We start from the raw sequence: 57,671 nt of genomic DNA, 5'->3' as shown, positions 1-57,671 counted from the left end.
GACCTCGGCCACCCCCCGTTCGGTCACAACGGCGAACAGGCACTCAACGAGTTCGCGGAGGACTGCGGCGGCTTCGAGGGCAACGCGCAGTCCCTGCGCCTGCTCACCCGCATCGAGCCCAAGCGCTTCACCGAAGAAGGCTCGGTCGGGCTGAACCTCACCCGCGCCACCCTCGACGCGGCCACCAAGTACCCCTGGCCCCGCGGGGCGGGACCACAGACAGCGTCCCCCAAGTTCGGCGTCTACGAGGACGACCGCCCCGTCTTCGACTGGGTCCGCAAGGACGCCCCCGGCACCCGCACCTGCTTCGAGGCGCAGGTCATGGACTGGTCCGACGACGTGGCGTACTCGGTGCACGACGTCGAGGACGGCCTGCACGCGGGCCACATCGACCCGAACTGCCTGCACGCGGAACCGGAACGGCAGGCGGTCTTCGCGGTGGCCCGCGGCCGGTACGTCCCCGAGGACACCGACCCCGCCGAACTCGCCGCCGCCCTCGACCGGCTCCAGGACCAGCCGTGGTGGCCGCACGGCTACGACGGTTCCGCCGTCGCCCAGGCCCGGCTGAAGGACGCCACCAGCCAGCTCATCGGCCGCTTCTGCCTCGCCGCCGAGGGCGCCACACGCGCGGCGTTCGGCGGCGGCCCGCTCACGCGATACGCCGCCGAACTCGTCGTACCGCACGAGACGCGGCTGGAGTGCGCGGTCCTCAAGGCCGTCGCCGACCGGTACGTCATGCAGCGCGCCGAGCAGGAGCTGCTGCGGGCCGACCAGCGGATCGTGGTGGCCGAACTCGCCGAGGCGCTCACCGTCCGCGCCCCGGACGGGCTCGACCCGCAGTTCCGGGCGCTGTTCGACCAGGCGGCCGACGACCGTGCCCGCAAGCGGGTGATCGTCGACCAGATCGCGTCCCTCACGGACGCGTCGGCGCGATCGCTTCACGCCCGCTTGACGGGGCATATGTGAGACAGATGTGCCAAGGGTGAAGCGAAACGCGCCCGAATGTGACCCTCCGTGGCCTGATCGGGCCACTCCCTCTTCCCCCATCACGCTGCGTGCGGGACGCTCCCATGTGGCGGCACCCGCTGTGTTCTCTGGGGCGACACTCCCCAGACACCCCCGGTAGGAGGCATCAAGTGGTCGACGCGGACCAGACATTCGTGATCGTCGGAGGCGGTCTCGCCGGCGCCAAGGCGGCCGAGACGCTCCGAGCGGAGGGCTTCACCGGTCGCGTGATACTGATCTGCGACGAACGCGACCACCCCTATGAGCGCCCGCCCCTCTCCAAGGGCTACCTGCTCGGCAAGGAGGAGCGCGACAGCGTCTTCGTGCACGAACCGGCCTGGTACGCGCGCAACGACATCGAGCTGCACCTCGGCCAGACCGTCGACGCGATCGACCGCGCGGCCAGGACGGTCCGCTTCGGCGACGACGGCACGCTCGTCCACTACGACAAGCTGCTTCTGGCCACCGGGGCCGAACCCCGCCGCCTCGACATCCCCGGCACCGACCTCGCGGGCGTCCACCATCTGCGCCGCCTCGCCCACGCGGAACGCCTCAAGGGCGTCCTGACCGCGCTCGGCCGGGACAACGGCCACCTGGTGGTCGCCGGCGCCGGCTGGATCGGCCTGGAGGTCGCGGCGGCGGCCCGCGAGTACGGCGCCGAGGTCACGATCATCGAGCCCGCCCCGACCCCGCTGCACGGCGTCCTCGGCCCCGAGCTGGGCAGCCTCTTCGCCGACCTGCACCGGGAGCACGGCGTGCGCTTCCACTTCGGCGCCCAGCTCACCGAGATCGTCGGCCAGGACGGCATGGTGCTGGCCGCCCGCACCGACGACGGCGAGGAACACCCGGCCCACGACGTCCTCGCCGCGATCGGCGCGGCCCCGCGCACCGCCCTCGCGGAGGCGGCGGGCCTGGAGCTGGCCGACCGGGCGCACGGCGGCGGCGTCGCGGTCGACGAACGGCTGCGCACCTCCGACCCCGACATCCACGCGGCCGGTGACGTCGCCTCCTTCCACCACGCCCTCTTCGACAGCAGGCTGCGCGTGGAGCACTGGGCCAACGCCCTCAACGGCGGCCCCGCCGCGGCCCGCGCGATGCTCGGCCAGGACCTCGTCTACGACCGCGTCCCCTACTTCTTCTCCGACCAGTACGACCTGGGGATGGAGTACAGCGGCTGGGCGCCCCCGGGGTCGTACGACGAAGTGGTGATTCGCGGGGACGCCGGAAAGCGTGAGTTCATCGCGTTCTGGGTGAAGGAGGGCCGGGTGCTGGCGGGGATGAACGTGAACGTGTGGGACGTCACGGACCCGATCCAGCAGCTGATCCGGACGAAGACACAGGTGGACACGGAGGCGCTGGCGGACCCGCACGTTCCGCTCGAAAGCCTCGTCTCATGAGTGTCAGTCCACCACCGTAGAATTCACGCGTGGCTGGACGGATCAACGACGAGGACGTGAAGGCGGTACGGGACGCGGTCCCGATCGACGCCGTGGTGTCCGAGTACCTCCAGCTGCGCAACGCGGGCGGGGGCAACCTCAAGGGCCTGTGCCCGTTCCATGACGAGAAGTCGCCGTCCTTCCAGGTCAGCCCGAGCAAGGGACTCTTCCACTGCTTCGGCTGCCAGGAGGGCGGCGACACCATCACGTTCGTGATGAAGGTCGACCACCTCACCTTCTCCGAGGCGGTCGAGCGCCTGGCCGCCCAGGCCGGCATCACCCTGCGCTACGAGGAGGGCGGGTACAACCCGGCCCACCAGCGCGGCGAACGCATCCGCCTGGTCGAGGCCCACAAGATCGCCGCCGACTGGTACATGGAACAGCTGGCGACCAGTCCGGAGGCCGACACCGGCCGCAAGTTCCTCGCCGAGCGCGGCTTCGACCAGGCCGCCGCCGAGCACTTCTCCGTCGGCTACAGCCCCCAGGGCTGGGACCACCTCACCCGCTATCTGCGCGGCAAGGGCTTCACCGACAAGGAACTCGTCCTGTCCGGCCTCTCCCAGGAGGGCCGCCGCGGCCCCATCGACCGCTTCCGAGGCCGCCTGATGTGGCCGATCCGCGACATCGGCGGCGACGTGGTCGGCTTCGGCGCCCGCAAGCTCTACGAGGCGGACACCGGCCCGAAGTACCTCAACACACCCGACACGGCGATCTACAAGAAGTCCCAGGTCCTCTACGGCATCGACCTCGCCAAGAAGGACATCGCCAAGGCGTCCCGCGCGGTCGTCGTCGAGGGCTACACCGACGTCATGGCCTGCCACCTCGCGGGCGTCACGACGGCCATCGCGACCTGCGGCACCGCCTTCGGCGGCGACCACATCAAGATCCTGCGCCGGCTGCTGATGGACAACGGCAGCGCCCGCGTGATCTTCACCTTCGACGGCGACGCCGCCGGCCAGAAGGCCGCCCTGCGCGCCTTCGAGGACGACCAGAAGTTCGCCGCCGAGACCTACATCGCCATCGCCCCCGACGGCATGGACCCCTGCGACCTGCGCCTGGCCAAGGGCGACGACGCGGTCGCCGACCTGGTCGAACCCCGCACCCCGCTCTTCGAGTTCGCGCTCCGCCAGATCGTCGTCCGCTACGACCTCGACACCCCCGCGGGCCGGGCGGCGGCGCTGGACGAGGCCGCCCCGATCGTCGCCCGCATCAAGAACAGCGGCGCGCAGCACGAGGTCGCCGTCCAGCTCGCCGGCATGCTCGGCATCCTCGACACCCAGTTCGTCGTCAAGCGCGTCGCCCAACTGGCCCGCTGGGCCCGCGACCGCGGCGGCAAGGGCGGCCCGGCCCCGGCCCGCGGCCCCCAGCAGCCGTACGAGGCCACCCAGCGCACCGCGGCCGGCGGCCCCGCGCTCCAGCTCCGCAACCCCGTCTACGCCACCGAGCGCGAGCTGCTCAAACTCGCCCTCCAGCGACCCGAGCTGGTCTCCCCGGCCTTCGACGCCTACGGCATCGACGAGTTCACCGCCGCCCCCTACGCCGCCGTACGCCAGGCGATCATGGAGGCCGGCGGCGCCGAGTACGGCACGCAGGACTCGCAGGACTATCTCGTCCGGGTCCGCGAGGCCGCCCCCGACGACGCCGTCCGCGCGATGGTCACGGAACTCGCGGTCGAGGCGATCATGCGGCGCACGGTCGACGAGGACTACGCGGGCCAGCAGCTCGTCACCGTCCGCCGCCGCGCCGTCGAGCGCCGCGTCCGGGACATCCAGTCGACGCTGGCCCGCCTCGGCAGCACCGGCGACCCCGCCCAAGCGGCCGCGGTGCAGAACGAATTGTGGGTGCTCCAGCAGTACGACCAGGCGCTGCGCGAGCACGGAGCCGCAGCTCTCTGAGCGTGTCGCGTCCGTCACGGTAACCACCCGGTCACGGACCGGACTCAAAAAGTCACCGCACGCCCCTCGTGGCGGTGATGTGTCGTACTCCACACTGGGTTCCGGTGCCTGAGTCCTCGGAGCGCGGCCGATCCGTCCCCAACGGGTCCCAGACCCCCGCGGTTCCGCTCATCGCGTACGGGACGGACAGCGGCGAGGCCGCCGACTCCGTCCCCGAAACAGCGCTGCCGCACTCTGCAGCGATCATCCTGGAGGTCGCCCCCGTGCAGACCCAGACCCTCACCCAGACCGAGAACAGTACGGACGCCACGGAGCCGGACGCCGAGACCGACGTTCTCGTCGCGGTCCCCCCGCAGAACCGTGTCGTGCACCACCCCGAGACCGAGCCGGAAGAACCGCCCGCCGACGCGCTGGAGAGCGCGGAGGCCGCGGAGGCGCCCGAGCCGGTCGAGGCCCCGGAACCGGCCGCCCGCAACCGCGCCGACACCGGCAGCCCGTCCTCCGACCTGTTCCGCCAGTACCTCCGCGAGATCGGCCGCATCCCGCTGCTCACCGCGGCCGAGGAGGTCGAACTCGCCCGGCGCGTCGAGGCCGGCCTGTTCGCCGAGGAGAAGCTCAGCACCACGCCCGACCTCGACAGCCAGCTCGCCCTCGACCTGGACCGCCTGGTCGTGATGGGCCGCATGGCCAAGCGCCGCCTCATCGAGGCGAACCTGCGCCTGGTGGTGTCGGTCGCCAAACGGTACGTCGGCCGTGGCCTGACCATGCTCGACCTGGTCCAGGAAGGGAACCTGGGCCTGATCCGCGCGGTCGAGAAGTTCGACTACGCCCGCGGCTACAAGTTCTCCACGTACGCCACCTGGTGGATCCGTCAGGCCATGTCCCGCGCCCTCGCCGACCAGGCCCGCACCATCCGGGTGCCGGTCCATGTCGTCGAGCTGATCAACCGGGTCGTCCGCGTCCAGCGCCGCATGCTGCAGGAACGCGGCTACGAACCGACGCCGGAGGAGGTGGCCGGCCACCTCGACCTCGCGCCGGAACGCGTCAGCGAGGTGCTGCGGCTGGCCCAGGAACCGGTGTCGTTGCACGCCCCGGTGGGCGAGGAGGACGACGTCGCGCTGGGCGACCTCATCGAGGACGGCGACGCGACGTCACCCGTGGAGTCGGCGGCGTTCCTGCTGCTGCGGGAGCATCTGGAGGCGGTGCTCTCCACTCTGGGCGAGCGTGAGCGCAAGGTCGTACAGCTGAGGTACGGGCTGGCCGACGGGCGTCCTCGCACGCTGGAGGAGATCGGGCGCATCTTCGGCGTCACGCGGGAGCGGATACGGCAGATCGAGTCGAAGACGCTCAACAAGCTGCGGGATCATGCTTTTGCGGATCAGCTGAGGGGTTATCTGGATTGATGCCGGGTGCGGGTGGGGGCTGGTCGCGCCCGCGCGGCGGAGCCGCATGTTGATACAGCCCCGCGCCCCTCGGGTGGGACCAGCCCCCGCCACTGATCAGTCGACCTCTGCCACTGCCTGCGCGAACTGCGCCTTATACAGGCGCGCGTACGCCCCGTCCGCCTGCAACAGGTCCGCGTGCGCGCCCTGTTCCACGATCGAGCCGTTCTCCATCACCAGGATCGTGTCCGCGTCCCGGATGGTGGAGAGGCGGTGCGCGATCACGAACGACGTGCGGCCGTGGGCGAGTTTGGCCATCGCCTTCTGGATCAGCACCTCGGTGCGGGTGTCGACCGACGACGTGGCCTCGTCGAGGACCAGGATCGTCGGGTCGGACAGGAACGCCCGCGCGATGGTGATGAGCTGCTTCTCACCGGCGCTGACGCCCGTGCCCTCGTCGTCGATCACCGTGTCGTAGCCGTCGGGCAGCGTCCGGACGAACCGGTCGGCGTGCGCGGCGCGTGCGGCCTCCTCGATCTCGCCGCGGGTGACCTCACGGGAGGCGCCGTACGCGATGTTCTCCGCGATGGTGCCGCCGAACAGCCAGGTGTCCTGGAGCACCATGCCGATCTGGGCGCGCAGCTCGTCCCGGGACATCCGCGCGATGTCCACCCCGTCGAGGGTGATCCGGCCGCCGGAGACGTCGTAGAACCGCATCAACAGGTTGACCAGCGTGGTCTTTCCGGCGCCCGTCGGACCGACGATCGCGACCGTGTGGCCGGGTTCGACCTTCAGGGAGAGGTCCTCGATCAGCGGCTTCTCGGGGTCGTAGCGGAAGGAGACGTGCTCCAGCGCGACCCGGCCGCGCAGTTCCTCCGGGCGCAGCCCCGGGATCGGGTCCGCCGCCTGCTCCTCGGCGTCGAGGAGTTCGAAGACCCGCTCGGCGGAGGCGACGCCGGACTGCACGAGGTTCGCCATGGACGCGACCTGCGTCAGCGGCATCGAGAACTGGCGGGAGTACTGGATGAAGGCCTGCACGTCACCGATGGAGAGGGCACCGGAGGCGACCCGCAGCCCGCCGACGACCGCGACCAGCACGTAGTTGAGGTTCGACACGAACATCATCAGCGGCTGCATGACCCCGCTGTTGAACTGCGCCTTGAACCCGGCCTCGTACAGCGCCTCGTTCTGCTCGGCGAACTGCTGCGCCGACTCGTCCTGCCGCCCGAACACCTTCACCAGGGCGTGCCCGGTGTACATCTCCTCGACGTGCGCGTTGAGCTTGCCGGTGGAGCGCCACTGCTGCACGAAGTGCGGCTGCGACCGCTTGCCGACGCGGGTGGCGACGACGAACGACAGCGGCACGGTCACCAGCGCGACCAGCGCCAGCAGCCAGGAGACGTAGAACATCATCGCGAGCACGCCGATGATCGTCAGCAGCGAGTTGATGAGCTGGCCCATCGACTGCTGGAGGGTCTGCCCGATGTTGTCGATGTCGTTCGTCGCCCGGGACAGCACCTCGCCGCGCTGGCGCTTGTCGAAGTACGACAGCGGCAGCCGCGACATCTTCGTCTGCACGTCCTCGCGCAGCCGGAACATCGTGCGGTTGACGGCCCGGTTGACCAGCCGGGTCGCCACCGCCATCAGCAGACCGGCGATGGCGAAGGCGCCGGTGGCGAGGAGCAGGACATGCCCCACGGCGGTGAAGTCGATGCCCTCGCCGGGGGTGAAGTCGGTGCCGCTGAGCATGTCGGCGATCGCGGAGTCACCGCGCTCGCGCATCCCGGCGAGGACCTCCTCCTTCGAGGCCCCGGCCGGCATCTGCCGGCCGATGATCCCGGCGAAGACCAGGTCGGTGGCCTTGCCGAGGATCCACGGCCCGATCGAGTTCAGGCCGACGCTGACCACCACACAGGCCAGCAGCGCGTAGATGGTGAACCGCTCCGGCCGGAACTGCCCGATCAGCCGCCGTCCCGACACCTTGAAGTCCAGCGAACGGGTGTCCGGGCCGCCGCCGGCCATCATCCGCCCCATGGGCCCGGCCATCAGGCAGCCTCCGCTTCCGTGAGCTGGGAGAGCACGATCTCCCGGTAGGTCTCGTTGTCCGCCATCAGTTCGTGGTGGGTGCCGGTGCCGACGACCCGGCCCTCGTCGAGGACGACGATCCGGTCGGCGTCGCGGATGGTCGCCACCCGCTGGGCGACGATCACCACGGTCGCCTCCGCCGTCTCCGCGGCGAGTGCCGCGCGCAGTGCCGCGTCGGTGGCGTAGTCGAGCGCGGAGAAGGAGTCGTCGAAGAGATAGATCTCGGGCCGCTGCACCAGCGTCCGGGCGATCGCGAGCCGCTGCCGCTGACCGCCGGAGACGTTCGTGCCGCCCTGGGCGATGGGGGAGTCGAGGCCGTTCTCCAGCCGCTCGACGAAGCTCTTGGCCTGCGCCACCTCCAGCGCGTGCCACAGCTCCTCGTCCGTGGCGTCCGGGTTGCCGTAGCGCAGGTTCGTCGCCACGGTCCCCGCGAAGAGGTACGGCTTCTGCGGCACGAGCCCGACCGTCCGCGCCAGCAGCGTCGGCTCCACGTCCGCGACGGGGACGCCGTCGACCAGCACCTCGCCCTCGGTCGCGTCGAACAGCCGCGGCACCAGTCCCAGCAGCGTCGACTTGCCGCTGCCGGTCGAGCCGATCACGGCGGTCACCTCACCGGGCCGGGCCACCAGCTCGACGCCCTTCAGCACCGGCTCCTCGGCACCCGGGTAGCGGAAGCCCGCGCCCCGGATCTCCAGGTGCCCGTGCCGGCGCAGCTCGGTGACGGGGGCGAGCGGCGGGACGACGCTGGAGTCGGTGTCGAGGACCTCCTGGATGCGCTCGGCACAGACCTCCGCGCGCGGCACCATCATGAACATGAAGGTGGCCATCATCACGGACATCACGATCTGCATCAGATAGGCGAGGAACGCCGTCAGGTCGCCGATCTGCATGCCGCCGCTGTCGATCCGGTGGGCGCCGAACCACACCACCGCGATCGACGACAGGTTCACCGTCGTCATGACCACGGGGAACATCAGGGCGAGCATGTTGCCGGTGGCCAGGGACATGTCGGTGAGGTCGCGGTTGGCCTTCCGGAACCGCTCCTCCTCGTACTGGTCGCGCACGAAGGCGCGGATCACGCGGTTGCCGGTGATCTGCTCGCGCAGCACCCGGTTGACGGTGTCCAGCCGCACCTGCATGGACCGGAACAGCGGCCGCAGCCGCCGTACGATCAGCGTCACGCAGATGCCCAGCGTCGGTACGACGGCGACCAGCACCGCCGACAGCGGCACGTCCAGGCCGAGGGCGAGGACGATGCCGCCCACGCACATGATGGGCGCCGACACCATCAGGGTGAACGTCATCAGCGCCAGCATCTGCACCTGCTGGACGTCGTTCGTGGTCCGTGTGATCAGCGTGGGCGCGCCGAAGTGACCCACTTCACGGGCCGAGAACGACTGCACCCGGTCGAAGACCGCGGCCCGCATGTCCCGCCCGAGCGCCGAGGCCGTCCGGGCGCCGTAGTAGACGGCCCCGATGTTGCACACGACCTGGGCCAGCGAGATCCCGATCATCAGGGCGCCGTAGGACAGGATGTAGCCCGTGTCCCCGTTGACCACGCCGTGGTCGATGATGTCGGCGTTGAGCGTGGGCAGGTAGAGGGTGGCGCAGGTCTGCAGGAACTGGAGCAGGACCAGCACACCGATGGGTTTCTTGTAGGGCCTGAGATAGGTCCGCAGAAGTCGTATGAGCACGCTACGTCTCTCGGAGTCGGCGACAGGGGCCGGAGGTGGTTGCCCCTGGCCCCTATCGTCGGACACTCCCCCCGCGTTACCTCAACCGATTAAGCCGACAGCAGTGCTCTTTACCGCCTTATGGGCGGAAGACGCCCTCGGACGGTCAGCCGCGGAAGGCGTTCGGATGTGTCTGCTCCCGCACCGACACGAACTGCTGCCGCACGGCCTGCCCCACCGCCAGCTCCTCGCCGGGCTCCAGGATCTGCGCGGCCGCCCCCTGCCAGGCCGGCGGGGTGCGCGGGTCGAGCGTGCCCTGCGACACGCCGAGCGCCCAGGCCGCCTGCCGGGCGGCCCCGATCGCCGCGTAGTCCGCGGGCTGCGGTACGACGACCTGGGCGCCGAAGATGGCCGGTGCCGCGGCCTGCACGGCCGACAGTTCGGCGGCGGCCCCCAGCAGGAAGACCCGCCGCACCTCCACGCCCCGCCCGCGCAGCACGTCGAGGGCGTCCGCGAGCCCGCACAGCATGCCCTCGAACGCGGCCCGCGCCAGATGCTCGGGCTTCATCGACTCCCGCCGCAGCCCGGCGAGCGTCCCGGCGGTGTGCGGCAGACTCGGCGTCCGCTCACCCTCCAGATAGGGCAGCAGCACGAGCCCGTGCGAGCCCGGCGTCGACTTCATCGCCAGCTCGGACAGGGCCTCCAGATCGGGCAGCCCGAGCAGCTCGGCGGTGCCGCGCAGGGTCCGTACGGCGTTCAGGGTGGTGACGACGGGCAGGTGCATGCCGGTCGCGTCGGCGAGGGAGGTGATCATCCCGGAGCTGTCGACGAGCGCCTCGGGGTGCACGGCCATGACGGACCCGGAGGCCCCGAGCGACACGACGGCGTCCCCGAGTCCGATCCCAAGGCCGAAGGCGGCGGCCATGGTCTCGCCGGTCCCGGCGGAGATCAGCAGCCCCTCCGGGGTCGTACCGGCCGCCTCCGAGGGGCCGATCACCTCGGGCAGCATGGCCTGGTGACCGAGCGCCAGCTCGACGAGGTCGGTGCGGTAGGCGCCGGTGGCGGCCGACCAGTAGCCGGTGCCGGAGGCGCCACCGCGGTCGGTGGTGCGGCGCACGGGCCGCCCGAGGAGCTGCCAGACGAGCCAGTCGTGGGCCTGGAGGAGGACCGCGGTGCGCAGGGCGGCGTCGGGTTCGTTCTTCACCAGCCAGCGCAGCTTGGTCACCGGCTGCGGCGCCTGCGGCACACAGCCCACGGCCTGCGCCCACGCCTCGCGCCCGCCGAGCGCGTCGATGAGATCGGCCGCCGCGACCTGGGCACGCTTGTCGCCGCCGACGAGGGCGGGGCGGACGGTGTTGCCCTGGGCGTCCAGCGGCACGACGGCGTTCTGCTGCGCGGACACGCCGATGGCCTGCACGCCTTCGAGCAGGCCACCGCCGGCCGCCTCACCGAGGGACAGCAGCCAGGCCTGGGGGTCGACGTCGGAGGGACGGCCCTCCACCGGGTGCGGGGCGTAGCCCTGCCTGAGCACGGCGCCCGTGTCCGCGTCGCAGACGACGATACGAGTGAAATCGGGCGCACTGTCCAGCCCGGCGACTATCCCCATGGCGAAAATTCTATGGGCCGGACGGCGTCACCCCGTCCGGCACTCAAGTGTTGCTGGTTCCCCAGTCGTCCTCGGCGGCGCCGTTGGTGTTGCGGTCCCGCAGGGAGCGGACCCGCTGGGCCACCGAGTCCGGCACCCGGTCTCCTACTTTGTCGCTCACCACGTGGTACGCCTTGCCCGCGAACTGGCGGCCCTGCTGGGCGGCCGACTCGGCGGTGTTGCGGACCGCGGGGTTCTGCGAGACCTGCCGCGCGGACTTCTTCAGCTGCTCGTAGCGCTCGCGCCCGGCACGCGTGCCCAGCACGTAACCCAGAGCCAGCCCGGCGACGAAAGTGAGCTTGTAGCGCATGGCTGCCACCCTTCCCTTTGCGTAGGTCTGCTGTGCGGCGTCGGTGCCGGGAGGAACCGATTGGCGGAGCACCCCCCTGCTTGCGCTAATGTATGTGTCGCAGCGGACGCCCGCCCCCTGGCGAATACCCAGGGAGGTACGTTCGATGCAACGAGGCATTCCTCCGTAGCTCAATTGGCAGAGCAGCCGGCTGTTAACCGGCAGGTTACTGGTTCGAGTCCAGTCGGGGGAGCTTCGATCTTCCGTAGCTCAATTGGCAGAGCAGCCGGCTGTTAACCGGCAGGTTACTGGTTCGAGTCCAGTCGGGAGAGCGTGTTGAACAAGGACCCCCGAAGGGGTCCTTTTTCATGTGATCACCCCTGCGCCGGGAACCGCGCAGGTCACAGCGGAGTCCTTCAGGGCATGCGAAGTCGACCATACGAAGCAGGAGATCGTATGAGCGGCTATGCTGCGGCAGACGGCGCGCACACATGTACGCGACACGCCGCTATGGGGCGGTAGCTCAGCCGGTTAGAGCAGCGGACTCATAATCCGTCGGCCGTGGGTTCGAGTCCCACCCGCCCCACTGTGCAGGCCTCTGACCTGCGGAAACGTCTCATCAGGGGTGCGGATCCAGGAGTTTGGGCCACGGGGCTGAATCCGCTGCTCGCGAGTTCAACTCTGTGGCCGTCAGTGTGCGTTGGGATCGCTTTGACCCGCGTAGACGTATCGGCCTGCGGCTGGAGGATGGCGTCGTGGGTGGGCTGTGTGGGCGCCTGGACGTCGAATTCTGGACGCTGGCTGGACGCGAGGATCCGGAAGTGGTGTCGCCCGGTGACCCCTGGGTGTCGGGAGACGGCCCAGGCCACAGCGGACTGACCGCCGGGCGGCCCGGGTCGGTCAGAAGCTTGGTGCCCGTCGGCACCGCGCGAGCTTTACTGCCTGAGGTCGATCATGCGGACCGGCTGCCCTGTCGTGCGGGCGATGGCTTCGAAGTCGCGGTCGTCGTGGAGCAGAGTGAGTCCCGCTTCTTCCGCGGCTGCGGCCACTGAACGACCAGAGGCCGACAGCACCAGTCCTCCACTGTCACCCCAGCTCAACCATCCGAAGCGAAACGGGGGAGGTCAATGCGTGGAATCGCGATCAGAGGGTCAGTACGACCCGCTCGTGCACCTGACCGCCTTCGAGTAGACGGTGCGCCTCGTTGGCGTCTTGCATGCGCATGGTTCTGTACTCCCGCAGCCTGAGCCGCCCCTGCGCCAACATGGACATGGTGTCCTTCAACGCGTGAGGAGCCCGCTTGGGACTGGGATGTGACAGTGTGACACCGAAGTCCGCCGCAGCGGGGTCGGACAAGGTGATCACCCGGTCGGCGGCTCCGGTCAACGCGATCGCGTCCGCCAGCATTCCCTTGCCAGAGGCGTCGAACGCGAAGCCGACAGCCCCGACACGCCTGACCGCGTCTACCAGCTCCGCGCCGTAGCGTACGGGCGTGGCACCCAGGGACGTGACCAGTGCGTCGTCCCGCTCGCCTACGGCACTCACCACTTTGATGCCCTGAGCGACAGCCAATTGGGTTGCGATCAAGCCGACAGCCCCGCCACCACCGAGCACCAGCAGTGTGTCGCCCGTCTTCACCGCCAGCTGTCGCAGAACCCCCGCTGCCGCCTCCGCCGAGGCCGGCAGAGAGGCTGCGGCCGCCCACGGGACGGAAGGTGGCTTTGCGACCCACATCGAGGCAACCGCATATTCAGCGTATCCACCAAGGTCGAAAAGCAGTGCCGATACTTCTTCGCCGATCTGCGTTCCGTTCACTCCGGGCCCGACTGCGTCGACAGTGCCAGCTACCTCGAAGCCGAGTACGGCGTTCCGCCGTAGCGAAAAGGCCTTGAGTCGGCCCGACCGCAGGGCGAGGTCGGTCGGGCCGACGCCCGCGGCTTTCACCTTCACCCTGATCTGCCCCTCGCCCGGCTGGGGAAGCGGGACATCAGTCCATCGCAGGACGTCAGGACCGCCGAAGTCGGTCAGCGTGATCGCTTTTGGCATGTTTCCTCCGTCGGGAAGTCCATGTTTCCGTGTAGTCCCGCTGGCTGTACACCAGGACGGTTGAAGCGGGAGAGCCCGGGCTGGTGGGGCGGCATCGGTGTGCACAGGCTTGTGCAAGCCCTCCGTTCACGCTCCGTCCCGAACTCCGCTTGACTGTGTCGAGCAGGCAAGAGCACAAATGCGCGCTCGCACCTATGCGGGATGCGCGGCGGGCAGAAGGCCGAGCTCCAGGAGGCTTTCGGCGGTGGCCACGACGGCTTCGTCGCTGCTGCGGGGGTTCCAGTGGAGGACGGTACGGGCCTTGTCGTTGCTGACGTGGCGGACCCTGCCGAGGTTGGACAGCACACCCTGCAGTGCCGGGTTGGCCTCGGCGGCCTTACGCACCGTCTCGTCCGGAAGCTCGGTGGTCGGGACGGCACTGGCCGCGTCGCCGAGGCGGTCGCGGATGGCGAGTGCGATCTGGTGCAGGGAGACGGCGTCGCCGGCGGCGGCGATGAAGCGTTCGCCGGCTGCCCTGGGGTCGGTCATGGCCTTGAGGTGCAGGTCGGCGACGTCCCGGACATCGACGACGGCGAAGTACAGGCGGGGTACGCCCGGCATGGCGCCGCTGAACAGGCCGATGATCATGTCGATCGAGGAGGAGTGGTCGCTGCCGACGACGGGGCCGAAGATGCCGACCGGGACGACGGTGGCGAGCTGGAGGCCGTTGCCCTCGCGCTCGACGAAGTCCCAGGCGGCTCGTTCGGCCAGCGCCTTGGACCTGATGTAGGCGGGGAGGTCGCCGTCCAGGTCGGTCCAGTCGTTCTCGGTGAAGGGCCGTTCGGTGGCGGCCCTGCCGTAGCCGACGGCGGCGAACGACGAGGTGGCCACCACGCGTTCGACGACTGCGTCGCGGGCGGCACGCAGCACGCGCAGCGTGCCTTCTCGGGCCGGGACGATCAGGTCGTCCTCGTGGTCGGGCTCGCCGCCTGGGAAGGGGGAGGCGATGTGCAGGACGTAGCGGCAGCCTGCCACCGCCTCGGCCCACCCCCCATCCGCGGTGAGGTCCGCCTCCACGAAAGTGAGCCGGTCACCCGCGTGCACGCCCATGGACTCCAAGTCCCTGCGAACCTGCGCCTCGCGGCTGAGGGTCCGCACCGTGGTGCGGACCTGGTAGCCCTTACCGAGCGCCTGGGCGATCACACGGCCGCCTAGGAATCCGGAGCCTCCAGTGACCAGGACGGTATCGGTCGAAGTGCTGCTCATGGCCAAGTTCCTTTGTCTTCTCGTCCTCGTACTGGCTGGCCCAGGGGGTGCCGGCCAGATGAGGAATGGGTCATCTGCGGCTAGCTGGTCAGCGCCGGCAACAGCAGGGCGTCCATGACCGCGATGAGCTGGTCGGCGTCCGCCTCGGTGCCGGTGAAGAGCTTCTCCACGAAGACGCTGCCCATCAGGAACATCTCGGAGTGCGCCAGGGCCGGATTGTCGGGACGGATCGTTCCGCGCTCGACGTGCCGGGCCAGGATCGTGCGCAGCGCGTCGAGGTAGGGGGCGAACAGGACATCCCTCAGGGCCTGGGCGAGGGCGGGGTCGGACACGACCGCCTGCCAGATTCCCAGCCTCGGGGCGCTCTCCGGGTGTGGTGCCGGCATCATGCGGGCCAGCGCCACCAGGTCATCGCGGAGGCTACCGGCGTCGATGTGCGGCAGGGGCGGATACTTGCGCGCCATCATCGCCGTGATCACGAGCTTGGGCTTGTTCTCCCATTGCCGGTACAGCGTGGCCGTGCTCGCTTTCGTCCGTCTGGCCACCTCGTCCACGGTCGCCTGCTCGTAGCCGACCTCGGCGACCAGGTCGAAGGTGACGTCGAGGATCTCGCGCTCGCGCTCCTCCGTCAGCCGCTTGCGCCGGTTGGATGCCGGTGCCTGCTTGCTCATCAGTGATTCCCGTCGTCCAAGTTGCCGGTCCATGACCGTCCATCTGGACAGCAAGGATCGAAAACGTGTTTTCGACAGTACGTTTTCGATAAGCGATTATCAAGTCTGCCGCGAAGGGGCGTCGGCGCGGCGGTATCGACGCCGCCTGGGAGGGCCGGGTGGTCGGCGGAAGCCTGACCGCGCTGCGTCGTCCGCCGAGGAGCCGGATACGGGGTGCGCACGACCCTGCGAGGTCCCGCCAGGCAAGCTTCAGGTACGAAGAGCGTCTGCGCTGTGAGCAGGGGTCATGCCTCGCGGGGACCCCGGGCCGTTGTGGATCTGCACACCGGGCAGGGCCGGCGCGAAGAGCTACACCTGCGACATCGCCAGCACGGACCTCCGGCCGGGCGACTGGGTGACCCAGGAGTTCACGGTGCGGATCGACCGGGTCGTCCCCGGCGCGCGGGGCGGCGTGCGGGTGGTGGAGAACCCCGCGTACCCCGATCGTGACGACGACGCGGCGAACGACACCGCGGCGATCGCGGTGAAGGCCACCGGCTCGGCGACGTCCAGCCCATCGCCCAGCGCCTCCGCGTCCCCGTCGGCCACGGCCACCGCGAGCCCGTCCGGCTCCGAGGCGGGAACCAGCAGCGGGGCGACGACCGGCGGCGGGCTCGCCGCCGGGCACGGACGGAGTCCTGCTGCGGGTGGGCACCGCCGTCCTGCTGGTGGCGGGCGGCGCGCTGGTGTTCCTGGTGGCACGGAGGTCGCGGCCGCTGACGTTGTGCCGCCCCGGCGCGGCACAACGTCAGCGGCCGATGAGGCAATCCGTCACCTCGCGAACCGCATTTCGTCAGTAGCCCTCGTTGCGGCGCAGGAGTAGATGTCGTCCCGCGTACTCGGAGGCCACCTGCCTTTGAGTCGTGGCGCGTTGGAAAGGAGGTCCGCTGCGCATGGTTTCGAGACCCTCTCCCCAGCTCGGGAGTGGGTCCTTGAACCGGGTGTGCGTGTACATGGGGGACGCCTTCTGGACGCTGGTTGGACACAAGGATCGGAAAAGACTGACAAGGGCCGAGAAGGACTGAGGCGCCAAACCGCGTCTGACCTGGGAAAACGGCCAAGATGAGCAATGATCGACAAGGGCCGCCGGGATCCTCGAAGGACTCATAATCCGTCGGCCGTGGGTTCGAGTCCCACCCGCCCCACCAGACACGCCTTTTGACCCGAGGAAACGTCACTTCAGCCTTCGCGGTGAGGTGCTCCTGGACCACGCGGGAGCGACGAAAGATGCCGTCGGGCATCGGGCATCGGGCACCGCATGTAGTGGGCGTCGAGCGCCGCCTTCAATCGTGCGCGGTCCTCTGCTGAGCGGGCGGAGTGGAGGACTTCGAGTTCCGTGAGGTCGCAGATCGCGACTTGGCAGTGCGCTGGGAAGCTATTGGTGATGTGAGTGCTCGTCATACGACCCCGTGTGTGGCCGATGTAAAGATCTGCTGTCCATCACCTTCACCAAGGTAAAGATCACGGGAGATCGTCCGTGCGCAGCAGATCACGGTTCGGCAGATCCGGCCGGGGATGGGTCCTCGTCCTGGCTGCCCTGTTCGGGGTGTTCGCCGTGCTGTATATCCTCGACGCGACATTCACCGGCTACAGCTGGTCGGCCGTCGGACAGCACCTCGGCCTCATGGCGGTGGTCCTGCTGATCGCCTCGGCGATCGTCCGGCCCAGGAGACGCCGGAGGCAGTGAGATGAAGATCAAGAGCATGAGGGACGAGAACGGCGGGAACCCCACTCACCGGATTCCCTTGGCGTTGGTCGCCCTCGTCCTCTACTCGCAAACCCTGGTGCACTTTGTGCGCACCGCCCTGTCCGACCGCACCGTCGACGGGCTGATCGGCGCCCTGGCCCGCATGATCATCGAAGCAGGCGTGACCACCGCACTCGTCATGGGCGTGGTCCTGTACAGGCGCAGGCGGGAGCGGCGGGCAGCCGGATGAGATGGGCGGGCTCCAGCCTGATGCCGCGCCATGGCTCTCGGACACACCTAGGGAGCACTACCTGGCGTGTGGAGGTGCGCGTACACGTCCTCCAAAGGCAGGTCGAGCTGGTCCTTGTCCTCGTTCCAGTGGCGCAGCACCCTCGCCGACGCCTCCGCCAGGTCCGGCGGCAGTCCAACGGCGTCCAGGGCGGCCGCGATCTCCGCCATCTCCGGCGCCCAGCGCCAGGCACGGGCGGCGACGCCGGGGAAGTGGTCGGTCTCGGCGAGGATGCGTGCCGTCAACGCCCGCCCCTCCTCGGCGAGTTCCTCGCCCACGCCGTGGCTCGTGGCGAGGGCGTGCGAGACGGCCGCCAGGACCCGCGCCGACTTCTGGAACGAGGCGTACGCCATCTTCAGCGCGGAGGCCGCGCCGATCCCGGCGTCCAGGGGGCGGACGACGACATCGGTGCCGTCGAACAGCGCGGCCGTCCTCGCCACCGCCTGCGCGTCGCCGCTCAGATAGAGGCGGGGGCCGCTGCCGCCCGCCGGCGGCCCGCCGATGATCGAGCCGTCGACCATCAGCGCGCCCCGCTCGGCGCAGGCCTTGCCGATGCGGGTCGCGCGGTCTGGGCTGATGGCGTTGGCCTCGACGTAGAGGCCCCGGAAGCCGTGCTCCAGGACCTCGTGGGCGACGTCCTCGGCGGCGTGCGGCGGGCAGATCGAGAGGACCAAGTCGCTGACGGAGAGGGCTGACGCGAGGGAGTCGGCCGCCTCCAGGCCTGCCTGGCGCGCCCGTTCCAGCGAGGCCGGGCCGCGGCCGGCCGGGACGTACAGGACACGCGCTCCGGTGCGGGTCGCCTGGCCGCCGACCGGGGCGCCCATCGCCCCCGGGTGCAGGAGCGTCACCGTTGTTCTCATTTTCCGCCTCCCGCACGGCAACCTTCTGGGATTCTGCGGCGACTGTACGTCGAAGGCCTCCGTCCCCGGAGCCCCACCCGACACACAAGGACTTCAGCCGTGGCACCTCCCTCCTCGCACCGCCGCCCCCGCAAGTCACGTGCTCTCCTCATCGCCGTCGCGGTGGGGGCCGTCGCGCTCATCGCCTCCGTGATCGTGGCGTTCCGGCCCGGTGGCGGCTCGGGGGACGCCGTGTCGGTGGCGGACGCCGGCCGTGCGGCGAGCGCCCGGTCCGACGCGGGGACGCCGTCCGCCACCCCGTCACCGACACCGAGCGGGTCGGCTTCCGCATCGGCGTCCGCCTCGGCCTCGGCTTCGGCTTCTGCTTCGGCGAGCAAGAAGGCCACCCCGAAGGCCACCGCCGCCAAGCAGCCCAAGGCCACGCCCAAAGCCCCTGCCGGCACGGGCTCGTTGGCGGGGCGGATCAGGCCCGGCGCCACCTACAGCGGAGTCGCCACCTTCTACGACGCCGGGAACGGCGACGGCGCCTGCACCTTCGGGCCGGCCGGCACCGTCATGACCGCCGCCATGAACACCGCCGACTACGAGGCGGCCAAGGCGTGCGGGGCGTACGTCCGGGTCCGGGCCGCGGGCGGCGCCTCGATCACCGTACGGATCACGAACGAGTGCCCCGCGCCCTGCCGGGTCGGTCAACTCGACCTCAGCGCCGAGGCGTTCGCGAAGCTCGCCGCGCCGGTCAAGGGCCAGATACCGATCACCTGGAGCCTGGTCAGCCCCAGCACGAGCCAGAAGCTCTCCGTCCGGTACAAGACCGGGTCCAGCCGCTACTGGTGCGGCATCCAGGTGCTCGGCCACCGGAATCCGGTGGCGCGGCTGGAGGTGCGTACCAGTGGCGGCTGGACCGTGTTGCCCCGCGCCTCGTACAACTACTTCCTCTCCGAGCACGGCGCCGGCTGCGGTGGGGCGATCCGCGTCACCGACATCTACGGGGAGCAGTTGACGGTGGACGGGATCGCCCTACGGCCGAACGTCGTCCAGGGGACGAGCGTGCAGTTCGCCCAGCACTGAGCTCAGCTCGTCGTCACCGCCGTGTCGTCGACGACGAAGCTCGTCTGGAGCGAGGAGTCCTCGACACCGGAGAACTTCAGCGTGACCGTCGTACCCGCGAAGGCCGACAGGCTGAACGACTTCTGGACGTACCCGGAGGCCGCGTTGAGGTTCGAGTACGTGGCCAGGGTGGTCGACCCGGCGGTGACCGTCAGCTTGTCGTACTGGGTGCTGGTGGTGGTCTCGGCCGTGTCGATGTGCAGATAGAAGGTGAACGTGGTGCCGGTGCAGCCGCTCGGGATCGTCACCGACTGGGAGAGCGTGTCGGTGTGGGTGGAGCCGTAGCCGTCCAGCCAGGCCTTGTAGGAGCCGGTGCGGGCGGCCTCGCCGGTGTCGTTGGTGATGACGCCGCTGGTGGCGGTCCAGGTGGTGTTGCCGGACTCGAAGCCCGCGTTGCCCAGCAGCTGGGTGGAGGTGCAACTGCCGCCGCCACCGCTGGAGTTGACGGTCCAGGTGAAGGAGGCGGTGCCGGTCGCACCGGTGCTGTCGGTGACGGTGACGGTCGGGCTGTACGTCCCCGCCGTGGTCGGGGTGCCGGAGATGACGCCGGTGGAGCTGTTGATCGACAGGCCGGTGGGCAGACCGGTCGCCGCGTACGTCAGCGAGCCGCTGTTGGTGCTGCTCGCGCTGATCTGCAGGCTCACCGCGGTGCCGACGGTCGAGGTCTGGCTGCCCGGGTTGGTGACCGTGACGCCGTTGGTCGGGACCGTGATGTGGCTGCCGACGTTGATGCCCGCGAAGGCGTTGCCGACCCCGGCGTACTGCGTGGAGCTGGTGCCGTAGAGGGCCGCGGCGGCGTTGAGGGCGGCGGTGCGGGCGCCCGCGTAGTTGGTGCTGGACGTCATGTACGTCGTCAGCGCCTTGTACCAGATCTGCAGGGCGGCGGCCCGGCCGATGCCGGCGACGGCGACCCCGTCGGAGGTCGGGCTGTTGTAGGTGACGCCGTTGATGGTCTTGCTGCCGCTGCCCTCGCTCAGCAGGTAGAACATGTGGTTCGCGGGGCCGGACGAGTAGTGCACGTCGAGGTTGCCGACACCCGAGTACCAACTGTCCGCCGACGAACCGTCCTTGCTCGGCTTGTCCATGTAACGCAGCGGCGTGCCGTCGCCGTTGATGTCGATCTTCTCGCCGATGAGGTAGTCGCCGACGTCGCTGGAGTTGTTGGCGTAGAACTCGACGCCGGTGCCGAATATGTCGGAGGTGGCTTCGTTCAAGCCCCCCGACTCCCCGGTGTAGTTGAGCCCCGCCGTGTTGGAGGTGACGCCGTGGCTCATCTCGTGCCCGGCCACGTCCAGCGAGGTCAGCGCGTGCGTGCCGCCCGAGCCGTCGCCGTACGTCATGCAGAAGCAGTCGTCGTCCCAGAAGGCGTTGACGTACGACGAGCTGTAGTGGACGCGGGAGTAGGCGGCCACGCCGTCGTTCTTGATGCCGCTGCGGCCGAAGGTGTTCTTGTAGAAGTCCCACGTGACCTGGGCGCCGTAGTGCGCGTCGACGCCCGCGGTCTGGGTGTTGGACCCGGACCCGGTGCCCCAGGTGTCGTCGGAGTCGGTCATCAGCGTGCCGGTGCCGGACGTGCCGTTGTTGAGGCTGTACGTCTTGTGGCCGCCGCGCGAGGTGTCGTACAGCTGGTACGTCGAACCGGACAGCGTGGTCCCGAGGGTGACCGTGCCGCTGTACTGGCTGTTGCCGGTGCCGGTCTCCACGCCCTCGAAGCGGGAGAGTTCGGCGCCGGTCGTGGCGTCCGTGACGACGTGCAGCTTGCTGGGCGTGCCGTCGTCCTGGAAGCCGGTGACGACCGTCTCCCAGGCGAGCTTCGGGGTGCCCTGGCCGGCCCAGATCACCTTGCGGGCGCTCTCGGCGGCGGGGCTGGTGGCGTCGAGCGCCTTGGCGGTCCGCAACGCCTTCGACTGGGCGGCGGACTTGCCGAACGTCGCCGTCGTCGACTTGACCGAGACGGTACGGCGGTTGTTGTTGAAGGTGGTGCTCACGGTGCCGGCGGCCCGTGCGGCCGGGGGCGTGTGCACGACCAGGTCGCCGCCGAGGACGGGGAGGCCGGCGTAGGTGCGCTCGTAACGAGTGTGCAGGGTGCCGTCGTTGTCCTTGACGACGTCCTTGACGACCAGCTTCTCCTTGGTGCCGAGGCCGAGGGTCCTGGCGGTCGCGCCCGTCTTCGCGTCGGCGGTCTTGATGAGCGCGGTGCGCTGGGCCGGGGAGAGCTTGGCCTCCTGGCCGCCGGTGCGCAGCGGGCTCGGGTGGGGGGAGGCGGGCGCGGCGGTCGCGGGGGCCGTCTGGACGCCGAGGGCCAGCAGGGCGGCGGTGGCCGCCAGGGCTCCGGCGGCGGTCGCCGGTCGGGTCTTCGTCCGGGTCGACTGTCTGGGGGTTCGTCTCACTCTTGCTCCTACTGCGACGGCCGCGCGCGGGCGGCCGATGACAGACCGGGCAGACGGATGTGCTGTCCGGGTCGGACTGAGCAGTGCAGGGCTGAGCAGTGCGGGGTGCGGTTCGGAAGGATGACAGGATTGACGCAGGCATGTCATGCGAAGGGCCGTCATTCGAGGGCCGTAGGGGAGCCGTCGAGGGTTAACCCTCTGCGAAGCTGTGCATTGCCTGTGCGGCCGTGGATCCGTTCGGTGGGGATTGACCGGCCCGGCGGTGGGTAAGCGCGGTTCGTTCAGGATCAGCAGGGAGCGGTATGAGCGGCAGGAGTGAGCCAGGAGCGCTCGACGGACAAGGACCGGGCGGCACGCCCAGCCCCTTCGTCCACCCCGCGCTGTTCTACCGCGACACCCGGGACTACCTCGACGGCACGCTCCGCTTCGTCCGCGAGGGGCTCGCCGCGGGGGAGCCGGTCGCCGTGGCGGTGCCCGGCCGGAACCTCCGCCTCATCAAGGAAGGGCTCGGCTCCGCGGCGAGCGCCGTACGCCTCCTCGACATGGAGCAGGCCGGTCGCAACCCCGGCCGGATCATCCCCGGCGTGCTGCGGGCCTTCGCCGACGCACAGCCGCCGGGACGCCGGGTGCGGATCATCGGCGAACCGATCTGGGCGGGCCGGACCGCCGCCGAGTACCCGGCCTGCGTCCAGCACGAGGCCCTGATCAACGCCGCCTTCGAAGGCCGTACGGCGACCATCCTGTGCCCGTACGACGTCCGGCGCCTCGACAAGCGGGTGCTCGCCGACGCCTACGCCACGCACCCCACGGTCATCGACGGCGGACGGACCTCGGACAGCGAGAAGTACGCGCCGGACATGATCGTCGCCCGCTACAACGAGCCGCTGCCCGAGGTGCCGGAGGCGTCCGGCGTGACCTTCCCCTTCGACGACGACTCGCTGCCCGAGGCCCGCCACCGCGCCGCCGCCGAGGGCACCCGCCTCGGCCTCACCCCGGCCCGCGTACAGGACCTGATGCTGGTCACGGCGGAGCTGACGACCAACAGCGTGGTGCACGGGGGTGGGCGTGGGGTGCTGCGGGTGTGGGGGGAGGACGGGGCGAACGGGTCTGAGGGAGCCGGCGGCGCGGTGGTGTGTGAGGTGCGGGACTCCGGAGTGCTCGTGGACCCTCTCGCGGGGCGCCGCCCGGCTCCGCTGAACCAGCGTGGCGGGCGTGGGCTGCTGCTGGTGAACCAGGTGGCCGACCTGGTCCGGATGCACACCGGTCGGGCGGGGACGACGGTGCGGTGCTGGTTCGGGCACGGGAGCAGACAGCCCGGGTTCACAGCGGTGCCTGCCAGGTGACCGTTGTCCCCGGGTCTCCGTGCCCCGTCTCCCCGTCGTCGTAGACCGTGAGCCGTACGCCGTCCCGTCCGTCGGGCAGGGTGGCCGTCGCGTCCACCGTCACCTCGATGCGGGAGACGCCGGCCCGGCGGGAGGCGGTGGCCAGGGCTCGGCGCAGTGCCGTGAGGAGTTGGGCGGCGGTCTGTTCGGGGACGCGGGTCTCCACGGGGCCGGTGAACTGGGTCGACGGGGTGAAGCCGAGTAGTGCCGCCGCGCCCGCCGTCTCTCGAAGTACCTTGCCGCGGAAGGTGGTCGGGGCGTCCGCGGGTGGTTGCTGGAGGGCGAAGATCGTCGTGCGGACCTCCTGGATCGTCGACTGGAGTTCGTCGACCGCCTTGGTCAGGGCTTCCTGTACGTCCTCCGCTCCGGGCCGGCGCTGGGTGGACTCCAGCATCATCCCCGTCGCGAACAACCGCTGGACCACCAGGTCGTGGAGGTCGCGGGCGATGCGGTCACGGTCCTCGAAGACGGCGAGGAGTTCGCGGCTGTGCTGGGCGTCCGCGAGGACGAGGGCCAGGGCGGCCTGGGAGGCGAACTGGACGGCCAGCAGGCGTTCCACGGAGGTGTACGGGCGGTCGCCGCGGCGGCGGGGGAGGGCCAGGGTGCCGATCAGCCGGCCGTCCGCCTGGAGGGGCAGCATCATGCTGGGGCCGAAGCGGTGGCGGACGTGCGTCGTCATCCGGGGATCGGTCGCCGAGTCGTCCACGAACACCGGCTCGCCGCCGAGGAGTTGCTTCAGGACCGGGCTGCCGGGGGCGATCGTGGTGCCGACGATGTCGCCCGGGTCGTCATACGTCGACGCCGTCACGATCTCCATGCCGCCCTCCTCGGTGGGCTGGAGGATGACCCCGGCGGACGCGTCGGCGAGGATGCGGGCGCGTTCGGCGACGGTCGTCAGGGCGTCGGCCGCGGGCCCCTCGCTCAGCAGCGCCGTCGTGACGGCCGCCGCGCCCTCGATCCAGCGTTCCCGCTGCCGCGCCGCCTCGTACAGCCGGGCATTGCCGATCGCGATGCCGGCCTGGGCGGCGAGGACGTGGAGGAGCTGTTCGTCCTCGGCGGTGAATGCCTTCTTCCCCGCGAGGTGCAGGGTGCCGAACGCCTCGTCCTGCACATGGATCGGCACGGTGAGCACGGCCGTCTCCGGGACCGCCGCGCCCGGCGTCCGGATCTCGATGAGGCCGTCCTGCCCCGGGTCGGCGGTCCCGAGCGCGGCGTACCGGGCGCCGGTGAGCTCGGCGGCCGCGTCCACGATGTGCTGGAGGGTGGTGCGCAGTTCGAGGTCGGTGCCGACGCTGAGGACGGCCTCCAGGAGGGGCGGGAGCGGGTCCTCGCCGGTCAACGGGGCGCCTCAGTCGGTGATCGGGTCCAGCGCCAGCGGCTCGATACGGCCTTCCAGCATCGCGCCCAGACCTTCGACCGCGCACACTTCCGGCCGCTCGGCGATGTGCACCGGCATGCCGGTCGCCTGGCGCAGCATCTGGTCGAAGCCGGGGAGCAGGGCGCTGCCGCCGACCATCATGATGCCGCGGTCGGCGAGGTCGGCCACGAGGTCCGGCGGGCAGTCCCGCAGCACCTTGCCGATGCCGTCGAGGACGGCGGTGAGCGGGGTCTGGATCGCGTCGCGGACGGCGGCGGTGTCGACCTGCACGGAGCGGGCGAGACCGGTGGCGACGTCACGGCCGTGGATCTCGGTGGAGGCGGGGCCGGACGCGGTGAGGCCGTTGCCGGACAGGGCGAGCTGCAGCGGTCGTACGGACTGGCTCGGCAGCATCAGCTCGTGCTGGTGGCGCAGGTGCTGCACGATCGCGTGGTCCACGGCCTCGCCGCCGACCGGGATGCGGACGGCGTTCACGATCGAGCCGAGGGAGAGCACGGCGACCTGGGTGGCGGCCGCGCCGCAGACCAGCACCATGGTCGCCTCGGGCCGCTCCACGGGCAGCCCGCAGCCCACGGCCGCGGCGATGAGGGTGTCCACCAGCTCCACGCGGCGGGCGCCGAGGCCGACCAGGGTCTCGATGGCGGCGCGCTGGGCGAGCGGGTCCGCGTCGTGCGGGGTGCAGGCGGCGGCGCGCAGGATCGGCTTGCGGCGCAGCGAGCGGCGGACCTTGTCGCCGAGCAGGTGCCGCAGCATGCGCTGCGCCATCTCGATGTCGACGACCGTGCCGCCGGAGACGGGCCGCACGACCCGGATGTAGTCGGGGGTACGGCCCGTCATCTTCTCCGCGAAGTCGCCGACCGCGATCAGCGCGCCGGTGCGGGTGTTGACGGCGGCGACGGACGGCTGGTCGACGACGAGCCCGGCGCCCTTCACGTACACCCGCGTCCTCGCCGCGCCCAGGTCGACGGCGAAGTGGCAGCGGCGCAGCTGCTCCAGACTGGCGGTCATGGCAGGTCCTCCCGAGAGCACAGACCGGGGGGCCGCGCCGGGCGGCGGGCCTCACTGGCATCGTGTGGGGGCGGGGGGTGGGACGCCTGTTGGAGGGGGCTGTGTGGGGCGCGGCTGAATGGGGGGTTTTGCGGCTTATACCCCATGTAAGCGTCGCGTAAGGATTCTGACGGCGGGTCACAGGGCGCGGGCGGCGTCGAGGAGGGGCTCCAGGGAGGCGAGGGGCCTCGCGTGTCCCGTCTCCAGGAGGCGCCGGGCCGTGGCGGGGATGTCGGCGAAGGCGATGAAGGGCAGGCCGAGGCGGGAGGCGGCGTACAGCTCCGCGATGGAGGAGCTGATCAGCAGGCCTGCGTCGGTGGCGGTGCGGGCGAGGGCGCGGAGCAGACAGTCGGGGTTCGGCATCAGCAGGGTGAGGTCTTCGCTGCGGCCGTGGACGCCGGTCAGGGGGAGGCCGTGGTGGGACACCACGCGCTGGGCGGCCTGCTCGCAGACGTCCGTCACCACCTCCACCCGGTGGCCGGACTCGGTCAGGGCGCGGATGAGGGCGTGGGCGTCGGGGGTGGGGTGTGTTTGGGGGACGGCGCGCAGTTCGAGGTCGTCGAGCCGCCTGCGCAGCGTCGGGCCGACCGAGGTGGTCGCGAAGGCGCGCAGCACCTCCAAGGGGTGTGCGGGAGTGTTGAGGGCGGAGGGGAGGGGGTGCCCTTGCAGCGCCTCCTCGGGGTCACGGTTCTCGACCGCCAGTGAGATCAGCTCCAGGGCGGAGGCGCGGGCGGACTTCGTCGTGAACAGGCGGGTGAGGGGGCCGTCGAGGCCGATCAGGACGGCCTCGGTGGCGCGGAGGCGTGCGGCGAGGGGGTCGTCGGATGGGGGGCGGCGGGTCTGCGGGGTGGCGGGCGCGGATTCCGGTACCCGGAGCAGCCGTACCGAGCAGCTGACGGAGAGTCCGGGTACGGGCCACTCGCGCAGGACGGCGTGCAGGGACTGTTGGCTCGGGGCGGGGCGGCGCCGACGAGTGACGCGGCTGGCTTCCTTGAGAACGTGGTCGAGGAGGACCTCGGAGACGTTGCTGATCTCGCTGAGGAGGAAGGCCATCGGGTCGGCGACATGCCAGGACAGGTCGATCTCGGCGGGGAAGCCACGGCGGCCGGAGCTGGGGAGGGTGACCTGGTGGGTGGCCCGGTGGATGGTGAGGTCGACCTCGTAGTACCTGGTGGTGGTGGCGGGAGGGGTGAGGGTAAGAGGGCCGTCGGAGGGGGCGAAGACGAGGGCGGTACGGGCCGGGTCCCGGACGAGTTCGTGGGCGACCCAGGTGGTGAAGGGGCCGCGCACCAGGTCGCGGGGGTCGTCCTCCGGCTCCGCCGAGGGGAGGTGCAGGGGGCAGTACCAGGCGACGGGTTCGGGATCCGTGCCCCTCCACAGCGGTTCGAAGCGGCCCGCGTCCGGGGCGGCGGAGCTGGCGGCGTACTCCGCGTACAGGCGGGGCGGGATCACGACGGTGACGCCCGCGTCCTGTTGCTCCAGGAGTTCCAGTGCGTCCGGGGGCGCGGGGGTAAGGGCCTTCCAGAACGTCACCCTGACCCGCGGGGCGTCGGGCAGCGCGTCGATCTCCTCGGGCAGGCCGCGCAGTACGGCGACCAGAAGGGGGAGCAGATAGACGTCGGGCTCGGTATGGATCACGTACCCGTTGTCCCGGTCCATGATCCCGTAGTCATGGGGCTGGAGGCTGCCGCGAGCCAGCAGGCCGTTCACCGTCTGGCCGAGGGCTGCGTGGGCGTGGGGGTCGTCGGCGCCCAGGATCTCGAACGTGACGTCGAGCGGGGCGGTGTAGTCCAGGAGGGCGTGGTGCAGCTGCTCGATGCGGGCGCGAGTGGCCCGGGCGGCGGGGCCGGGAACATCGGCGAGCGGTTCGCCGTACCAGGGGGGCAAGGCGCGTTGGGCGTCGGGCTGCGAGAGGTTGGCGGCCAGGACGTCCTCGCAGACGAGAACGTCGACCGTGACGTCCGCCGGGTGCAGCGCGTAGCCGTCCGGGAGTTCGGCGAGGGTGCCGGGGCCGAGGCGATTGCGCAGCTCTCGGGCGAGGTTGCGGAGGGTCTCCGAGGCGTTCTGCGGCGGCTCGTCCCAGATGCCTCGCGCGAGTTCGGCGCTGCTCATGCGACGGCCCCGTTCGAGGAGCAGCATGCACAGCATGGCCTGCGCCTCCGGGGACCGGATCGGGCCACGGTTGAGGCGCAGCGGGCCGAGCATGCCGACGCGCAGGGGCTCGGAGTATGGGCTGCGGCGGGCGGCCAAGTCGTCCAGAAGGACGTGGAACGCGTGCGAGTCGTTCTGCGCGCTGTGTCGCACCGACTGCTCGCCCAGGGTGAACCGGCTGATCACGGCCGTACCGTCAGGCCGCATCAACACCCCGCCCCAGCTCTGCTCGCCCCGCACCAGGTTGTGCTCGCGCAGCGCCGCCAGCCCGGATGCCACCCCCTGTCGTACCCGCTCGAGCACGCCTGTGGACACCCCGGGCCCGCTGCCCCTCTCCAACTCGGCAACCGTCACCCCGTTCACCGACTCGGTCACGAGATAGGGCCGGGTGCCCTCCACCCCGTAGTCCACGACCGGAACCACATTCGGATGCCGTAGGCCGGCCAAGGTTTCCGCCTGCGCGAGGAAGATCTCTGCCCCCGGCGGTTGCTCGGCGTACTCAGAGACGACCACCCCCTTCCCGTCCCGCACATCCACCGCCTCCCACGCCTGCGCCCCTCGCACCCCGACCACCCGATACCGCCCCCCGAACACCACCCCCTCCTCCTCGGCCCCACCCCCAGCCGCCGCACTGTCTCCTCACTGACCGTCGCGAACGCCGACCCCCCGTCCCCGGCCTCCGCCCGGAACTCGCCCGCCGCCAGCCCGGCCCGTTCGTCGATCAACCCGCCCACCCGCGCGAGGAATTCACGCGTCCGGCCACGAGCCGTGCGAGGCAGGGTCCGCTGCAACAGGTCCCGCACTCCCGGCCGGAACTCGTACGACCCCGGCGGCCCCGGAACAGTCGTCAGCATGCCGCTGAGGATCACCTCGGCCAGATGCTGCGGGCGAGGCTGACGGTCCAGCACTCGCTGTACGAGCCGCATGACCGGCAGAGAGGGCACCGCCAGCGACAGATGGCCCGCCAGGCGGAACGCCTCCGGGGACGCGGTGGAGCGGAAGTGCAGGACCAGGTCGCGGGGTGGCAGTGACGCGATGTCGGAGGATGAAGGCTCCGCCGGTGCCGCCGGGCTTCCGCCCAGCCACGCCGCCGCTCCCGGCACCCGCCCTCCGCCCGGATCGGCCACCAAGCAGGCCCAGTTGGCGAGCCAAGTCGGCCCCGGTTCGAGAACGGGCAGGGGCAGCGCGCTCGGCTTCGGCGGTGGGGGTGCGGTGTCGGGGGCGTACGGGATGAAGGTGAGGAGCGACGAAGGGGCCGCCGGGGACGGGGCGGTCAGCAGACCCGGCGTGGCGGGCAACGCCGTGGTGTGCCAGAGGAGTTCGGGCAGTGGCTGTACGACCGCCAGCGGCATCCCGTGCGCCCAGCGGCGCAGCGTGCGGTACCAGCGGTCGCCCGCCGGGCCGGGTCGCCACTGCGGGCCCATGCAGTCGCTGACGACTAGCGTGACCGTACGGCCGTCCGCCGCCACCGGCACTCCGTGGGCGCGGCCGTCCTGGGTCGCCCGGTGCAGGGTGACCGTGCGGAAGACGCCCGACTGGGCCAGGATCGTGTGGAGTTCGCGGACCAAGGGACGCCAGATCGGCATCGTGGGGCCCGCGTCGTACACCAGGTTCAGGTGCAGCCAGCGGTCCGGGGCGGGACGGAGGACCGGCAGCCAGACGTCCGCGTGTGCGCCCAGGCGTGCGATGCGGTCGGCGGTGGACGCCTCGTCGAGGATCTTGCGGCGGGGGGACGGGACCCGCCGTTTCAGGGGGCGCAACGCCCGTTGCAGGGAGAGCGGGTGGTGCAGCATCGGCGGTGCGGGGGCGAGGAGGGGGCGGCTTGCCGGGGCGGATCGCGGGGGTGGGAGCCGTAGGGGGACACGGTTGTCTTCGGCCTCCGGGGAGCGTGGGGACTCCGGCAGAGGGGCCGGCGGCGGCTCCGTGGGCGCGTCCGTCTGTGCTTGTGGGGTCTTCCTCGCCGGAGTGGCCGTGATGGTCCGGTCGGCGACCTCGTGATCCTCTCCGTGCCCCAACCTCAGCGCCAACCACAGCAGTTCGGCCAGTTCGCGCGTCGTCGGCCCGTCCTCGGCGGGCGATGCCTCGCCGAGGATGCGGGTCAGCCGGGCCAGTGGTCCCCCGGCTTCCTCAGAAGCCATCGCCGTCCGCCGTCGCGCTCAGGTACGGCATCAGCTGTTCGGCGAGCGCGTCCCGGGAGTCCGCGTCCAGGCCCGCCACGCCCGTGAGGTAGATCGCGTTCAGGAGCTGGTCCGTGGCGAGTTCGCCGCTGTTCGCGCGGTCCAGGAACGTCTTGATCAGGGTCTGCATCCGGTCGTCCGGGGCGCCGAGATGGGCGCGGACGATGTCCGTGAGCTGCTCGCGGCCCGGGCGGCGGAGTTTCAGGCGGACGCAGCGGCGCAGGAAGGCCGGCGGGAACTCGCGTTCGCCGTTGCTGGTGAGGACGACGAAGGGGAACGCGCGGCAGCGGACCCGGCCGCGGTGCACTGTCACCGGGGTGTCCGTGCCGTCCGCGAGGACCTCGGCCGTGGCGTCGGGGGCGTAGCGGGCCGCGCGGACCAGTTCGGGGATCTCGAACTGGCCCTCCTCCAGGACGTTCAGCAGGTCGTTCGGCAGGTCGAGGTCGCTCTTGTCCATCTCGTCGACCAGGAGGGTGCGGGGACGGGCGTAGGGGAGCAGGGCCGTGCCCAGGGGGCCCAGGCGCAGATGGTCCTCGACGCCGCCGTGGGCGCGGGGGCCGCCGCCGGGGCGGGCCGCGTAGAGGCGGGAGAGCGGGTCGTACTGGTAGAGGCCGTCGGCGAGGGTGCTGCGGCTGGTGATGTTCCAGCGCAGGACCGGGCCGAGGCGCAGCTCGCGCGCCACCGCGTAGGCCAGCGAGGACTTGCCGGTGCCGGGCGGGCCCGTGACCAGCAGCGGGCGGCGCAGACACAGGGCCGCGTTGACGAGCTGGATGCTCTCGGGCGTGGCCACGTAGGTGCGGGCGCGGTGCACGCGGTCCGGGGAGACGGCCGCCTCGTCGTCGTCCTCGGCGGGCGGCGGCAGCGCCGGGCCGCCGTCGAAGGCCCGCCACGGCGGCGGCGCGGGCAGGCCGGTGATGCCGTCGTGCGGCTCGCTGTCGCCGGTGTAGACGGACCAGTTCGACTTCGGCATCGGCAGTCCTCACGCTACGGGGGTGTGTACATGGGCCGCGCCCTCGTGCCGGTCCTTGAAGCAGCGCGGGTCGTCCCACAGCAGCTGGATGTCCCGCGCCCAGTGGTCGTCCCGGGAGTCCGCCTCGTCACGCAATGCCAGGACGTGGCGCGGGAGTTCGGCGGGCGGGATGTGCCGTACGTGGGTGTCGAGCGCGTCGAGGAACGCCGCGCCGGGGCAGGCGTCACGGCATCCGTCGGTCCCGGTTCCCGTGCCGCCGCAGCCGCGGCGGGACCAGACGATCACCGGGGCGGGCGCGGTGAGCGAGTTCTTGAAGTGCTCGCGGGTGAGCGCGGCGTCCGGGACGGCGGCGAAGCCGGTCAGGCAGGTGCCGTTCCGGCGCAGGGCGATACGGAGTTCGCCCGGCTTCTCCGGGGAGTCGCAGGTGACGCGGTGGACCTGGCCGGTGCTGGCGCCGAGCCGGTTCCAGGAGCGGGTCAGGACGTGCCGGGTGCCGCGGCCGCGACGGGTGTGGTCGGTGACGACGACCGGGTAGGCGCAACCGAGCGGGGCGTCGCCGGGCGCGCACGCCCAGCGGTCCACCGGCCAGTCCAGCCAGTCCCGGGGGAGCGAGAAGGCGATCAACTCGTCGCCGCCCGGGGTGAGATGACTGAACGCCGCGTCGATCCGGTCCTGGAGATAACCGTGCAGGCCCGCCAGCGGAACGGTGTCGGAGGCGACCGGATGCCGGCGTTCCCCGCTGTACACCGACACCTCCACCTGGACGTGGTCCTCGCCGGCGCCGCTGTGCCGGAGCTCGACGAGGATCGGCTCCCAGGCCGGAGCTGTACCGGTCAGCACGGGAGCGGGCGGGTGCAGCAGGGCGTCCAGCCGGTCGGCGAAGCGGGTCACCGTGTCCGGGTCGTCCAACTCGGCCTGTACGAACAGGGCCGCCGACCACAGCGAGTCGAAGCCGCCCCGCGGCGGATCGGGGTCGAGGTCGCCTGCCGCGTCGGCGTACAGCCGTACCGGATCACAGACCAGTCCGGTCCGTACGGCCTTCTCCACCAGCCTTCTCAGCCGGCGCCGGGCTGCGAGCGGGCGGCCCGTCGGCGGGACCAGGCCCTCCAACTCGGCGCAGTGGCGGGCGAACACGTCGGTCGGCAGCATCCGGCCGGTGCGGATGTCCCGTGCGCCGGCCGCCGCCGTGACCATGCCGACGACCTCGCCGGTCTCCACGAGCACCACGGCCGCCCCGCTGAACCCCGCGACCAGCGGCTGCCCATGGCCGCTCCACGCCTCCAACTGGATCCACTCACCGCCGACCCGGACCGGCCCCGTGGTGCGGTACTCGGCGAGCTGGCCCTCGTCGTAGCCCCTCGGGAATCCGTACGCGATGAGCTTGCGGTCGCCGTGCGCGCTGTCCGCCGGGGCGAGGGCGGCCGGCGTGATCGACACCTCCGCCGCCAGCTCCAGTACGGCGAGATCGCCCAGGTCGCTGGGGTGCCCGCCCCAGGCGCCGCGCGCCACCACCCGGGCCGGGACCGGCGCGGAGCCGGGGAGCTGCGGGAAGGACACGGTGACCGCGGCCCGGCCCCCGTTCTCCTCCGGGACCACGTGCGCGCAGGTCAGCACCCGGTCGTGGGTCACCAGGAACCCCGCCCCGGCGATCTGGCCCGCGCACTCGATGCGGGCCTGCCACGCGGCTCCGGTCATGAACGTGAGGGGGACCAGGTCAGCTTGACCACGAGATGGCCCTCGGCCGACCCCTTCGCGATGATCGCGCCCGTCTCGGCGGCCAGCTTCACCCCGAACTCGATCTCCACACCGTCCGGTTGGAGCGCGCCCTCGCGGAACACCCGGAGCGCCGCCTCGGCCGCCGAGCGGACCCCGTCGAGCGCGGCCTCGAACGTGCGGGCCGCCTGGACGGTCCCGTCCCGCGAGACCAGGCGCGAACCCGCCCCGTCGTCGGCGGCCTCCACGGCGACCACCGCACCGTCACCGGTCTTGAACTCGATCACGCCATCCATGACGCCCCCGTCGTGTGCTGTACCGAGCCGTTCCCATTGTCCGGGACGACGGCACGCGTTGTCCCGGTTTCGGCACGCTGGGCTTCCGGGGGCGCATACCGGGTCACCGGTCCTCGCGGATCACCCCCAGTTCCGCCAAGTCTTGCGGCCGGAGCCGGAGTTGTTCCGCAGTCGCCCGGACCTCCGTCGTCGGCCGCTTCAGGATCGCCGCGGCGAGTTCCGGGGCGATCACCGAGAAGTAGCTGTCCGGTGTGGCCCAGGTGTTGCCGGGGGACGCCAGGGCCAGTGCGCCGCCGGAGCCGCCCTCGCCGATGAGGAGCGTGGTGACCGGGGTGCGGGCGGCGGCGACCGTCAGGAACAGGTCCGCGATCGCCGCGCCGACGCCCTGCCGTTCGGCTTCCGCGTCATTGGCGGCGCCTGGCGTGTCCACCAGCGTCAGCACCGGGATGCCGAGCCGGTCCGCCAGCCGGATCAGCCGGGTCGCCGTGCGGTAGCCGGCCGGGCGGGTCGCCGTCCCGTCCTGCGCCGCGTAGGCGATCGTACGGCCCTCCCGCTCGCCGAATCCGCAGAGCATGCCGGGGTCTGTGCCGCCGCAGCGGTCACCGGAGAGCGGCAGGCGGTGCGTGAAATAGGCGTCCAAGTAGGCTGCTGCACGCGGGCGTTGAGCAGCACGGGCTCGGCTCACCGCCTCCCAGCCGGTCGCGGGCAGGTCCGGTGCGCCGAGCGGGGCGGGCACCGGGGCCGGGTCGGCGCTCGGCCGCGTCAGCAGCCGCAGCCAGCGCCCCAGCACCTCGCGCAGCTCGTCCGGGCGCACGACCGCGTCCACCGCCCCCGCCGCGAGCTGCGCCTCCGCCGTGTACGCCGCCGGGTCCGCGTCCGCCGGACGGACCCGGGACCCCGCGAAGCCGACCTGGGCGCCGGACAGTGCGAGGGTGACGTCCGCGCCGGCGCCGAGGGTGGCCCAGCCGCCGCCGGTGGTCGGGTCGCGCAGGACGGCGATCTGCGCGAGGCCCGCCTCCCGGGTGAGCGCCGACTGGCGTGCCACCCGCTGGAGTTGGGTGAGCGCGAGCATGCCCTCCTGCATCCTGCTGCCGCCCGTGGCCACCAACGGCACGACCGGCAGCCGGTGTTCGCGGGCGTACGCGTACGCCGCCTCCAGCCGGTCACCGGTGCGGACGCCGAGCGAGCCGCCGAGGAAGCCGAACTCGAAGGCGATCAGCACGGCAGGGGTGCCGTCGATCCGCCCCCGGCCGCACACCACCGACTCCTGCTCCCCGGTGCGCTGGGTGGCGCGGGTGCGCGTGGCGTCGTAGCCCTGCCAGGCGAGCGGCCCGTCGGGCGGGAACTCGCCGCCGGGAGGCGGGAGTTCGGTGAAGGTGGAGTCGTCGGTGACCAGGGCGACGGTCTCGCGGGCGGAGAGGCGTTCAGGCATGCAGAGCCCGCTTCATGATCTTTCCCATGTCGTTGCGGGGGAGGGCGTCCAGGTAGTGGACCACCCGGGGGCGCTTGTGCGGGGCCAGGCGGCCGGCGACGTGGTCCGCCAACTCGTCTGCCTGCGGGGGCGATTGAGGGTCGGTCGGCACGATCCAGGCTACGATCCGCTCGCCCAGGTCCGCGTCCGGCTCACCCGTCACGGCCGCCTCCCGTACGCCCGGGTGTTCCAGCAGCGCGTTCTCGATCTCACCCGCCCCGATCTTGTAACCCCCGCTCTTGATCAGGTCGGTGGCCTTGCGGCCGACGATCCGGACGTACCCGTCGGGATCGCGCACCGCCATGTCGCCGGTGCGGAACCAGCCGTCGGGTGTGAAGGCGGCGGCCGTCGCGTCGGGGCGGTTGAGGTACTCGGTGAACAGGTTCGTTCCCCGCACCTGGATCTCGCCCACCGTCTCGCCGTCGTACGACGTGATCGGCGTCCCGTCCTCCTCCACCAGCCGCAGCTCCACGCCCGGCAGCGGCACGCCGACGGTGCCCGCGCGCGGCTCCCCGTCCGCGCGCACGCTCGTGTTCATCAGCGTCTCCGTCATGCCGTACCGCTCGATCACCCGGCGGCCCGTCGCGGCCGTGATGCGCTCGTGGTCGTGGACGGGGAGGGCGGCGGAGCCGGAGACCAGGAGGCGGGCTCCGGCCAGCGCCTTCGCCAACTCCGGGTCCTCCGGGAGGGCTTGGGCGATGCGGTGGTACATCGTCGGCACCCCGAACAGCATGGTCGCGCCGGCGTTCAGCTCCCGCGCCACGCCCTCCGTCGAGAACCGGCCCAGATGGCGCACCGAACCGCCGCGCCGCAGCGGGCCGAGGGTGCCCAGCACGAGACCGTGCACATGGAACAGCGGCAGCCCGTGCACGAGCACGTCCTCGCCGGTCCACTGCCAGGCGTCGGCGAGCGCGTCCAGGGTCGACGCGACGGCCCGACGCGGGATGACGGCGCCCTTGGGCGGGCCGGTGGTGCCGGAGGTGTAGACGACGAGGGCGGGGGATTCGGCGGACACGCCGCCGGTGTCGAGGAAGGCGCCGCCCTCTGTTGTCTGTGGCACGACGTCCACGCGCGCCAAGTCACGCAGGGGCGGCGGGAGTTCGTCGCCGGGGGCCGCCAGTACCAGCGTCGGTGCGCTGTCGGACAGGATGTGCCCGAGTTCCTTCTCCCCGGACTTGGGGTTGAGCGGTACGGCGGCCACACCGGCCTCCAGTGCCGCCACCACCGCCACCGCCGTCTCCAGCGTCGGCGTCGCCCACACCGCCACTCGTGCCGCCCCGCCGATCCGTCCGGCGAGGGCACCGGTGGCGGCGGCGAGCTCGCCGTACGTCAGGGAACGATCGCCGAACCGCAGCGCGGGACGGTCGGGCCGGCCGCCGGTCAGGGCCGGGAAGAGAGAGGACACGCGGCGTACTCCTTCGTCCGTCAGGTCAACCACCACGATCCCTCCGTACACCATCAACTGCCGGAAGAAACGCTCACGGTCGACTTCCGGCGTCAGGACGCCGCCGTCCTCACCACGTCCGCCACCACACAGCTGACGTTGTCCGGGCCGCCCGCCTCGTTCGCCGCGCCGATCAGGGTGTGGACGGCCGCTTCCGGCGTGGCCGCGGTGGTGAGGGCGGTGCGGATGCGGGCGTCGGGGACCACGTTCGACAGGCCGTCCGAGCAGAGGAGGTAGCGGTCGCCGGGGGCCGCGTCATGGAGGCGGAGGTCCGGGGCCGCGGTGCCGAGGGCCTTGAGGAGCAGGGTGCGCCGGGGGTGCGAGGCGGCTTCCTCGGGGGTCAGCCGGCCCTCGTCGATCAGGGACTGGACGAGGGTGTGGTCGTGCGTGATGCGGAACAGGGCGCCGTCACGGAGGAGATAGGCGCGGGAGTCGCCGATGTGGACCAGGGCGAGGCGGGAGTCCGTCCAGAGGAGGGCGGTGAGGGTGGTCCCCGAGTCGCTCTCGTCCGCGTCGCCCGCGCCGTGCACCGTCTCCTGAAGGAGGCTGAGCACGTCACCGGCCGGGATCTCCTGGCTCTCCAGCGTCTTCAGCGCTTCCACGGCCGCCCGGCTCACCGGCGCGCCGCCCGGCCCGAAACCGTCCGCGACGGCGAGCAGGCGGGTGCCCGCGTACGCCGTGTCCTGGTTGTGCGGGCGGACCCGGCCGGTGTCCGAGTGGGCGGCGTAGCGCAGTTCCAGCATGGGGGGCTCTTCCGGCCGCCGGTCTGTCGTGAGGTGGTCGATGAGGAAGGCGGCCAGGTCGCGGCGCTGGGCCGTCTCCGCCTCCACCCGCTGCCAGTACGCGCGGATCTCCCCGGCGGCGGCGTCCGGCGCGAGCGCGCACACCTCGCGGATGCGGGCCAGCGGCATCCCGATCCGCCGCAGCCACGCCACCAGCCGGGCCTGCTCCAGCTGGGCCGCCGCGTAGTAGCGGTACCCGGTGTCCGGGTCGACCCGGGCGGGGCGCAGCAGGTCCAGTTCGTCGTACAGCCGCAGGGCCTTGGGCGACAGCCGGCACGCCTTCGCGAAGGCGCCGATCGTCAGCACGCGCCACCACCTCCCCTTCCGGTTCCGGTCCCCGATGCTGGGGCTTCACCATGGGGGAAGGTCAAACGGGTTGCCGCGGTTGCGGGCCCTCCGGTTAGCCTGCCGGGACTGCGTACACCCACCCGAAGGGACCCACCCGTGCCCCGAGTCGCCCTCGCCACCTACGACCCCCGGCCCGAGCCCTCCCGCGACCGTGACCTGCCCGTGCTGGTCGACGCGCTGCGGGCCGCCGGGGCCGAGGCGGAGGCCGTGTTCTGGGACGACCCGGAGGTCGACTGGGGCGGCTACGACCTCGTCGTCATCCGGTCGACCTGGGACTACAGCTGGCGGGTCGCCGAGTTCACGGCGTGGGCCGAGCGGGTCGGCAAGGTGACCCGGCTCGCCAATCCCGCCGACGTCGTGCGCTGGAGCAGCGACAAGCGGTACCTGGGGGAGCTGGCCGCGGCCGGCGTGCCGACCGTGCCCACCTCGTATCTCGCGCCCGGTGACGCCGTCGAGCTGCCGGGCGATCACGAGTACGTCGTGAAGCCGACGTCCGGGGCCGGGGCACGCTATGCCGCGCGGTACACGGCCGAGCAGCACGACACGGCCGTACGGCATGTCGAGCGCATGCACGCGGAAGGGTTCACCGCGATGATCCAGCCGTACATGCGCGGCATCGACGCCGGCGGGGAGCGGGCGCTGCAGTTCTTCGGCGGGCGGCTGCTGCACGCCAGCCGGAAGCGGGCCGTCCTCGCGCCCGGCACGGCCTTCGACGCGGACAAGGACGCCCACCCGGGTCTGGAGCCGTGGACGGCGACCCCGGCCGAGCTGGCCGTCGCCGAGCGCGCGCTGGCGGCCGTACCGGAGGCTCCCGAGCTGCTGTACGCGCGCGTGGACCTGGTGGACGGGGACGACGGGGCGCCGGTGGTGATGGAGCTGGAGCTCGTCGAGCCGAACCTCTTCCTCGTCCTGCACCCGCAGTCGCTGCCGCGGGTGGTGGAGGCGGTGCTGGAGGCGGCGGGGGTGCCCCGTTAGGACGCGGTCAGTGTCTGCGCAGGCAGACCCGGCCGCGCCTCCATGACCTGGCACTCCGACTTGCGCGCCGCCATGCGTAGTTCGGCCGTCCCGCGCCCTCCACCGTGCACCACCGCATCGCCCGCCACCTCCAACAGTCGTCTCCCACGGGATGCCTCGGCTGAAAACTCACCTTCGGACCGTAGGACGATGCGGAGCGACGGCTGCCGCATGTCCGGCATTGTCCGTTTCCCGCGCCCGTTCGGGACCGGACATGGGGTAGGAGTGATCGAGTACGTCCGTACGAGGGTCGCGCGTGACCATGCCAGTACGGTGCTCAGCGCACCGCCACCCGCTGCAACAGCCCCCAGGTGAACTCCGCCGCGCACTCCCGTCGTACGCCCTCCGCGTCCGGCGCCGTGAACGCCAGCCCCCACCTCGTCGGGGCGGTTCCCTCCAGGGGGCGGGCCGGGGCGAAGGCGCGGGCGGCCTCGTCGACCGTGCACGACCAGGGGGTGAGGTCCTCCAGGGTGCGCAGGGTCGGGCCGGGCGCCCCCGGTGCCCGGACCAGCCACTCGTTCCACACCGCCGACCCGGTCGGTGCCAGCAGCACCTCGAAGCGCAGGTCGGGCCAGAGCGGCAGCGGCCACAGCCAGGCCTCGCACTCCATGTCGCCGACCTTGCGGGTCAGGACCGACTCGGGGGTGCCGAGGACCGAGCGGTAGCGGGAGGCGGCGGCACGTGCGCGCGGGGAGTGCAGCATCGCCTGCCAACGCTTGTTGGCCTCACGCATCTCGGCGAGCGAGGCGCCGAGTTCCCGGCGGGCGTCCTCGACCAGGTCCGGGTTGTGGTCGGCCATGCGGCGCAGCAGGACCAGCTGGAAGTCAGCGGGGCCGAAGGGGCTGGCGGGGCCGGCGGGGGGCTTTGCGGAGGGCATGCGTCCCATGGTCGCCGACGGGACCGGCGGGACGGCGGCCGTCCGGCAGAAACAGGACCGAGTTGACGTACCGCGGCCCCCGGAACGGCAGCACGCGCCGCAGCAGCCCGTGCGAGACGACGTACGCGGCGCCCTCCTGGTGGGCCTCCAGCGGGAAGGAGCGCAGCGGCACCCAGGTGTCGCCCGGCAGCACCCAGCCCGCGTAGTCCAGCAGCGCCAGATACGTCACCACCGGGCCGATCGGCTGGATACGGGACTCCAGCTCGACGAAGAGCGCCGGGCGGTCGCGGGCCAGGATGCCGGTCGCGCCGCGCAGCACCGCCAGCTCGCTGCCGTCGACGTCGACCTTCATGAACCCGACGTCCTTCAGGCCGAGTTCGTCGAGGGTGACACAGCCGACCGGCAGTGCCCGGTCGTGGATGTCCCGGCGGACCAGCGAGGACACCCCGCGCGCACCCGTGTCGTCCGGGGGCAGCCAGAGCCGGGCGGTGCCGGGGCGCTCGGCCGCGGCGGCCTGCACGACCCGCACGTTGGGCGGGGCGGTGGCGGCGAGCAGCCGGGCCAGCCGCGGCACCGGCTCCACGGTCACCACCCGGCGGGCCCGCCCCGCGAGGCGGCGCGTCCAGGGACCGTACCAGCCGCCGACGTCCACGGCCGTGCCGCACCCCTCCGGGCACAGCTCGGGCAGCCGGGCCAGCTCCGGTTCGAAGCGCGGATACACCGCCCGGGCGACGGCGGCGACCAGCCGGTCGGGCAGCAGCGGGGCGATCCTAGCGGCAAGCGTCATGACGGCGTCTCCGTGGTGCCTGTGGTCCCGGTCGCCCCCGCCGGTCCTGTCGCCCCCGCCGGTCCTGTCGTCCCGGTCGTTCCTTCTGTTCGGGCCATCCGTTTGAGCAGGTCCTCGTGCTCGTCGTCGGACACCTGCTCCCCGGACGCGGGCAGCAACTGCGGGATGCCGTCCACGATCGGGTAGCGGCGGCGCAGCCGCGGGTTGTAGAGGACCTCGTCCGGTGCCGCCGGGCCGTCCGGCAGGACGAGGTGGAGCGGGCCCTTGTCGAGCGGGCACGCCAGTATCCGCAACAGCGGGTCGTCGGGATTCATGGGGGTGTCAACTCCTTGGCACCGATGGGGGGTTGAGGGGCGAGTTGCTGGTCGTGCCGGGGCATGGACAGCAGGACGGCGACGGCGAGGACCGTGCCCGCGAGGCGCAGCGCGAGCCGCAGCGGGTCGTGCGGCAGCGTCTCGCCGAACGACAGCGTGCCGAGCACCGCCGTGAACAGACACGTCACCGTCGTGCACACCGGCACGATCAGCGAGGCACGGCACCGCTGCAGCGCGGCCTGCGACATGACGAGCCCGAACGCGCCGGTGAACAGCAGGAGATAGGGATACGGAGAGCGCAGGACGTCAACCACCGCCGTCCCGAGCCCATGTGAGGTCAGCCGCGTCGACACCCCCTTGATGGCCAGCGAGCTCACCCCGTAGAGCAGGCCGACCGCCACGCCGTACTCGACCCCGGTCGTCGGCATCCGGTGCCGGTGCCGGGAGCGGCGCTCAGCCGCCCCGTACAGCCACACCCCGGCCGCCAGCGACGGCACGCACACCAGCAGGATCAACTGATAAGGCGCCGCCTGACTTACAGAGTCCGCGCTCTCGTCCAGCGACAGCACCACCATCAGCAGCGCCCCGAGGATCGCGCCGAGCGCGTACCGCTCCCGCCCGGTGGTCTCCTCGCCCAGCAGCCGCGCCGACAGCAGCACCAGCAGCACCAGACCGGAGACGAAGATGCCCTGCGCGGCGGCGATCGGCAGCGTCCGGTAGACCACGAGCTGCGCCCCGAACCCGGCGGCCAGCGCGAGCGACCCACCGATCCACAGCGGGCTGCCGAGCACCAGCCGCAGCAGCCGGGCGGGTTGCCGGATCGACACCTCGGGCAACGAGGTCAGCGCCCGTTTCTCCAGGACGAAACCGATGCTGTACAGGGTGTTCGCCAACAGGGCCGCCGCCACTCCCCACCACATCGCCCACGCCCCCTAGGTCTTCCGCGCGTGCAACAACAGGATCGAAGCGATCGAGGGTCTGCGACACGCCAGCCGGTCCAACGGCCGCAGCGGACGCGGTACGCCGTGGAAAGGGGCCCCTTCCAGTCGTACGACGGTGAAGCCGGCCGCGGCGACGAACTCCCGCAGCGCGCGGGCGGTGTAGAGCCGCAGATGCCCCACGACCTCGCGTCCCGGACGCCCGTGGATCGCCCGCAGGCTGACCTCGGAGAAGACCGGCTGGACCCCGGCGAGCAGCAGGGCGCGGTTGTACCAGGCGGCCAAGTTCGGGGTGGACAGCATGAGATGACCGCCCGGGCGCAGCACGCGCCGGATCTCGTCCATCGCCGCGTCCGGGTCGACGAGATGCTCGACGACCTCGCTGAACAGCACGGCATCGACCGAGCCGGTCCCGAACGGCAGCCCCCCGCCGGTGAGTTCACCGCGCACGGCGTACGGGATCCGGGTGCGGGCGCGGCGCAGGGCGTCCTGGGACCAGTCGACGCCGACGAGGCGGTGGCCGGGGAGGAGGGGTGCGGCGGTGGCCGCGGCGGTTCCGTCGCCGCAGCCGATGTCCAGGATCGTCTGCGCGGGACGCGTCCGGAGTGCCGTCGCCAGCATGCGGGCCTGGCGGAGGCTGCGCGGGGTGCCGGAGGCGACCGGGACGGCGGGGTCCTCGTAGAAGTCGCGCAGGTCACGGGGCCTGGCGGCGGCACGGTCGGTCTGGGCGGTGGTCATGACTGCTCCACGTCCGTGGTGTGCAAGTAGTGCTCGAACAGGTCGCGCAGATGGGCGCCGTCGCCGTGGCTGAGCAGGGACCGCGACCAGCGCAGGGCGAGGTGCAGCCGGCCGGCCGTGGACGCGGTGGTGACGGTCAGGCCGCGCGGCATCCTGGCCGGCGCCGAGAACCACACCGCGTGCGCGCGGCCCGCCTCCTCGCCGAAGTCCAGGGGGTACGGGATACGGCCGATGTTGCTGAGGAGGGTCGTGGACGTCCAGGGGGCGGCGGCGCGGCGCAGGCCGCGGGTGAGTGCCGCGCGCCATGCCACGGGAGTCACGGGGGCCGTGAGGAGGGTGGCGCCGTGGCCGAGTTGGGGGCGGGGGAGGGACTTCAGGGCTCGGGTGCGGGTGGCTGTGCGGGTGAGGAGGCCCTGCATGTCGGTGGTCGTCAACTCGGTCGGCGTGAAGGGGACTTCGACCAGGCGGGTGCCGTTGCCGATGGGCATGGTGAGGTCCCGGGGGCGGTCGTCCACCGGCATCGTGATGCGGAGGGGGCGGGGGTGGGCGCCGTGTTCCCTGTTCCAGTGGGCGATCGTCAGGGCCGTGGTGACCATGAGCTGGTCGTTGACGGTGTAGGGGGCGCCCTTGGGGCGGTGGGGGAGGGGGAGTTCGGTGACGAGCATGCCGTTGCCGGGGGAGGGTTCGGGGGTGCCGGGGGCTACTCGGGCGGGGGGCGACCAGTTGGAAGGGGTGTCTGGGGAAGCGGGTTGGGGCTCGGGGGTGCGGGTGGGGGGTGCGGTGGGGGAGTTGTCCTTGCCGCCGTAGATTTCGGCCGCGGTGGCGAGGATGCGGAGGCAGGCTGGGCCGTCCAGGGCGGTGTGGTTGACGGTGAGGAACAGGACCGTTCCGCTGTGCTGGGCGGGGGTGGGGTTCGCTTGCCCGCGCTGGCGGGGTGCCGCTGCGCCCACCCGTGCCGCCCCAGCGGCACGACTGCCCGCAGCTAGGGCAGGGGGGTCGGCAGGTGCGGGGGCGGGGTCGGCAGCCAGGGCGGCGGAGCCGGCAGGTGCGGGGGTGGGGTCGGCAGCCAGGGCGGCGGGGTCGGTAGGTGCGGCGGGGGAGCCGGCGGCGCCCACCGCGTCCGTCGCCTCGCTGCCCTCCACGCGGCCCGCCCCCTCCACCACCTCCAACCGCACCGGCGGAGAATCCGTCAGCGGTGGAGCCGTCGTCAGCGCGCGTGTCCGCGCGTCCCGCAGCGCGTCCCTCCCCGGGGCCGGGAACGTCACCACCTCCACGTCCGGGCGCTCGGTCAGTTCCCACTCGTAGCGGCGTCGGTACCACCGCCCCCGCGCCTCCCGCATCAGGATGCGCGGGTGGCGCAGCAGGGCCTCGTGGAAGGCCTTGCGCAGGCCCGCGGGGTCCAGGCGGCCCGGGAGGTGGACCTCGATGTGGACGGTCTCCGGTTCCTCCTCCTGGAGGCAGTGCCGGGCGACCTCGTCCACGACCGGGAACGGAATGGTCCGCACGTTCACGCCTTCTCTCCCCCCTCGACGCTGGGCAGCACCTGGGTCGGCCCCTCCGACTCGTCGTCCGGTTCGCGCACGCTCACCACCGCCGCGAACAGGCCGATCAGCGCCAGGAGTTGGGCGACCCGGCTGAATGCCCCCTCGCCCGCCGCCACCGGCTCACCCGCACCCGTCGCCGCCGCGATCCCCGCCCCCGCGAGGGCCACGAACGCGATCGGGACCAGCCAGGCACGGCGCCGGTACGCCAGCAGCGCCAGCGCCGGGACCAGCAGGGCGAACCAGCCGGCGATCACCACGCCCACCACCGTCAGCGCGACCGTCCCCAGCCACAGCCCCGGCGGCGGCGCCACCGGCTGCGGCTCGTCGGGGTTGGGGTCGTGCCGCCGCCACAGGGCGAGGCCCAGCAGGAGCAGCAGCGCGACACCGCTGCCGATGAGGGCACCGTCGTAGGTCACCGCCGGTTCGTACGACAGCTTGACCGTGCCGCCCGACCCCGCCGGGATGCGCCAGCCCTGCTGCCAGCCGTCGAGCCGTACCGACGACAGTTCCTTGCCGTCGAGCGTGGCCTTCCAGCCGTCGTTGTAGTTCTCGTACGTCGTCAGATAGGTGGCCGCGCCCGAGCCGACCGTGACCTCGCGGCGGTCGCCGAGCCAGTCCCGTATCTTCAGGTCCCGGCCCGCCGGGGTGGGTTCGGTGACCGTGCCGCGGGTCAGGGTCAGGTCGGTGAGGGTCAGGGGTCCGGCGTCGCCGGCCTCGATCCGGTGGGCACCGGCGGACAGCTCCAACTCCGGGTCGGCACGGTTTTCTTGACACAGCGTCACCGACACCGGGCGGCGCTCGCGCAGGTCCGCCACCGTGCCCTTCACGCTCGTGCGGTACAGCTCGCCGTCCACCGACACCACGGGTCCCTCGCCGCACGGCAGGGAGAGCTTGCGGGTGTCGCGGGGCTGGGGCGTGCGGTACTGGTCGAGGGACGGGATGTAGGCCTCGGTGAGGCCGACCGGGAGGCGGAGGTTCTCGTCGACGACCGGGTTGTAGAGGGTGACCGGGGCCGTGTCGGTGATGGTGATGTCGAGGCGGTCGGTGGTGATGGCCGGGAAGCGGACCCAGCCGTTCTCGTCGACCCCGGCGGTCGTCGAGCCGTCGGGGGAGCTGATGTCGACCTGGGTGGGGCGGGTGGCGAGGCCTCCGGCGGGGGCCAGGACCAGTTCGCTGACCGGCTGTTTTCCGTCCCAGCTGAGGTGGATGGTGGGGCGGTCGCCGGCGATCCAGGCGGTGGTCAGGTCGCCGTCGGTGAGATTGCGGGCCGACAGGCCGGTGCCGAGGGCGGCGGTGGAGTCGGCGGTGGCGACGATGCGGTTGTCCTGGTCGGGGGCGACCTCGTACAGCAGCTTGTCGAGCTCCGGGCCCGGCACGGTGGTCGCGCTCGCCTTCACCGCGTACGTCCCCGCCGTGGCCGTGGAGAAGCGGCGGTGCAGGCCGGCCTCCGTGCCGTCGGCGGCCCGGTGCAGGGAGATGAGGTCCGCGCCCGCGTCGGTGTCCTCGGCGTCCGTGGGCAGCCGGAGGAGTCGGGTCACCTGGACGTCGGGCAGCGCGATCTCGGAGAAGCCCGCGCCCAGCAGCCCGGAGCGGCGTTCGACGGAGTCGAGGATCGTCAGCTTCATCCAACTCGTCTGCCCGGTCGGCGCCTTGACGCTCTGCGTCATGCCGTCGGGGCGCAGGAAACTGGTCCGCGAGCCGTTCTCGGTCTCCACCCGCACCTTGGTCGGCGCCGCCCGCACGCTCTCCTGCGGCAGCGGCGTCACCTTGAACGACGACGGCATGTCGTACGCGTCGTCCGAGAACCCGATCCGCAGCCACTGCCCGTCCGCCGAGCCCAGCGAGCCCTCCACCCACGCGGTGTCGGGGTTGCCGTCGAAGGCGCCCACGGGGTCGAACTGCGGGAGATGGAACAGCCAGTTGCCGTATGACGACGCCGTCACCGAGCTCGCGCCGCGCAGCTGGGCGACCGTCTGGTGGTCGAGGCCCTTGGCCGGCAGGATCTGGTGCGGTTTCTCCCCGGCGTCCTCGGAGGCGTCCGGCGCGTTGCGCTCGTTACTGGTGTACGTGTACGACGTGTTGGAGTTGACCAGCCCGAACCGGGTGTCCGTGCGGCGCAGTCCGTCGCCGGTGATCTGGAGCGGGGGCGTGCCGAGCCCGGGGTGGTTGTCGCCGGTCAGGACGGTCGCCCGGCCGCGCAGCTCGGAGGCGAGCGGCAACAGGGACTCGGGGCCGCCGGAGACGACGGCGGTGTCGGCGACGGGCAGCAGCCCGGCGTGCCCGGGGTTCTGCGTCCCGTCGGGCGGCATGTAGATCTCCACCGCCCGCTGCCTCGGGTACAGCCCCTCCACCGCGAGCGGCGCGTCGTGCACGATCCGGCCGCCGGTCATGATCGGCCCGTAGCCGATGACCCGCTTGTACCCGGACTGCTCCAGCGTGCGCTTGACGACGGTCGTCGGCACATAGCCGATCTGGTCGGGGTCGAGGTCATTGCGGACGACGACGTACCGGATGCCGGAGCGGGCCAGGAAGTCGGCGAGCCCGGGGACCTCGCCGCCACTCGTCAGGGCGTCCTCCACGGCGTCCATGGCCCGCCGGTTGCCGGCCGTGCCGAAGGGGACGTAATCACGTTGCGCCCAGCGGGACTTGGCGACCACGTCGAGGGGCTGGTCGATGGTCGAGCCCCAGGTGTAGATGCCGTGCGCGGTCGCCGGGACGACCAGCGCACGGGAGTCGGGGGAGTACTTCTCCAGCCAAGCCGCCGTCGACTTCCAGTACTTGGGGATCTCCTGGAAGGAACCCGGGTTCAGGATCGACCCGTTGAGATACGGCCACATCAGCCCCGGCAGGATCAGCACGGCGGCGACCAGCGGGGCGAACCGCCGCCCCCGTACCGGCCGCGCCCCGCGCGTCTCGGCGGCGACCCCGACGAGATGGGCGAGCCCCAGCACCAGGGCCAGCGCGAGCCCCGTCTGGAACTTGTAGATGTTCCGGAAGGGCGCGAGCCCCCCGTTCAGCCAGTCCTGCACGACCCCGTGGAAGGGCGCCCCGAACCCGCCGCCGTACCCGGCGAGCAGGATCAGCGCGGCCACGATCACCGTCAGCGTCAGCCAGCGCCGCTCCGGCAGGTCCCGCCGCGCGAGGCCCGCGAGCCCGAGCCCGGCGGCCAGCGCCGAGCACACGATCACGATCACCGACGACGCTACCGTCCACCCGGCCGGCAGCCACGCCTCACCGAAGTGCAGATAGGCGACCCAGTTCCCGGCGCCGCGCAGCGCCTCCGTCGCCGACATGGTCTCGGTCGTGGTCTGCGCGCTCTCGACGTACGGCAGGAAGTTCTCCCCGTAGACGCCGAGCAGCAGCAGCGGGATCCACCACCAGGCGGTCGCCAGGATCACGCCGGGTATCCACCAGGCGAGCAGCTTTCTCTGCCGGGGCCCGGGGGGCCGGGTGAGCAGATACAAGCCGACCGGCAGCAGGGAGGCCAGGGTGGCGGCCGCGTTCACGCCGCCCATGAAGGGGATGACCAGCACCGACCGCACGGCGGCGACCCGCGCGCTGTAGCGCTCGTCCGTCAACGGCAGCAGCACCCAGGGCAGGAACGCGCCGGGCAGCGCGGCGGCGGACGTCGACCCGATGACGATGGTGAAGACCGGCCAGAGCGCGTACGCGAGAGCGGCGAGCAGCCGTGACGCCCCGCTCCCGATCCGCAGCCGCTCCGCGAGCCGCAGCGCGCCCCAGAAGGCGACCGACACGATCAGCGACAGCCACAGCCGCTCCGCCAGCCACACCGGCAGCCGTACGGCGTGGGCCAGCCAGTAGAACGGCAGCATCGGCCACAGATAGCCGGTGTACTGGTCGGAGATCCCGCCGAAGGACCCCTGGTCCTGCCACAGCTGCCCGAGATCGTCGAAGAACCGCCCCGGGTCGACGGTCACACCCAGCTTGGTGTCGAAGGTCTGCCGCCCCGGGTGCACCGCCAGCAACAGCACGAACACCACGGCCCAGAACCCCGCCAGCCACCGACGTGACCGCGGGCCCTCCGGCGGGCCCGACATGCGCGCGGTGGAGGGGACGGCGGCCGGGGGAGGGGCCTGGACCGTGGATGTCGTCATGGTGGACACCGCCGGAGGATGAGGAGGAGGTTCCAGGTGGCCACCTCGCGGATCCCGGGCGCCTTCACCACGGTCTCGGCGAGGAACGGCCAGTAGCGGGAGCGCGCCGAGACGACCCTGACGTCGTCACGGGCGCGCACCTGCCGCAGGGTGGGGCCGATGTGCACGGCGAACAGGTTCTCGCCGAGGGTGTGCTTCGCGGCCCTGCCGGTACGGCGCCGATAGCGGGCCCGCGCCCGCTCGGCGCCCAGATAGTGCCAGGGCGCCCACTCGTGACCGCCCCACGGGGACAGCCAGTTGGTGAACGACAGATAGATCAGCCCGCCGGGCCGCGTCACCCGCACCAGCTCACTGACGAAGGTCTGCGGATCGGCGACGTGTTCGAGGACGTTGGAGGAGAAGGTGACGTCCGCGACCCCGTCGTACAACGGCAGCAGATACCCGTCGGCGATCACGGCCCCGTCGGGCGGCTTCGCCCCGAGCTCCGCCACGTCGGGTTCGAAGAGGTAGGCGTGGGCGCCGCGCCGCCGGAACTCCTCGGTGAAGCATCCGCTGCCGCCGCCGACGTCGACGACGGTCCGGCCGGCGACGGGCCCGTCGTAGGCCTCGACCTGGTTGACGGAGTCGCGAGCCAACAGTTCATAGCAGGCGGCGGGGTCGTCCTGTTCGTGGCGGAAGGCGCGAAACAGGGCAAGGGATCTACGAAAAGAAGGGTCCTTGAGAGACCTGAAGGGGCGCGGGACTGTATCTGATATGCGGCTACCGCCGCGTGGGCGCGACCAGCCACGACGAACCCGCAGCCGCATCACGGCCCCCAGCCCCTCACCGCCTCCGCGGCAACGGCCCGGAACTGTCTCACGGACCGCTCCCAGCGAAAACGAGCCGCATGCTCCCGAGCGGCCTTGCCCATCAACTCCCGCCGCTCACCGGACAAGGCGAGCGTGCACCAGGCGGCGGCGAAGGAGGACTCCCCGCGCGCCAGCACCCCCGTCTCCCCGTCCACGACGGAATCCCGAAGTCCAGGCACGTCGAAGGCGATGGTCGGAGTCTCCCGGGTGGCGGCCTCGGTCACGACCAGCCCCCATCCCTCCACCGCCGACGGATGCATCAACAACCACGCCTCGCACAGCAGCCGGTGCTTCTCGGCCTCGGAGACATGGCCCGTGAACTCCACGCCGGGCCCGGCGAGTTGCTGGAGTCGCTCCCGTTCGGGACCGTCCCCGACGATGACGAGCCGCCCGCCGGTCACGGGACGCACCCGCTCCCACAGCCGTAGCAGCAGATCGATCCGTTTGTACTCGACCAGCCGGCCGACGGCGACGAACAACGGCTCGGGCGACCGGTCGGCCCGTGGCCCCGGCTCCTCGACTCCGTTGTGGACGACACGAATACGATCACGCTCCACGCCGATCCCGCGGAGCGCCTGCGCGGTCGACGCCGACACGGCCACCAGCAGACTCCGGTGCTGCGCACCGGTCAGCGCCCAGTGTTCGAGTCTTCGGCCGAGCCGCGCGGCCGGGGCCATCGGGCCGCCGAACCGCATCTTCCACAGGTCGGTGTGGACGTGGTTGACCAGGCACAGCGTGGGACCGCGGTGCCAGACGGGCGCGAAGTACGGCATCCCGTTGCAGACCTCGACCAGCAGATCGCAGTCGCCGACCTGACGGGAGAAGGCGGAGCGGGCGCGCAGAAAGTGTCCGAGCTCGCCGCCCGCGGAGACGACCCGGTAGTCGCGGTACGACGCGGGACCGCCGCACAGCAGGGTGACCTGGTGGCCGAGACGGGTGAGGCCGTCGGCGAGCCGGTCGACCAGGAGCTCGGAGCCCCCGGCGGCCGGGTTGGCCAGGTCACGATGGGCGAGGAAAACGATTCGGCGCGGAGGTGGGGGGAGCGCCGAGGGGTGCTGCGATGCCGCGGGGTGCGTGGCGCGCAGCGACGAAGGCACGTGCTGGGGCATGCGTGCTCCAACTCGTCTCAGGGTGCGGAACTCGAAGCGTGAGGAGGTGCTTTACGTTCCTGTGGGGGATTTGGGTACTTCCTACGAGGAGGATGTGGGTGGACTGTGCTCGGGTGGGGGTGGACAGTTTTCGCCCACCCGTTCCTCATTGCTACTCACGGGGATGACAATTTCCGGGCTTATTAGAGCTGACGTCACGTCACATCGTGAGCGCGGGATCGGGCGTATCGGAATTACCGGGATGCCGCCTCCCCCGTACCAACAAAACGGAACCGGCCACCACCAGGACGAACCCGCCCACAGCCGCCCCGATCGGCACCGTCACGCCGATCGCCTTCAGCTGCCCGCTGTCCCGCTTGGCCAGCCGTACGGCCTCCTTCTGCGTCGCCGTGGTGAACGCGATCTTCTCGCTGTCCAGCAGCACCACCGCGTCCTTCTTCGAACCCGGCGCCCGCAGCGTGCGCTTGGGGCCGACCTGGGCGTAGATCACCCGGCCGGTGCGCTGGTCGACGACCAGCTCGATGCCGTGGTTGGAGTACCACTCCTCGGCCAGCACCTGGGGCTGGTTCTTCAGGCCGACGAGGGTGCCCGGCACCAGCCGGGTGCCGACCTTCGCCGGGGCGACCGTGCCGGTGAACCGGTAACCCGTGTACCCCTGGACCTTCTTGGTGTCCCGATAGCTCAACACGACTGTGGATCCCAGGGAGTTGTCCCACCACTCGTACGAGCGTTTCCGCACGTCGAAGGGGAACTTCAGATAGGCCTCGCCCTCGATGTACGGCTTCTCGCCGCAGCAGTGCACCGGCTTGGTCGTCTTGCGGTTCATCACCCAGCGGTGCGGGATGAACTCCAGCGCGTCGTGCGGATCGGCGGCCGGCAGCGACTTGTCGGTGTCGACCGTGGTCGTCACGTCCCACACCGCGTCGCCGCTGCGCTCGCTGTCCTGGACGTTGCCGCGCACCCGCTGGGTGACGGTGATCTCCTGGTCGGGCACGGTCTCGACCTTGTCGGTGTCGAAGACGCTGCCGGTGCCCTTGTAGACGGCGGTCTGGTCGATGTCGATCGGGTTCACGGCGGCCCGCGGGGTCACGTACCACGCCAGCAGGGGCGCCAGGACCAGCAGGAACGTGCCAAGTCCCAGCAGAATCAGTGAGAGTGGTGAGGCTGTACGGCGCATCCGGGCACTCCTGGGGCGTGAGGTTACGGAGTTCGGGCCGCTCTATGGGCCGGGAACCGTAGAGCTGTCTTGACGAGGTGTCAATCTCATGTCGACACTGGGGCGGACCGACAGGGTGGGACGCCGGGGTGGGGATGACCGCCGGAAGAGAGCCACTGAGAGGCTGACCCTGCGATGTCCAGACTGCTCGCCGCCGCACTGACCGTCGCGGCCGCCGCCGTGCTCGCCGTGGGTGCCGCCCTCGGCATCGTCGCCCTGCTCGACGCCACGCCCGACCAGCCCAACACCCCCTTGATCACGTACGAGCAAGCGGGCCAGGGGAGTTGAGACGTGACGGCCCGCCCGGCAACCCTCAACTCCCGCTCGGCCTGGCTCGACGTACCCCGCCTCCAGGTGCGCCGGTTCGCGGCGATCGCCATGGCCGAGGCGCCCGAACTCGCCGACGAGATCCTGCGCGAGATCCGCCGCGAGTACCCCCATCTGCCCGTCGTCCTCGACGAGTCCGGCGAGCCGATGGCCCTCGTCGGCATCCGCCGCGCCATCGAGGTCTTCGTCCAGCACCTGGAGACCGCCGAGGGCCGCCCCACCGTGCCGCCCGGTGTCTTCCAGGAGTTCGGCCGCGGCGAGGGCCTCGGCGGCCGCAGCCTGGACTCCCTCCAGGCGATCTACCGCATGGGCGTACGGCTCGCCTGGCGCCGCTTCGCCGAGATCGGCCAGCGCGTCGAGATCCCGCCCCCCGCGATGTACGAACTCGTCGACGCGGGCTACGAGTACCTCGACGGCCTCGTCGACCAGTCGGTCCGCGGTTACGCGGAAGCGGCGGCGAGGCAGGCCGGCGAACGCCTGCGCCTCCAACGCGGCCTGATGGAACTGCTGTTGGCCGAACGCCACCGCGGCGGCAACCCCGCCGACCTGCTCACCGAACGCGCCGCCCGGATCGGCTGGACCCTCCCCGAGAAGGTCGCCGTCGGCGTGCTGCTGCGCCCGGCCCGCGAAGCCATGGCACCCGCGGTCGGCCAGGGCGTCCTCCTCGACATGGAGTACGAACAGCCCCGCATGGTCGTCCCCGAACCCGACTGCGCGGGCCGCCCCGAACTCCTGCACCGCGCCCTGACCGGCTGGGCCGGCGCCATCGGACCACCCGTCCCGCTGGCCGACGCGGCGAAGTCGCTGCGCTGGGCGGAAGCGGCGGTGAACCTGATGGAACGCGGACTGCTCCCGGCCGGTGAGGTCCTGTACTGCACCGAGCACACGGAAGCGCTGGTCCTCCTGCAACCGGAGGAACTCATCGACGACCTGGCCCTGCGCTGCCTGGCCCCCCTCGCCCACTGCGGCCCCACCCACGGCCGCCGCCTCGCCGAAACCCTCCTGGCCTGGCTGGAGACCCGCGGCGGCGCCCCGGAGGTCGCCGCCCGGCTCGGCGTCCACCCCCAGACGGTCCGCTACCGCCTGCGCCAGATCCGCGAACTCTGGGGCGCCGAGATCGACGACCCGGACCGCCGCTTCGAACTGGAACTGGTGCTGCGGGCCCAGCGCCTGAGAGGAGCACTGGGCGCGATGAACCGCGCCTAGTCGCGGCCCTTGAACTCCACCGGCCCCGCGTTCATCTCGATCGTGCCGTCCGGATGCAGCACCGGGCGGCGCTCGGTCATCCGGCCGCTGTACGCCTCGATGTGGTGGATCGCCGCGCCGTCCGCCGAGGTGAAGTCGACGAGGGCGATGGCCACCCAGTAGCGCGTCTTGGTGTTCTCGAAGAGCGGGACCGTGACATTCGAACCGCGGCCGTCGTCCACGACCACCTGCGCGCCGAAGCTCTTGAAGGACCCGAAGCCGTTGCTGAGGGCGGAGTACGCGCACAGCAGGACGTATCCCTGCTGGTCCGGCCGGACGATACGGACGGTCTCCCGGCCGGGGACCTTGGAGTCGCCGTCGAGCTGGATGTACGGGGCCTGCTTCAGCGAGCCGAGGTTCTTGTAATAGATGACGTCGGCTTCCGGGCCCTTGTCGCCCTTGCCGCCCTTCTCCGGCATCTTCTTCGCGAGCCCGGTCTTGACGATCGTGCCGGGCGCCTCGGCACCGCCACGCTGCGCCTTCGACGCGGGCACGAACAGGGCGTACAGATCGAGGTCGGCGCCCCGGCGGCGCCGCTGGTCGCTGCCGCCGTCCCACTCCAGGGTCACGGTGACGACCAGCTCGCGGTCCTGCTTGTCGAGGCTGATCGCGACCTGGCCGCCCTTGTCGAGGCTGACCTTGCCGAGCGGGGGTTTGACGAGACTGGTGGGGGTGGGAGCCGGCGGTGTCATCGCCGAGGCCTCGGGCTGCTCCGACACGTCGATCCCGAAGTCCGTCGCCAGCCCCGCCAGCCCCTCCGCGTACCCCTGTCCGATGGCCCGCAGCTTCCAGCCGTCGCCCCGCCGGTACAGCTCGACCAGCAGGACGGCCCGCTCCCCGTCGACCAGCGGCGGCTGCCGGAAGACGACGGGATCGGCGCCGTCCTGGACGCCGCGCACCTCGACGTCGGCGATCGTGCGGAACGTACGCGACAGGTCGTCCGGATCGCAGCTCGCGACCAGCACCACCCGGTCCACGTCGGCGGGCAGCGCACCGGGATCGACGGTGATCCGCTCGGGCGCACCGGCGTCCGCGGCGAGGTGGCGGACGGCACCGGACTCGGCGGTGGGCTGGTTGTAGAAGACGAGGTCGGCGTCGGACCTGACCCTGCCGTCCGCGCCGACCAGCAGGGCGCTGAGATCGACCGGATCACCCGCGGAGCGCAGTTCGGCGGTCAGCGGCGCCGCCCCGACCGTGGTGTTCCCGCCCTTGAGAAGTTCCGGCACAGCTCCTACCCCCACCCCTTCGATGTGACGTCACCTTGTCACATCGGAGGCGGCGGGCAAGGGGGTGCGTCGGCGGACAGGCTCGTCGAGGTGGACCACGACGGTCTTGTAGAAGCGGTGCACCGCGTCGTCCACACTGCGGATGAAGCCGGACTCGGCGTTGCCGCGGGTGCTGCCCATGCCCTTCAGGAGGGAAAGCCGGAAGCCGGTGATCTGCGTGCCGTTCTTGGGCAGCAGGTCGGCGGGTTCCGGGCGGAGCCGTTCCAAGGTGCCGCGCGGACCCTGGGCGTCACCCTCGACCAGGGTCTCCACGTGCAGGTCCGCCGGTGCCTCGGCGAGGCGGCGGATCAGCCGCTTGGCCCAGGTCAGGGGGTACCCCTGCTCGGGTGCGGGGATCTCGATGGACGTGCGCAGCCTGCCGGTGCGCAGATCGGCGCCGACGGTGAGCAGGCCGGGCGCCTCCTCGACGCGGAGCTGTGCCTGCAACCGGCCTTCCAGGCACAGCTGGTCGGCCAGTTGGGCCCGGCGGGTGCCGTGATCGGTGCCGCGCCTGACGCGCTGTGCGGGCAGCACCTTCTGGCCGAGTTCGCCGCCGAGCCTGAGGCACACCTGGCGGATGAGCCGCTCCCAGTTCTCGACGACCTCGAGGGCCCGTGGGTCGCCCTGGCAGAGGGTCTCGTCGTTGATGCCGTTGCGTACCGGCACCCAGGCGGAGCCCATGTTCTGGAAGCCGTGGCAGCCGGAGTTCTCGTGCTGGAGATAGTGGAGCAGTTCCTGGAGCAGGAACGTGCGCGCCGCGTTGCCGACCCCTTCGTGCCGGATCAGCAGCTGTGCCTGGTGGGCCACTTCGGCCCAGGACAGATGCCAGAGCGCCACCTGGTGCTTGCGCCGCCGGTCGATCCTGACGTCGACCAGAGGGCTGCCCTCCAGCGCGACGTCGTTCGACAACGTGATCACGGCTTCGTAGCCGCGCCGGGCGGCGATGTCCATGTAGGTCTGCACCTGGTCGGCCTTGAGGGCGTTGCCGTTCGTCTTGGTCTCGACGAGCGCCGTCCACAGCTTGCCGGCCCGCTCGATGCGGATCACTCCGTCGGGCCGCCGGGGTGTGTCACCGTGCGGCAGGGTGACCTCGGTGAAGGTCTCCATACGGCCCGAGGGCGCGCCGAACGCGGCGGTGAGCCGCCGCCCGAACCGCGGTACCTGGGTCATCACCGACAACAGCACCGAGGTGGCGCGCATCTCCCGGTCCCGGTCGCTCTTCAGCGTGGAGACCGGAAAGAGCCGGGCGGGACGCCAGGAGTCGTTCTCCCCCAGGGACTTCTGCGGTGCGCTGGGCGGGGTCGCCCGCTTCTTGGCGGTGCGGGGCCGGGCGGCCGGTTTGCGCGGCCTGGCTTCGTCGGCGGCCCGACGCGGAGCCGGTACGGCGTTCAGGGCCCCGGCGGGATCCGGCTCGGGGGCCGGCTCCGGGGCCGGGGCCGAGGGCAGGCCGGCCCGCTCGCCGTTCCCGGCCGGTTCCGGCGTCGCCGCGGCCGCCGTACCCTCCTCGTCCTCGTCCTCGTCGTCGATGTCGACCCCGAAGTCCGTCGCGAGGCCCGCCAGCCCGGAGTCGTAACCCTGCCCGACGGCTCGGAACTTCCATTCCCCGGCGCGGCGGTACAGCTCGCCGAAGATGATCGCGCTCACCTTGCCGGGGTCGCCGATGGCGAAGCGGAGCAGGTGCTCGCCCACGGCGTCGGACAGGGTCACGCGCAGGTCGTCGAGTTCTCCGAAGTGTGCGTCGCCGTAACGGCTCGCGGCCACGACGACGCGGTCCACCTCGGGGGGCACCACGGTCAGGTCGAAGCTGATCCGGTCCTCGTTGCCGTCCTCGGTGGGCGTCTTGTCCAGCAGGTGCACGCTTCCGTCGGCGGCCACCGGGTTGTTGTAGAAGTAGAAGTCCGCGTCGCTGCGGACCTTGCCGTCCGGGCCCAGAAGTAAGACGGACACGTCCGCGTCACCGTCCCCCGCCGGGCTGCTCCAGCCCAGGCTGACGATCACCGAACCGGTGTTGTCACTCAGCGCCGCCAGGGCAGCGTTGGACCCCTTGGTCATTTCGCGCACGAGATTCCCCCCAGGAACCGCATCCCCCAAGAACCGCCACGCACTGTGACGTGCCACACACGGACACAGTAGTACCGGTAGTCGGCACGCGTGCCGCGGAACGCCTGATCTGCAGAACCATTGCCGGGGCAAACCCCCGTTGAGTAGCCTGTGTTCGTTATTCCGATCGCCTGTTGAGATTTCGAACAACGTGAAACGATGCTCGACAGGCGCCGAACTCCACCGACACCTCACAGGGAGGGGGCCGAACGTGGGACGTCTCGTACCTGCCGTGACCCGGGCTCTCGACATCCTCGAGCTCTTCCTCGACGGCGACGGCACGCTCTCCGCCCCGGACATCGTGCGCAAGCTCCAGCTGCCGCGCACCACCGTGCACGAGCTGGTCACCACGCTCGCCGCACGGTCGTACATCGTCCCGGTGCCGGGTCAGCCGGGACGCTACCGGCTCGGCGTGCGTCCGTACCAGCTCGGCAGCCGCTACGCCGAGCAGCTCGACCTCGCCGCCGAGGGCCAGCAGGTCGCCCGCTCGGTCGCCGAGACCTGCGACGAGACCGTCCACGTGGCCATCCTCGAGGGCACCGACGTGATCTACATCGCGAAGGTCGACTCCACGCACGCGGTGCGCATGGTGTCCGCCGCGGGACGCCGGCTGCCCGCCCACTGCACCTCCGTCGGCAAGATGCTCCTGGCCTCGCTGCCCGAGCCGGAGCTGACCTCCCGCATCCCGGACGACGCGGACCTGGCCGCGATGACTCCGAACAGCATCACCGACCCGGCCGCTCTGCGCGAGGCCCTCGCCGAGATCCGTGAGCGGGGTCTCGCCGTGGAGCGCCGCGAGTCCAACCCGGACGTCTCCTGCGTGGCCGCCCCGGTCCGCGACCGCACCGGCCGGGTCGTGGCCGCGCTGTCGATCTCGGTGCCGATGATCCGCTGGAGCGAGGACCGCCGCGAGGAGCTGGAGCAGCTCGCCGCCAAGGGCGCCGTCGAGCTGTCCGAGCGCCTGGGCCACCGGAGCGTGGGATGACCTCGAAGGCGTACGACTACGACGTCGCCGTCCGCGCCGAGGCCACCCTCGGCGAGGGCCCGACCTGGGACGCGGCGGCCGGCCGGCTGCTCTGGCTGGACATCCTGGGCGCCCGCCTGCACACCTACGACCCGGCGACCGGGCACCGCACGGTCCGCGTCACCGACCAGCACGTGGGCGCCGCGAAACCGCGCGCGAACGGCGGCCTGGTCCTCAACCTGCGTGACGGCGTCGCCCTCCTCGACCCCGACGACACCTTCCGCTGGCTCCACCACGAGCCGGTACCGGGCCGCCGCGCCAACGACGCGGCGATCGCCCCCGACGGCTCCCTCTGGGCCGGCACCATGCGCTACGACGAGGCCCCCGGCGGCGGCACCCTGTCCCGCTACACCGCCGACGGCACGGCCGAGACGGTCCTCGACGACGTGGCGGTCAGCAACGGCACGGGCTGGAGCCCGGACGGCCGCCTGATGTACTACGTCGACTCCCCGACCCGCCGCGTCGACGTCCTCGACCACGAGGCCGGGAAGGTCTCGAACCGCCGCCCCTTCGCCGAGATCGAGGACGGCGCGGGCTTTCCGGACGGCCTCACGGTCGACGCGGACGGCTGCGTGTGGGTGGCCCTGTGGGACGGGGGAGCGGTACGCCGCTACACGCCCACGGGCGTGTTGGACCGCGTGATCCCGCTACCGACCCCGCGGGTGACGGCGTGCGCGTTCGGGGGGAGCGACTTGACGGACCTGTACATCACGACGGCGAGGGTAGGGCTGGACGCGCCGCACCCGGTGGCAGGTTCACTGCTGGTGGTACCGGGCGCAGGAAAGGGATTGCCCCAGCCCGCTTTTGCCGGATGACTGCATGCCGTCAGGGGCGCGGGGAACTGCGCGCCCAGCCCCCACCGGCCCGCGGCCAACCGCCTACTGCAACCCCACTTTCTTCAACTCCTCCGCAGTCAAAGGCGGTTCAGCAAGCGTCGCCTTCAACGGCCCCACCAACGCCGCCAACAAAACAGACGGCGTCAACAACACCTCCGCCCGCCGCTCCAGCGACGTCACGTCGGTGACCCGGCGGGCGATACGCCCGTTCCCCGTGGCCGTGTACATCAGCCGATCGACGTACGCGGCCACGAGCCGGTCCCGCCCCGTGGGCCCCTCCTCCGTCGCCCCGGGATAGAACACGTCCTGCCCGGTCGCGAGGTCCCACGCCGCCCCCACCGGCCGGGCCACCGCCTTCTGCACCCGACGGGACACCCCCGGCGCCCCCCAGCCGCGCCGCCGTACGACATCCCGAAGGATCACGGCGCTCTGCGCCCCCACGGCCAGCCCGTGCCCGTACACCGGGTTGTA

Annotated in this window: 46 protein-coding genes, 3 tRNA genes and 1 pseudogene (2 of these 50 only partly in view); 16 read left to right on the top strand and 34 right to left on the bottom strand. The window is 71.6% G+C overall.

Annotated features, from left to right (window positions below):
• From CRP56_RS13755 to CRP56_RS13740, 4 genes are all read left to right on the top strand, one after another.
• On the top strand, window positions 1-966 hold the 3' portion of the coding sequence (locus CRP56_RS13755; protein ID WP_097263809.1) for a deoxyguanosinetriphosphate triphosphohydrolase. 285 nt of this gene lie to the left of the window's left edge; the window shows 966 of its 1,251 coding nt (coding positions 286-1,251); the start codon falls outside the window, past its left edge; it ends in the stop codon at window positions 964-966.
• A 170-nt stretch (window positions 967-1,136) separates the two neighbouring features.
• Window positions 1,137-2,402, top strand: coding sequence for an NAD(P)/FAD-dependent oxidoreductase (locus CRP56_RS13750; RefSeq protein ID WP_097263806.1), 1,266 nt, complete (start codon window positions 1,137-1,139; stop codon window positions 2,400-2,402).
• Window positions 2,403-2,431: 29 nt separating this feature from the next.
• Window positions 2,432-4,336: a DNA primase gene (dnaG, locus tag CRP56_RS13745; RefSeq protein ID WP_097263803.1), complete on the top strand. Its 1,905-nt coding sequence runs from the start codon at window positions 2,432-2,434 to the stop codon at window positions 4,334-4,336.
• 104 nt (window positions 4,337-4,440) lie between these two features.
• On the top strand, window positions 4,441-5,739 hold the full coding sequence (locus tag CRP56_RS13740) for an RNA polymerase sigma factor (RefSeq protein WP_097263800.1): 1,299 nt from the start codon (window positions 4,441-4,443) through the stop codon (window positions 5,737-5,739).
• A gap of 96 nt (window positions 5,740-5,835) precedes the next feature.
• Here the strand turns inward: CRP56_RS13740 and CRP56_RS13735 are convergent, their stop codons facing one another.
• The 4 genes from CRP56_RS13735 to CRP56_RS13720 all read right to left on the bottom strand — a co-directional run bounded on the left by CRP56_RS13735 (window position 5,836) and on the right by CRP56_RS13720 (window position 11,431).
• On the bottom strand, window positions 5,836-7,764 hold the full coding sequence (locus CRP56_RS13735; protein WP_097263797.1) for an ABC transporter ATP-binding protein: 1,929 nt from the start codon (window positions 7,762-7,764) through the stop codon (window positions 5,836-5,838).
• A complete protein-coding gene (locus CRP56_RS13730) occupies window positions 7,764-9,497 on the bottom strand; it encodes an ABC transporter ATP-binding protein (RefSeq protein ID WP_097263794.1) in 1,734 nt (577 codons plus the stop codon). Before CRP56_RS13730 ends, CRP56_RS13735 begins: the two co-directional genes overlap by 1 nt.
• A gap of 145 nt (window positions 9,498-9,642) precedes the next feature.
• Window positions 9,643-11,082 carry a xylulokinase gene (locus CRP56_RS13725; RefSeq protein WP_097263791.1) on the bottom strand — a complete coding sequence of 480 codons (1,440 nt, stop codon included), beginning with the start codon at window positions 11,080-11,082 and terminating at the stop codon, window positions 9,643-9,645.
• A 43-nt stretch (window positions 11,083-11,125) separates the two neighbouring features.
• The gene (locus tag CRP56_RS13720; RefSeq protein ID WP_097263788.1) at window positions 11,126-11,431 is read right to left on the bottom strand and encodes a hypothetical protein; all 306 of its coding nucleotides are present in this window, start codon (window positions 11,429-11,431) and stop codon (window positions 11,126-11,128) included.
• A 159-nt stretch (window positions 11,432-11,590) separates the two neighbouring features.
• Here CRP56_RS13720 and CRP56_RS13715 point away from each other — a divergent pair.
• The 3 genes from CRP56_RS13715 (at window position 11,591) to CRP56_RS13705 (ending at window position 11,996) form a co-directional block, all read left to right on the top strand.
• Window positions 11,591-11,663 (top strand) — tRNA-Asn (locus tag CRP56_RS13715).
• Window positions 11,664-11,669: 6 nt separating this feature from the next.
• A tRNA-Asn gene (locus CRP56_RS13710) sits at window positions 11,670-11,742 on the top strand.
• 180 nt (window positions 11,743-11,922) lie between these two features.
• A tRNA-Ile gene (locus CRP56_RS13705) sits at window positions 11,923-11,996 on the top strand.
• A 349-nt stretch (window positions 11,997-12,345) separates the two neighbouring features.
• On the opposite strand, the pseudogene CRP56_RS48020 reads toward CRP56_RS13705, so the two are convergent.
• From CRP56_RS48020 to CRP56_RS47570, 5 genes and pseudogenes are all read right to left on the bottom strand, one after another.
• A pseudogene (locus CRP56_RS48020) lies at window positions 12,346-12,459 on the bottom strand (PIN domain nuclease); the annotation flags it as partial.
• Window positions 12,460-12,553: 94 nt separating this feature from the next.
• Window positions 12,554-13,456: an alcohol dehydrogenase catalytic domain-containing protein gene (locus CRP56_RS13700; protein ID WP_097263785.1), complete on the bottom strand. Its 903-nt coding sequence runs from the start codon at window positions 13,454-13,456 to the stop codon at window positions 12,554-12,556.
• Between the two features lie 192 nt (window positions 13,457-13,648).
• Window positions 13,649-14,701 carry an SDR family oxidoreductase gene (locus CRP56_RS13695; protein ID WP_097263781.1) on the bottom strand — a complete coding sequence of 351 codons (1,053 nt, stop codon included), beginning with the start codon at window positions 14,699-14,701 and terminating at the stop codon, window positions 13,649-13,651.
• An 80-nt stretch (window positions 14,702-14,781) separates the two neighbouring features.
• On the bottom strand, window positions 14,782-15,372 hold the full coding sequence (locus CRP56_RS13690; RefSeq protein ID WP_179851013.1) for a TetR/AcrR family transcriptional regulator: 591 nt from the start codon (window positions 15,370-15,372) through the stop codon (window positions 14,782-14,784).
• Between the two features lie 348 nt (window positions 15,373-15,720).
• On the bottom strand, window positions 15,721-15,966 hold the full coding sequence (locus CRP56_RS47570; protein WP_179851012.1) for a hypothetical protein: 246 nt from the start codon (window positions 15,964-15,966) through the stop codon (window positions 15,721-15,723).
• Window positions 15,967-16,888: 922 nt separating this feature from the next.
• Between CRP56_RS47570 and CRP56_RS13670 the strand changes: the two genes are divergently transcribed.
• Window positions 16,889-17,098 carry a hypothetical protein gene (locus tag CRP56_RS13670; protein WP_097263776.1) on the top strand — a complete coding sequence of 70 codons (210 nt, stop codon included), beginning with the start codon at window positions 16,889-16,891 and terminating at the stop codon, window positions 17,096-17,098.
• A 1-nt stretch (window position 17,099) separates the two neighbouring features.
• Complete coding sequence (locus CRP56_RS13665) at window positions 17,100-17,348, top strand: hypothetical protein (protein ID WP_097263773.1); 249 nt, start codon at window positions 17,100-17,102, stop codon at window positions 17,346-17,348.
• A gap of 47 nt (window positions 17,349-17,395) precedes the next feature.
• On the opposite strand, the gene CRP56_RS13660 is transcribed toward CRP56_RS13665, so the two are convergent.
• The gene (locus CRP56_RS13660) at window positions 17,396-18,247 is read right to left on the bottom strand and encodes an NAD(P)-dependent oxidoreductase (RefSeq protein WP_097263770.1); all 852 of its coding nucleotides are present in this window, start codon (window positions 18,245-18,247) and stop codon (window positions 17,396-17,398) included.
• Between the two features lie 99 nt (window positions 18,248-18,346).
• On the opposite strand from CRP56_RS13660, the gene CRP56_RS13655 reads away from it, so the two are divergent.
• Complete coding sequence (locus CRP56_RS13655) at window positions 18,347-19,315, top strand: expansin EXLX1 family cellulose-binding protein (protein WP_097263766.1); 969 nt, start codon at window positions 18,347-18,349, stop codon at window positions 19,313-19,315.
• 2 nt (window positions 19,316-19,317) lie between these two features.
• Here the strand turns inward: CRP56_RS13655 and CRP56_RS13650 are convergent, their stop codons facing one another.
• Complete coding sequence (locus CRP56_RS13650) at window positions 19,318-21,744, bottom strand: M4 family metallopeptidase (RefSeq protein WP_373559644.1); 2,427 nt, start codon at window positions 21,742-21,744, stop codon at window positions 19,318-19,320.
• Window positions 21,745-22,046: 302 nt separating this feature from the next.
• Between CRP56_RS13650 and CRP56_RS13645 the strand changes: the two genes are divergently transcribed.
• The gene (locus tag CRP56_RS13645) at window positions 22,047-23,087 is read left to right on the top strand and encodes a sensor histidine kinase (protein ID WP_097263763.1); all 1,041 of its coding nucleotides are present in this window, start codon (window positions 22,047-22,049) and stop codon (window positions 23,085-23,087) included.
• On the opposite strand, the gene CRP56_RS13640 is transcribed toward CRP56_RS13645, so the two are convergent.
• The 10 genes from CRP56_RS13640 to CRP56_RS13595 form a co-directional block, all read right to left on the bottom strand.
• Window positions 23,065-24,465, bottom strand: a complete 1,401-nt coding sequence (locus CRP56_RS13640; protein WP_097263761.1) for a sensor histidine kinase — start codon at window positions 24,463-24,465, stop codon at window positions 23,065-23,067. The genes CRP56_RS13645 and CRP56_RS13640 overlap by 23 nt on opposite strands.
• A gap of 9 nt (window positions 24,466-24,474) precedes the next feature.
• Entirely contained in the window at window positions 24,475-25,512 is a 1,038-nt protein-coding gene (locus CRP56_RS13635; RefSeq protein ID WP_097263758.1) for a rod shape-determining protein, read from the bottom strand.
• Window positions 25,513-25,689: 177 nt separating this feature from the next.
• Complete coding sequence (locus CRP56_RS13630; protein ID WP_097263756.1) at window positions 25,690-28,113, bottom strand: hypothetical protein; 2,424 nt, start codon at window positions 28,111-28,113, stop codon at window positions 25,690-25,692.
• Window positions 28,074-29,840: an SAV_2336 N-terminal domain-related protein gene (locus tag CRP56_RS13625; protein WP_179851011.1), complete on the bottom strand. Its 1,767-nt coding sequence runs from the start codon at window positions 29,838-29,840 to the stop codon at window positions 28,074-28,076. The genes CRP56_RS13630 and CRP56_RS13625 overlap by 40 nt, the downstream gene beginning before the upstream one ends.
• Window positions 29,830-30,849, bottom strand: coding sequence for an AAA family ATPase (locus tag CRP56_RS13620; RefSeq protein ID WP_097263755.1), 1,020 nt, complete (start codon window positions 30,847-30,849; stop codon window positions 29,830-29,832). The genes CRP56_RS13625 and CRP56_RS13620 overlap by 11 nt, the downstream gene beginning before the upstream one ends.
• Before the next feature lie 9 nt (window positions 30,850-30,858).
• On the bottom strand, window positions 30,859-32,544 hold the full coding sequence (locus CRP56_RS13615) for a VMAP-C domain-containing protein (RefSeq protein WP_097263753.1): 1,686 nt from the start codon (window positions 32,542-32,544) through the stop codon (window positions 30,859-30,861).
• Window positions 32,541-32,858 (bottom strand): CU044_2847 family protein, encoded by a 318-nt coding sequence (locus CRP56_RS13610; RefSeq protein WP_097263751.1) that lies wholly within the window; start codon window positions 32,856-32,858, stop codon window positions 32,541-32,543. The genes CRP56_RS13615 and CRP56_RS13610 overlap by 4 nt, the downstream gene beginning before the upstream one ends.
• A 103-nt stretch (window positions 32,859-32,961) precedes the next feature.
• Window positions 32,962-34,290 carry a carboxyl transferase domain-containing protein gene (locus CRP56_RS13605; RefSeq protein WP_097263750.1) on the bottom strand — a complete coding sequence of 443 codons (1,329 nt, stop codon included), beginning with the start codon at window positions 34,288-34,290 and terminating at the stop codon, window positions 32,962-32,964.
• Window positions 34,283-35,734, bottom strand: a complete 1,452-nt coding sequence (locus CRP56_RS13600; RefSeq protein WP_097263748.1) for an acyl-CoA synthetase — start codon at window positions 35,732-35,734, stop codon at window positions 34,283-34,285. The genes CRP56_RS13605 and CRP56_RS13600 overlap by 8 nt, the downstream gene beginning before the upstream one ends.
• Before the next feature lie 92 nt (window positions 35,735-35,826).
• Window positions 35,827-36,861 (bottom strand): MerR family transcriptional regulator, encoded by a 1,035-nt coding sequence (locus CRP56_RS13595; RefSeq protein ID WP_097263747.1) that lies wholly within the window; start codon window positions 36,859-36,861, stop codon window positions 35,827-35,829.
• Window positions 36,862-36,999: 138 nt separating this feature from the next.
• On the opposite strand from CRP56_RS13595, the gene CRP56_RS13590 reads away from it, so the two are divergent.
• Complete coding sequence (locus tag CRP56_RS13590; RefSeq protein ID WP_097263746.1) at window positions 37,000-37,878, top strand: ATP-grasp domain-containing protein; 879 nt, start codon at window positions 37,000-37,002, stop codon at window positions 37,876-37,878.
• Window positions 37,879-38,194: 316 nt separating this feature from the next.
• Here the strand turns inward: CRP56_RS13590 and CRP56_RS13580 are convergent, their stop codons facing one another.
• The 10 genes from CRP56_RS13580 to CRP56_RS13525 form a co-directional block, all read right to left on the bottom strand.
• Window positions 38,195-38,803: a hypothetical protein gene (locus tag CRP56_RS13580; protein ID WP_097263741.1), complete on the bottom strand. Its 609-nt coding sequence runs from the start codon at window positions 38,801-38,803 to the stop codon at window positions 38,195-38,197.
• A complete protein-coding gene (locus CRP56_RS13575) occupies window positions 38,742-39,581 on the bottom strand; it encodes an FkbM family methyltransferase (RefSeq protein ID WP_097263740.1) in 840 nt (279 codons plus the stop codon). The genes CRP56_RS13580 and CRP56_RS13575 overlap by 62 nt, the downstream gene beginning before the upstream one ends.
• Window positions 39,578-39,895: a Trm112 family protein gene (locus CRP56_RS13570; RefSeq protein ID WP_373559643.1), complete on the bottom strand. Its 318-nt coding sequence runs from the start codon at window positions 39,893-39,895 to the stop codon at window positions 39,578-39,580. Before CRP56_RS13570 ends, CRP56_RS13575 begins: the two co-directional genes overlap by 4 nt.
• The gene (locus tag CRP56_RS13565; protein ID WP_097263739.1) at window positions 39,892-40,803 is read right to left on the bottom strand and encodes a hypothetical protein; all 912 of its coding nucleotides are present in this window, start codon (window positions 40,801-40,803) and stop codon (window positions 39,892-39,894) included. Before CRP56_RS13565 ends, CRP56_RS13570 begins: the two co-directional genes overlap by 4 nt.
• Before the next feature lie 24 nt (window positions 40,804-40,827).
• Window positions 40,828-41,571 (bottom strand): class I SAM-dependent methyltransferase, encoded by a 744-nt coding sequence (locus CRP56_RS13560; protein WP_097263737.1) that lies wholly within the window; start codon window positions 41,569-41,571, stop codon window positions 40,828-40,830.
• Window positions 41,568-43,082: a condensation protein gene (locus tag CRP56_RS47565; protein WP_179851010.1), complete on the bottom strand. Its 1,515-nt coding sequence runs from the start codon at window positions 43,080-43,082 to the stop codon at window positions 41,568-41,570. Before CRP56_RS47565 ends, CRP56_RS13560 begins: the two co-directional genes overlap by 4 nt.
• Window positions 43,079-47,230, bottom strand: a complete 4,152-nt coding sequence (locus tag CRP56_RS13540; RefSeq protein ID WP_097263736.1) for an alpha-(1->3)-arabinofuranosyltransferase domain-containing protein — start codon at window positions 47,228-47,230, stop codon at window positions 43,079-43,081. The genes CRP56_RS47565 and CRP56_RS13540 overlap by 4 nt, the downstream gene beginning before the upstream one ends.
• Entirely contained in the window at window positions 47,227-48,036 is an 810-nt protein-coding gene (locus CRP56_RS13535; protein ID WP_097263734.1) for a class I SAM-dependent methyltransferase, read from the bottom strand. Before CRP56_RS13535 ends, CRP56_RS13540 begins: the two co-directional genes overlap by 4 nt.
• Window positions 48,036-49,187 carry a glycosyltransferase family 4 protein gene (locus CRP56_RS13530; RefSeq protein WP_097263733.1) on the bottom strand — a complete coding sequence of 384 codons (1,152 nt, stop codon included), beginning with the start codon at window positions 49,185-49,187 and terminating at the stop codon, window positions 48,036-48,038. The genes CRP56_RS13535 and CRP56_RS13530 overlap by 1 nt, the downstream gene beginning before the upstream one ends.
• Before the next feature lie 199 nt (window positions 49,188-49,386).
• Complete coding sequence (locus CRP56_RS13525; RefSeq protein WP_097263731.1) at window positions 49,387-50,364, bottom strand: DUF3068 domain-containing protein; 978 nt, start codon at window positions 50,362-50,364, stop codon at window positions 49,387-49,389.
• A gap of 174 nt (window positions 50,365-50,538) precedes the next feature.
• Here CRP56_RS13525 and CRP56_RS47560 point away from each other — a divergent pair, with 174 nt between their 5' ends.
• The gene (locus CRP56_RS47560; RefSeq protein WP_169807999.1) at window positions 50,539-50,691 is read left to right on the top strand and encodes a hypothetical protein; all 153 of its coding nucleotides are present in this window, start codon (window positions 50,539-50,541) and stop codon (window positions 50,689-50,691) included.
• Window positions 50,692-50,694: 3 nt separating this feature from the next.
• Window positions 50,695-51,936 (top strand): helix-turn-helix domain-containing protein, encoded by a 1,242-nt coding sequence (locus CRP56_RS13520; RefSeq protein ID WP_097263729.1) that lies wholly within the window; start codon window positions 50,695-50,697, stop codon window positions 51,934-51,936.
• Here the strand turns inward: CRP56_RS13520 and CRP56_RS13515 are convergent.
• Window positions 51,933-53,201 (bottom strand): TerD domain-containing protein, encoded by a 1,269-nt coding sequence (locus CRP56_RS13515; RefSeq protein WP_257040764.1) that lies wholly within the window; start codon window positions 53,199-53,201, stop codon window positions 51,933-51,935. The genes CRP56_RS13520 and CRP56_RS13515 overlap by 4 nt on opposite strands.
• 30 nt (window positions 53,202-53,231) lie before the next feature.
• Window positions 53,232-55,292, bottom strand: coding sequence for a TerD family protein (locus CRP56_RS13510; protein WP_179851009.1), 2,061 nt, complete (start codon window positions 55,290-55,292; stop codon window positions 53,232-53,234).
• A gap of 259 nt (window positions 55,293-55,551) precedes the next feature.
• On the opposite strand from CRP56_RS13510, the gene CRP56_RS13505 reads away from it, so the two are divergent.
• Both CRP56_RS13505 and CRP56_RS13500 read left to right on the top strand, forming a co-directional pair.
• Complete coding sequence (locus tag CRP56_RS13505; RefSeq protein ID WP_097263724.1) at window positions 55,552-56,325, top strand: IclR family transcriptional regulator; 774 nt, start codon at window positions 55,552-55,554, stop codon at window positions 56,323-56,325.
• On the top strand, window positions 56,322-57,179 hold the full coding sequence (locus CRP56_RS13500) for an SMP-30/gluconolactonase/LRE family protein (protein ID WP_097263722.1): 858 nt from the start codon (window positions 56,322-56,324) through the stop codon (window positions 57,177-57,179). Before CRP56_RS13505 ends, CRP56_RS13500 begins: the two co-directional genes overlap by 4 nt.
• Window positions 57,180-57,242: 63 nt before the next feature.
• Here the strand turns inward: CRP56_RS13500 and CRP56_RS13495 are convergent, their stop codons facing one another.
• On the bottom strand, window positions 57,243-57,671 hold the final stretch of the coding sequence (locus CRP56_RS13495) for an NAD(P)/FAD-dependent oxidoreductase (RefSeq protein WP_179851008.1). Its footprint extends 984 nt past the window's final position; only the last 429 of its 1,413 coding nucleotides appear in the window; the start codon falls outside the window, past its right edge — the gene reads right to left on this strand; its stop codon occupies window positions 57,243-57,245.

The organism is Streptomyces sp. TLI_55 (assembly GCF_900206255.1).
In the GTDB taxonomy this organism is placed as follows: domain Bacteria; phylum Actinomycetota; class Actinomycetes; order Streptomycetales; family Streptomycetaceae; genus Streptomyces; species Streptomyces aquilus.
The sequence above is the reverse complement of the archived record's forward strand: the minus strand, read 5'-3'. Positions and strand labels throughout refer to the sequence as shown.

Bases quoted from the DNA above. Each gene is read 5' to 3' on its own strand.
- CRP56_RS13735 (WP_097263797.1), bottom strand. From the start codon at position 7,764: ATGGCCGGGCCCATGGGGCGGATGATGGCCGGCGGCGGCCCGGACACC.
- CRP56_RS13725 (WP_097263791.1), bottom strand. From the start codon at position 11,082: ATGGGGATAGTCGCCGGGCTGGACAGTGCGCCCGATTTCACTCGTATC.
- CRP56_RS13720 (WP_097263788.1), bottom strand. From the start codon at position 11,431: ATGCGCTACAAGCTCACTTTCGTCGCCGGGCTGGCTCTGGGTTACGTG.
- CRP56_RS13700 (WP_097263785.1), bottom strand. From the start codon at position 13,456: ATGCCAAAAGCGATCACGCTGACCGACTTCGGCGGTCCTGACGTCCTG.
- CRP56_RS13695 (WP_097263781.1), bottom strand. From the start codon at position 14,701: ATGAGCAGCACTTCGACCGATACCGTCCTGGTCACTGGAGGCTCCGGA.
- CRP56_RS13690 (WP_179851013.1), bottom strand. From the start codon at position 15,372: ATGAGCAAGCAGGCACCGGCATCCAACCGGCGCAAGCGGCTGACGGAG.
- CRP56_RS13665 (WP_097263773.1), top strand. From the start codon at position 17,100: ATGAAGATCAAGAGCATGAGGGACGAGAACGGCGGGAACCCCACTCAC.
- CRP56_RS13660 (WP_097263770.1), bottom strand. From the start codon at position 18,247: ATGAGAACAACGGTGACGCTCCTGCACCCGGGGGCGATGGGCGCCCCG.
- CRP56_RS13645 (WP_097263763.1), top strand. From the start codon at position 22,047: ATGAGCGGCAGGAGTGAGCCAGGAGCGCTCGACGGACAAGGACCGGGC.
- CRP56_RS13635 (WP_097263758.1), bottom strand. From the start codon at position 25,512: ATGACCGCCAGTCTGGAGCAGCTGCGCCGCTGCCACTTCGCCGTCGAC.
- CRP56_RS13625 (WP_179851011.1), bottom strand. From the start codon at position 29,840: ATGGCTTCTGAGGAAGCCGGGGGACCACTGGCCCGGCTGACCCGCATC.
- CRP56_RS13620 (WP_097263755.1), bottom strand. From the start codon at position 30,849: ATGCCGAAGTCGAACTGGTCCGTCTACACCGGCGACAGCGAGCCGCAC.
- CRP56_RS13615 (WP_097263753.1), bottom strand. From the start codon at position 32,544: ATGACCGGAGCCGCGTGGCAGGCCCGCATCGAGTGCGCGGGCCAGATC.
- CRP56_RS13610 (WP_097263751.1), bottom strand. From the start codon at position 32,858: ATGGATGGCGTGATCGAGTTCAAGACCGGTGACGGTGCGGTGGTCGCC.
- CRP56_RS13605 (WP_097263750.1), bottom strand. From the start codon at position 34,290: ATGCCTGAACGCCTCTCCGCCCGCGAGACCGTCGCCCTGGTCACCGAC.
- CRP56_RS13580 (WP_097263741.1), bottom strand. From the start codon at position 38,803: ATGGGACGCATGCCCTCCGCAAAGCCCCCCGCCGGCCCCGCCAGCCCC.
- CRP56_RS13575 (WP_097263740.1), bottom strand. From the start codon at position 39,581: ATGACGCTTGCCGCTAGGATCGCCCCGCTGCTGCCCGACCGGCTGGTC.
- CRP56_RS13570 (WP_373559643.1), bottom strand. From the start codon at position 39,895: ATGAATCCCGACGACCCGCTGTTGCGGATACTGGCGTGCCCGCTCGAC.
- CRP56_RS13560 (WP_097263737.1), bottom strand. From the start codon at position 41,571: ATGACCACCGCCCAGACCGACCGTGCCGCCGCCAGGCCCCGTGACCTG.
- CRP56_RS13540 (WP_097263736.1), bottom strand. From the start codon at position 47,230: ATGACGACATCCACGGTCCAGGCCCCTCCCCCGGCCGCCGTCCCCTCC.
- CRP56_RS13535 (WP_097263734.1), bottom strand. From the start codon at position 48,036: ATGCGGCTGCGGGTTCGTCGTGGCTGGTCGCGCCCACGCGGCGGTAGC.
- CRP56_RS13530 (WP_097263733.1), bottom strand. From the start codon at position 49,187: ATGCCCCAGCACGTGCCTTCGTCGCTGCGCGCCACGCACCCCGCGGCA.
- CRP56_RS13525 (WP_097263731.1), bottom strand. From the start codon at position 50,364: ATGCGCCGTACAGCCTCACCACTCTCACTGATTCTGCTGGGACTTGGC.
- CRP56_RS47560 (WP_169807999.1), top strand. From the start codon at position 50,539: ATGTCCAGACTGCTCGCCGCCGCACTGACCGTCGCGGCCGCCGCCGTG.
- CRP56_RS13510 (WP_179851009.1), bottom strand. From the start codon at position 55,292: ATGACCAAGGGGTCCAACGCTGCCCTGGCGGCGCTGAGTGACAACACC.
- CRP56_RS13500 (WP_097263722.1), top strand. From the start codon at position 56,322: ATGACCTCGAAGGCGTACGACTACGACGTCGCCGTCCGCGCCGAGGCC.